At 68.7% G+C, this 56,852-nt stretch carries 51 protein-coding genes and 2 pseudogenes (2 of these 53 only partly in view); 27 read left to right on the plus strand and 26 right to left on the minus strand.

Annotation, left to right across the window (positions count from 1 at the left end; genetic code table 11):
- Positions 1-250, plus strand: the 3' end of a protein-coding gene (locus OG496_RS11745) for a transketolase-like TK C-terminal-containing protein (protein WP_405970791.1). 2,120 nt of this gene lie to the left of the window's left edge; the window shows 250 of its 2,370 coding nt (coding positions 2,121-2,370); the start codon falls outside the window, past its left edge; it ends in the stop codon at positions 248-250.
- 268 nt (positions 251-518) lie between these two features.
- On the opposite strand, the gene OG496_RS11750 is transcribed toward OG496_RS11745, so the two are convergent.
- The 3 genes from OG496_RS11750 to OG496_RS11760 form a co-directional block, all read right to left on the minus strand.
- On the minus strand, positions 519-641 hold the full coding sequence (locus OG496_RS11750; protein ID WP_405970792.1) for a hypothetical protein: 123 nt from the start codon (positions 639-641) through the stop codon (positions 519-521).
- Between the two features lie 39 nt (positions 642-680).
- Positions 681-1,691: a DUF2855 family protein gene (locus tag OG496_RS11755; RefSeq protein ID WP_405970793.1), complete on the minus strand. Its 1,011-nt coding sequence runs from the start codon at positions 1,689-1,691 to the stop codon at positions 681-683.
- A 196-nt stretch (positions 1,692-1,887) separates the two neighbouring features.
- Positions 1,888-2,925: an AraC family transcriptional regulator gene (locus tag OG496_RS11760; RefSeq protein WP_405970794.1), complete on the minus strand. Its 1,038-nt coding sequence runs from the start codon at positions 2,923-2,925 to the stop codon at positions 1,888-1,890.
- 69 nt (positions 2,926-2,994) lie between these two features.
- Between OG496_RS11760 and OG496_RS11765 the strand changes: the two genes are divergently transcribed.
- Genes OG496_RS11765 through OG496_RS11775 form a run of 3 tightly spaced genes read left to right on the plus strand, consistent with a single transcriptional unit; the run spans position 2,995 to position 6,269 of the window.
- Positions 2,995-4,500 carry a flavin-containing monooxygenase gene (locus tag OG496_RS11765; RefSeq protein ID WP_405970795.1) on the plus strand — a complete coding sequence of 502 codons (1,506 nt, stop codon included), beginning with the start codon at positions 2,995-2,997 and terminating at the stop codon, positions 4,498-4,500.
- Between the two features lie 9 nt (positions 4,501-4,509).
- Positions 4,510-5,406, plus strand: coding sequence for an SDR family NAD(P)-dependent oxidoreductase (locus tag OG496_RS11770; protein WP_405970796.1), 897 nt, complete (start codon positions 4,510-4,512; stop codon positions 5,404-5,406).
- Positions 5,407-5,435: 29 nt separating this feature from the next.
- Entirely contained in the window at positions 5,436-6,269 is an 834-nt protein-coding gene (locus tag OG496_RS11775; protein WP_405970797.1) for a class II aldolase/adducin family protein, read from the plus strand.
- A 909-nt stretch (positions 6,270-7,178) separates the two neighbouring features.
- Here the strand turns inward: OG496_RS11775 and OG496_RS11780 are convergent.
- Positions 7,179-8,210 carry a LacI family DNA-binding transcriptional regulator gene (locus OG496_RS11780; protein WP_405970798.1) on the minus strand — a complete coding sequence of 344 codons (1,032 nt, stop codon included), beginning with the start codon at positions 8,208-8,210 and terminating at the stop codon, positions 7,179-7,181.
- A 272-nt stretch (positions 8,211-8,482) separates the two neighbouring features.
- On the opposite strand from OG496_RS11780, the gene OG496_RS11785 reads away from it, so the two are divergent.
- From OG496_RS11785 to OG496_RS11845, 13 genes and pseudogenes are all read left to right on the plus strand, one after another.
- Positions 8,483-9,502, plus strand: coding sequence for a sugar ABC transporter substrate-binding protein (locus OG496_RS11785; protein WP_405970799.1), 1,020 nt, complete (start codon positions 8,483-8,485; stop codon positions 9,500-9,502).
- Positions 9,502-10,578 (plus strand): ABC transporter permease, encoded by a 1,077-nt coding sequence (locus OG496_RS11790; protein WP_405970800.1) that lies wholly within the window; start codon positions 9,502-9,504, stop codon positions 10,576-10,578. Before OG496_RS11785 ends, OG496_RS11790 begins: the two co-directional genes overlap by 1 nt.
- A 5-nt stretch (positions 10,579-10,583) precedes the next feature.
- Positions 10,584-11,486 carry an ATP-binding cassette domain-containing protein gene (locus tag OG496_RS11795; protein ID WP_405970801.1) on the plus strand — a complete coding sequence of 301 codons (903 nt, stop codon included), beginning with the start codon at positions 10,584-10,586 and terminating at the stop codon, positions 11,484-11,486.
- A 63-nt stretch (positions 11,487-11,549) separates the two neighbouring features.
- Complete coding sequence (locus OG496_RS11800) at positions 11,550-12,401, plus strand: sugar phosphate isomerase/epimerase family protein (RefSeq protein ID WP_405970802.1); 852 nt, start codon at positions 11,550-11,552, stop codon at positions 12,399-12,401.
- A gap of 174 nt (positions 12,402-12,575) precedes the next feature.
- Positions 12,576-13,550 carry a 5-dehydro-2-deoxygluconokinase gene (gene iolC, locus OG496_RS11805; protein WP_405970803.1) on the plus strand — a complete coding sequence of 325 codons (975 nt, stop codon included), beginning with the start codon at positions 12,576-12,578 and terminating at the stop codon, positions 13,548-13,550.
- Positions 13,551-13,554: 4 nt separating this feature from the next.
- Positions 13,555-14,427 (plus strand): aldolase, encoded by an 873-nt coding sequence (locus OG496_RS11810; protein WP_405970804.1) that lies wholly within the window; start codon positions 13,555-13,557, stop codon positions 14,425-14,427.
- Positions 14,424-15,305 (plus strand): 5-deoxy-glucuronate isomerase, encoded by an 882-nt coding sequence (iolB, locus tag OG496_RS11815; protein ID WP_405970805.1) that lies wholly within the window; start codon positions 14,424-14,426, stop codon positions 15,303-15,305. Before OG496_RS11810 ends, iolB begins: the two co-directional genes overlap by 4 nt.
- Positions 15,302-17,179 carry a 3D-(3,5/4)-trihydroxycyclohexane-1,2-dione acylhydrolase (decyclizing) gene (gene iolD, locus OG496_RS11820; protein WP_405970806.1) on the plus strand — a complete coding sequence of 626 codons (1,878 nt, stop codon included), beginning with the start codon at positions 15,302-15,304 and terminating at the stop codon, positions 17,177-17,179. The genes iolB and iolD overlap by 4 nt, the downstream gene beginning before the upstream one ends.
- 26 nt (positions 17,180-17,205) lie before the next feature.
- Positions 17,206-18,702, plus strand: a complete 1,497-nt coding sequence (locus OG496_RS11825) for a CoA-acylating methylmalonate-semialdehyde dehydrogenase (protein WP_405970807.1) — start codon at positions 17,206-17,208, stop codon at positions 18,700-18,702.
- Between the two features lie 39 nt (positions 18,703-18,741).
- A complete protein-coding gene (locus OG496_RS11830) occupies positions 18,742-19,257 on the plus strand; it encodes an MFS transporter (protein WP_405970808.1) in 516 nt (171 codons plus the stop codon).
- 28 nt (positions 19,258-19,285) lie between these two features.
- Positions 19,286-20,482 carry a Gfo/Idh/MocA family protein gene (locus OG496_RS11835; RefSeq protein ID WP_405970809.1) on the plus strand — a complete coding sequence of 399 codons (1,197 nt, stop codon included), beginning with the start codon at positions 19,286-19,288 and terminating at the stop codon, positions 20,480-20,482.
- A gap of 29 nt (positions 20,483-20,511) precedes the next feature.
- Complete coding sequence (locus tag OG496_RS11840; RefSeq protein WP_405970810.1) at positions 20,512-21,510, plus strand: sugar phosphate isomerase/epimerase family protein; 999 nt, start codon at positions 20,512-20,514, stop codon at positions 21,508-21,510.
- Positions 21,511-21,765: 255 nt separating this feature from the next.
- A pseudogene (locus tag OG496_RS11845) lies at positions 21,766-22,025 on the plus strand (DUF4158 domain-containing protein); the annotation flags it as partial.
- A gap of 620 nt (positions 22,026-22,645) precedes the next feature.
- Here the strand turns inward: OG496_RS11845 and OG496_RS11850 are convergent.
- The 5 genes and pseudogenes from OG496_RS11850 to OG496_RS11870 form a co-directional block, all read right to left on the minus strand.
- Entirely contained in the window at positions 22,646-23,077 is a 432-nt protein-coding gene (locus tag OG496_RS11850) for a GntR family transcriptional regulator (protein WP_405970811.1), read from the minus strand.
- A 175-nt stretch (positions 23,078-23,252) separates the two neighbouring features.
- Positions 23,253-23,465, minus strand: a pseudogene (locus OG496_RS11855) (winged helix-turn-helix domain-containing protein); the annotation flags it as partial.
- 99 nt (positions 23,466-23,564) lie between these two features.
- Complete coding sequence (locus OG496_RS11860; protein ID WP_405970812.1) at positions 23,565-24,392, minus strand: ATP-binding cassette domain-containing protein; 828 nt, start codon at positions 24,390-24,392, stop codon at positions 23,565-23,567.
- Positions 24,393-24,394: 2 nt separating this feature from the next.
- Complete coding sequence (locus OG496_RS11865; RefSeq protein WP_405970813.1) at positions 24,395-25,459, minus strand: ABC transporter permease; 1,065 nt, start codon at positions 25,457-25,459, stop codon at positions 24,395-24,397.
- A gap of 99 nt (positions 25,460-25,558) precedes the next feature.
- Entirely contained in the window at positions 25,559-26,647 is a 1,089-nt protein-coding gene (locus tag OG496_RS11870) for a sugar ABC transporter substrate-binding protein (RefSeq protein WP_405970814.1), read from the minus strand.
- Between the two features lie 698 nt (positions 26,648-27,345).
- Between OG496_RS11870 and OG496_RS11875 the strand changes: the two genes are divergently transcribed.
- Genes OG496_RS11875 through OG496_RS11885 form a run of 3 tightly spaced genes read left to right on the plus strand, consistent with a single transcriptional unit; the run spans position 27,346 to position 30,051 of the window.
- Positions 27,346-28,986 (plus strand): IS1634 family transposase, encoded by a 1,641-nt coding sequence (locus OG496_RS11875; protein ID WP_405969311.1) that lies wholly within the window; start codon positions 27,346-27,348, stop codon positions 28,984-28,986.
- A gap of 57 nt (positions 28,987-29,043) precedes the next feature.
- A complete protein-coding gene (locus OG496_RS11880; protein ID WP_405970815.1) occupies positions 29,044-29,844 on the plus strand; it encodes a hypothetical protein in 801 nt (266 codons plus the stop codon).
- 57 nt (positions 29,845-29,901) lie between these two features.
- Positions 29,902-30,051 carry a hypothetical protein gene (locus tag OG496_RS11885; protein WP_405970816.1) on the plus strand — a complete coding sequence of 50 codons (150 nt, stop codon included), beginning with the start codon at positions 29,902-29,904 and terminating at the stop codon, positions 30,049-30,051.
- 426 nt (positions 30,052-30,477) lie between these two features.
- Here OG496_RS11885 and OG496_RS11890 read toward each other — a convergent pair whose 3' ends face one another.
- Genes OG496_RS11890 through OG496_RS11905 form a run of 4 tightly spaced genes read right to left on the minus strand, consistent with a single transcriptional unit; the run spans position 30,478 to position 37,184 of the window.
- Entirely contained in the window at positions 30,478-31,662 is a 1,185-nt protein-coding gene (locus OG496_RS11890; protein ID WP_405970817.1) for a Wadjet anti-phage system protein JetD domain-containing protein, read from the minus strand.
- Position 31,663: 1 nt separating this feature from the next.
- A complete protein-coding gene (locus OG496_RS11895) occupies positions 31,664-35,080 on the minus strand; it encodes an ATP-binding protein (protein WP_405970818.1) in 3,417 nt (1,138 codons plus the stop codon).
- Entirely contained in the window at positions 35,077-35,703 is a 627-nt protein-coding gene (locus OG496_RS11900; RefSeq protein WP_405970819.1) for a DUF4194 domain-containing protein, read from the minus strand. Before OG496_RS11900 ends, OG496_RS11895 begins: the two co-directional genes overlap by 4 nt.
- Positions 35,700-37,184, minus strand: a complete 1,485-nt coding sequence (locus OG496_RS11905; protein WP_405970820.1) for a DUF3375 domain-containing protein — start codon at positions 37,182-37,184, stop codon at positions 35,700-35,702. Before OG496_RS11905 ends, OG496_RS11900 begins: the two co-directional genes overlap by 4 nt.
- A 1,577-nt stretch (positions 37,185-38,761) precedes the next feature.
- Between OG496_RS11905 and OG496_RS11910 the strand changes: the two genes are divergently transcribed.
- Entirely contained in the window at positions 38,762-39,289 is a 528-nt protein-coding gene (locus OG496_RS11910) for a hypothetical protein (protein ID WP_405970821.1), read from the plus strand.
- Between the two features lie 52 nt (positions 39,290-39,341).
- On the opposite strand, the gene OG496_RS11915 is transcribed toward OG496_RS11910, so the two are convergent.
- The gene (locus tag OG496_RS11915) at positions 39,342-40,028 is read right to left on the minus strand and encodes a DUF2848 domain-containing protein (RefSeq protein WP_405970822.1); all 687 of its coding nucleotides are present in this window, start codon (positions 40,026-40,028) and stop codon (positions 39,342-39,344) included.
- Positions 40,029-40,231: 203 nt separating this feature from the next.
- Between OG496_RS11915 and OG496_RS11920 the strand changes: the two genes are divergently transcribed.
- From OG496_RS11920 to OG496_RS11930, 3 genes are read left to right on the plus strand one after another with little or no spacing between them, the layout of a single operon-like run.
- On the plus strand, positions 40,232-41,629 hold the full coding sequence (locus OG496_RS11920) for an MFS transporter (protein ID WP_405970823.1): 1,398 nt from the start codon (positions 40,232-40,234) through the stop codon (positions 41,627-41,629).
- Between the two features lie 43 nt (positions 41,630-41,672).
- A complete protein-coding gene (locus OG496_RS11925) occupies positions 41,673-42,464 on the plus strand; it encodes a carbon-nitrogen hydrolase family protein (RefSeq protein ID WP_405970824.1) in 792 nt (263 codons plus the stop codon).
- Complete coding sequence (locus tag OG496_RS11930) at positions 42,461-42,799, plus strand: cupin domain-containing protein (RefSeq protein ID WP_405970825.1); 339 nt, start codon at positions 42,461-42,463, stop codon at positions 42,797-42,799. Before OG496_RS11925 ends, OG496_RS11930 begins: the two co-directional genes overlap by 4 nt.
- A gap of 16 nt (positions 42,800-42,815) precedes the next feature.
- Here OG496_RS11930 and OG496_RS11935 read toward each other — a convergent pair whose 3' ends face one another.
- Positions 42,816-43,442, minus strand: a complete 627-nt coding sequence (locus OG496_RS11935) for a GntR family transcriptional regulator (RefSeq protein ID WP_405970826.1) — start codon at positions 43,440-43,442, stop codon at positions 42,816-42,818.
- Positions 43,443-43,689: 247 nt separating this feature from the next.
- Here OG496_RS11935 and OG496_RS11940 point away from each other — a divergent pair, with 247 nt between their 5' ends.
- Positions 43,690-44,184 carry a peptidylprolyl isomerase gene (locus tag OG496_RS11940; protein WP_366498203.1) on the plus strand — a complete coding sequence of 165 codons (495 nt, stop codon included), beginning with the start codon at positions 43,690-43,692 and terminating at the stop codon, positions 44,182-44,184.
- A gap of 119 nt (positions 44,185-44,303) precedes the next feature.
- Here the strand turns inward: OG496_RS11940 and OG496_RS11945 are convergent, their stop codons facing one another.
- The 7 genes from OG496_RS11945 to OG496_RS11975 form a co-directional block, all read right to left on the minus strand.
- Positions 44,304-45,338 carry an alpha/beta fold hydrolase gene (locus OG496_RS11945; protein ID WP_405970827.1) on the minus strand — a complete coding sequence of 345 codons (1,035 nt, stop codon included), beginning with the start codon at positions 45,336-45,338 and terminating at the stop codon, positions 44,304-44,306.
- Positions 45,339-45,394: 56 nt separating this feature from the next.
- Positions 45,395-46,267, minus strand: coding sequence for an alpha/beta fold hydrolase (locus OG496_RS11950; protein WP_405970828.1), 873 nt, complete (start codon positions 46,265-46,267; stop codon positions 45,395-45,397).
- A gap of 52 nt (positions 46,268-46,319) precedes the next feature.
- Positions 46,320-47,495: a DUF5624 domain-containing protein gene (locus OG496_RS11955; protein WP_405970829.1), complete on the minus strand. Its 1,176-nt coding sequence runs from the start codon at positions 47,493-47,495 to the stop codon at positions 46,320-46,322.
- 49 nt (positions 47,496-47,544) lie between these two features.
- The gene (locus OG496_RS11960) at positions 47,545-48,654 is read right to left on the minus strand and encodes a hypothetical protein (protein WP_405970830.1); all 1,110 of its coding nucleotides are present in this window, start codon (positions 48,652-48,654) and stop codon (positions 47,545-47,547) included.
- Between the two features lie 103 nt (positions 48,655-48,757).
- Complete coding sequence (locus OG496_RS11965) at positions 48,758-49,369, minus strand: TetR/AcrR family transcriptional regulator (RefSeq protein ID WP_405970831.1); 612 nt, start codon at positions 49,367-49,369, stop codon at positions 48,758-48,760.
- A gap of 113 nt (positions 49,370-49,482) precedes the next feature.
- Positions 49,483-50,190: a response regulator gene (locus OG496_RS11970; RefSeq protein WP_405970832.1), complete on the minus strand. Its 708-nt coding sequence runs from the start codon at positions 50,188-50,190 to the stop codon at positions 49,483-49,485.
- A complete protein-coding gene (locus OG496_RS11975) occupies positions 50,187-51,491 on the minus strand; it encodes a sensor histidine kinase (protein WP_405970833.1) in 1,305 nt (434 codons plus the stop codon). Before OG496_RS11975 ends, OG496_RS11970 begins: the two co-directional genes overlap by 4 nt.
- A 315-nt stretch (positions 51,492-51,806) precedes the next feature.
- Here OG496_RS11975 and OG496_RS11980 point away from each other — a divergent pair, with 315 nt between their 5' ends.
- Positions 51,807-52,166 carry a DUF779 domain-containing protein gene (locus OG496_RS11980; protein WP_366498194.1) on the plus strand — a complete coding sequence of 120 codons (360 nt, stop codon included), beginning with the start codon at positions 51,807-51,809 and terminating at the stop codon, positions 52,164-52,166.
- A gap of 162 nt (positions 52,167-52,328) precedes the next feature.
- Positions 52,329-53,480 (plus strand): phosphodiester glycosidase family protein, encoded by a 1,152-nt coding sequence (locus OG496_RS11985; protein ID WP_405970834.1) that lies wholly within the window; start codon positions 52,329-52,331, stop codon positions 53,478-53,480.
- 50 nt (positions 53,481-53,530) lie between these two features.
- On the opposite strand, the gene OG496_RS11990 is transcribed toward OG496_RS11985, so the two are convergent.
- The 4 genes from OG496_RS11990 to OG496_RS12005 all read right to left on the minus strand — a co-directional run.
- Positions 53,531-53,725, minus strand: a complete 195-nt coding sequence (locus OG496_RS11990) for a hypothetical protein (RefSeq protein ID WP_405970835.1) — start codon at positions 53,723-53,725, stop codon at positions 53,531-53,533.
- Positions 53,726-53,832: 107 nt separating this feature from the next.
- Complete coding sequence (locus OG496_RS11995; RefSeq protein ID WP_405970836.1) at positions 53,833-54,696, minus strand: phosphatidylinositol-specific phospholipase C/glycerophosphodiester phosphodiesterase family protein; 864 nt, start codon at positions 54,694-54,696, stop codon at positions 53,833-53,835.
- A gap of 179 nt (positions 54,697-54,875) precedes the next feature.
- Positions 54,876-55,949 carry an acyl-CoA dehydrogenase family protein gene (locus OG496_RS12000; RefSeq protein ID WP_405970837.1) on the minus strand — a complete coding sequence of 358 codons (1,074 nt, stop codon included), beginning with the start codon at positions 55,947-55,949 and terminating at the stop codon, positions 54,876-54,878.
- Positions 55,946-56,852, minus strand: the 3' portion of a protein-coding gene (locus tag OG496_RS12005; protein ID WP_405970838.1) for an acyl-CoA dehydrogenase family protein. It continues 299 nt past the right edge of the window; 907 of the gene's 1,206 nt are visible here — the last part of the coding sequence; the start codon falls outside the window, past its right edge; its stop codon occupies positions 55,946-55,948. Before OG496_RS12005 ends, OG496_RS12000 begins: the two co-directional genes overlap by 4 nt.

Genomic DNA, 56,852 nt, shown 5'->3' on the forward strand with positions numbered 1-56,852 from the left:
CCGTGGCCACGGCCAGGCACCCACCTGGATCCTGGACTCGCTCCTGCCCTCCGAGCGAGCCGCTCCCATGATCACCGTCCTCGACGGGCACCCGCACACCCTGGCATTCCTGGCCGGTGTCAACGGGGTGCGCGCCACCCATCTCGGTGTCACCGAGTTCGGGCAGTCCGGTGACATTCACGCCGTCTACCGCCACCACGGCTTGGACACCGACAGCATCCTCGCCGCCGCTCTCTTCCTCCTGAGTTGACCGCCGACGCCGGATTTTCCGGGTAGAGCATCGTACGGCCTGCCTCGGCGTTACCGGACGAGGAAATGGGCAAGTGGCACCTCCGAGTCCGTACCTGGCTGCCGGCGCGGCCTGGCGCAGCTGCACCGGTGGGGCGTAGAGCCCAGTCCCGAACTGGTGCGGCAGCTCATGCGCGAACTGGGTTTGAGTTTTGCCAGCCCCACCCCAAGCGCTTCAGTCTGCCCCAGGCAGCCGTGGGTACGGATACGGACCTCGTCGGCGCCATCACCTACGTAGAAACCGGCGCGTTCCGGCGACCGTGCTCCTCGGTGGCGAGGTTGAGAACGTCGGTGCTCGCGGTGCCGCTGGACGGTGTCCAGGCGCCGCCGATGGAGATCTGGTCGGTGTTCATCGGATCGGTTTTACCCTCGCGACTGCGGCGGGCGGGCCATCATGGGCGCGGATCCGTCGGCCTGCCAGGGAAAGTGAGCACGAGGCCCTGCCGAGGGTCGACGCGGCCCAGCTGCAGGTCTGTCCAGGCCCGCCGCAGTGCTTCGGCGTCCTGGTGGGTGGTGACGTCGAGATGATCATGCAGAAGCGGCTGGAGGCTCTCCCAGGCCGCGTTGTAGCGGTTGGCGAGCTCCCCTGGACCCCATAGGGCGGCTCGGGCCCGCAGGTGATCGAACGCCAGGAAGACGGTTGGCTCTACGCCGACGACGTGAGCGCCGTCCATCTCGGCGGCGGGGGCGGTGACGTGCGAGGCTCCGAGTACGGCGTCGTAGGTGAGGTCGGCCGCGAGATGGCGGTGCAGCCGTGTCCGCAGGCCGGTGTCGCCGGCCACGTCCGCGTACAGGGTGGGAGCCGCGGGCAGAGCCTCGACGTCGTCGTAGGTGATCACGGCGTCGTAGCAGCCGAGTTTCCGGGTGAAAGCGAGGTTGGCAGGGCTGGTGATGCCGACGACCTCGATTCCGGCGCGGGCGTGGGCGAGATGGGCGACCCCGTATCCGGTCTTGCTGGAGGCGGAGGAGATCAGAAGCCGGCGGGCTCCGAACCAGTCGTTGTCGGCGGCGAAGTCCTCGAACACGAAGCTGGTCATGAACAACGGCCGGTACAGCGCCGTCAGGTTCTCCCGCTCGGCCGAGTCCCGCGCCCCGGTCATGATCGAGTACTCGTTGTAGATCGGCATGAGGTCGGCCCGGTGCGGGGCGGCGTCGCGGAACCGGCCGACGGTCAGCGGTTCGGGGGTGATCAGGAGGTGACTGGCGCTGGGAAGGTAGCCGAAGACCCGGTCACCGACACGGAGCACCGCCGATTCGCTCGCGACGACGTCGGCGAAGCCCCACAACGGGACGTGGGCGGTGCCGGCGACGCCGGTGGGAAAGAAGTCCCAGTACCGCAGCGCCTCGCCCAGGACGGCGTAAGTGAGGTTGTTCGTCGACAGCCCAACGCGACTGAGCCGCACCAGAGTCTGGCCCGGGGCAGGACTCGGCAACGGGACCCCGACCAGCTCAGTGGAGGACAGATCCGAACGATCAATGAGCAGGCCCCATGCCGCCATGGTGATCTCCCGTGGTGAGGCCACTTGCCTGAGCGCAGCGGCGGATGCGGCCATCCTGAACCCGAACGACGACGACCACTTGCCTTCACATGCCAGAAATTTATCCTCCCACGACAGTCCGCCGGAGCCGACGAGCCTCGTGCCGCACCTGGCTGGGGGGTTTGCCGAACCAGCGCCGTGAAGCACGGGTGAGACCCGACTGCTCCGACAGGTCGATCATCGAGGCGATCTGTGACAGCGGGAGATCGGTCTGGGTCAGCAACCGCAGGGCGGTCTGCGAGCGGACGTCGTCCAGGACGTCGTTGAAGGTGGTGCCCTCCTCGGCGAGGCGGCGTTGCAGGGTCCGGGGATGCAGTTGGAGCCACCGGGCGACGCTCTCGATTCGTGACGGCGCCGTCCCGAGGCCTCGGACCAGGGCGGCGCGGACACTCGCCGACACCGTTCGCTCGGGATCGGTGAAGTGGCCGGCCAGGTAGTCGACGACGATCTCGCGCAGTTCGGAGTTGGCCCGGCTGGACACCGCCGTCTCGAACAGCCGTGTCGGGACGCGGAGCAACGCGTCCTGCTTGTCGAAGTGGACGTCGGCGCCGAAGAAGTCGGTATAGGTGGCGACCGAGGCCAGCGGTGGGTGGGGCAGATAGACGGACCGCAGCCCGTAGTCGCCAAGCGAGGCGAGCAGGATCCGGTGTACGAGCCCCAGCCCCGCGTCGACCGCCTGAGCAGGCTGGGGTTCTCCGGGACGCGAGGGCCGGTAGACGACGACCGACGTGCCGGCGAACCGTTCGGGATCGCTCTGCTGGGAGACGTGCGCTCCCGCACTGTGCACGAAGAGGAACCGTGAGGCGCAGTCGAGCGCGGCCCCGACGGTCGGCGAGTTCTCGATCGCGATCGCCAGCGGTCCGAGGATGGACAGGTCCTGGCGGGCGGCCAGGCGCAGGCCGAAATCCGGGCATCCCAATGCCTTCGCGGCGCCCTGCAGCAATCGCGCGGCCGTGGCCGCGGGCAGCAGCGCGTCATCGGATTCCACATCGGCCGCCCGCACCCCGAAGCGCTCCATCAGGCCAGGGGTGTCGCCACCGAGGTCGGCCACGAGCTCGGGCAGACCCCTCAGTCCCGCCGCCCGCACATAGACCTGCATGGCACCCAAGGGTAAATAACTGTCGCGACAAGTCAAGCAGTGCGTGCCGGCGGTGGGCACGCTGGACCCATGACAGCGACTTCAACCGCGATACCCGATCACGTCGAGGTGGTGATCGTCGGAGCGGGCCTGTCCGGGATCGGCGCTGCCTACCGGCTGCAGGACAAGTGCCCCGACCGCTCTTGTCTGGTCCTCGAAGCGCGTGAGGCGATCGGCGGTACCTGGGATCTCTTCCGCTACCCGGGGATCCGCTCGGACTCCGACATCTTCACCCTCAGCTATCCGTTCCAGCCGTGGACAGGAGAGCTGTCGATCGCCGACGGCGATGCCATCCTCGACTACATCCGGCAGACGGCGGCGCAGTTCGGGATCGACCGCCGAATCCGCTACGCGACGAAGGTCATGGCAGCGGACTGGTCGTCGCGGACGGGGCGGTGGACGCTCGCCCTCGAGCGGACCGATCCGGACGGAACGGTGTCGCACCGTACCCTCACCTGCTCGTTCCTGTACTGCTGCACCGGCTACTACGACTACGACCAGGGGCATGCTCCGGACTTCCCTGGTGCTGGATCGTTCGCCGGAACCCTGGTCCATCCCCAGTTCTGGCCCGAGGACCTCGACTACGCCGGCAAGCGCGTCGTCGTCATCGGCAGCGGCGCCACCGCGATCACCTTGGTGCCCTCGCTCGCCGCGCGGGCCGCTCACGTGACCATGCTGCAGCGGACCCCGACCTGGATCAGCGCCCTGCCGCGCCGTGACGCCTTGGCCGACAAGCTGCGCCGCCGCCTGCCCGCCCGGTCGGCACACCGACTGATCAGGGCCAAGAACATCGCGTCCAGCATCGCCTTCTACCAGTACTGCAGGCGGTTCCCGCAAGCGGCCCGCCGCCTGCTGACCACCGCCGGCATCCGTCGGCTGAAGGACGAGAAGATGGTGCGCGAGCACTTCACCCCGTCCTACGACCCGTGGGACCAGCGGTTGTGCGTAGCGGCGGACGCGGACCTGTTCAAGGCCGTCCGGAGCGGGTCGGCAGAGGTCGTCACCGATCACATCGAGGAGTTCGTGCCCGAGGGGATCAGGTTGCGGTCGGGGCGGATCCTTCCCGCCGACCTCGTCATCACAGCCACCGGCCTGCGGTTGCTGGCCTTCGGCCGGGTGAAGCTGAGCGTCAACGGCGCACCGGTCGAGCCCGCCAAGCACCTGGTGTGGCGTGGCGCGATGCTGAGCGACGTACCGAACTTCGCGATCTGCGTCGGCTACACCAACGCCTCCTGGACGCTGCGCGCGGATCTGACCTCCCGGCTGGTGTGCAAGATCCTCAACCACATGACGCGCCGAGGGCTGGCCGCGGTCGCGCCCAAGCCAGGCCCCGAGGTCCGTGAGCGGCCCTTCCTCGATCTGGCCTCCGGCTACGTCCAGCGATCCATCGACGACTTCCCCCGCCAGGGTGATCGCGGCCCGTGGCGCGTCCGGCAGAACATCGTGCTCGACACCCTGACCACAATGCGCACCGACCTGGACAAGACCCTCACCGCCACCCCGCAAACGTCGCCCAACCGTCCCTTCTTCGACTAGGAGCCTCCCATGCCCGGACTCACGCGTTTTCACTTCAGAGGCGGTACGGCCGTGCTGACCGGTGCGGCCAGCGGAATGGGCGAGGAGATGGCCTACGGCCTGGCCGCACGCGGCTGCGGCCTGGTCCTCCTCGACCGCGACGCGGAACGACTGGCCGCCGTCGCCGACACCATCCGGCAGCGGCACGCCTACCTGCCGCTGGAGACCCATGTCATCGACCTCAGCGACCTCGACCACCTCGACCGGCTGACCGAACAGATCCTCGCCGACCACCCGAGGATCACTCTGCTGATCAACAACGCCGGCGTCGCGATGGGCGGCACCTTCGAGCAGGTGTCGGCCGAGGAATTCGACTGGGTGATGCGCATCAACTTCCAGGCCCCGCTCCACCTGACGCGGCGGCTGCTGCCGCGGCTGCGACGATCGCCGGGCAGCCACATCGTCAACATCTCCAGCCTGTTCGGGCTGATCGCCCCGCCCGGGCACGTGCCCTACACCGTCAGCAAGTTCGCACTGCGCGGGCTGAGCGACGGCCTGCGGCACGAACTGGCAGGTCACATAGGCGTCACCACCGTGCACCCCGGCGGAGTCCGGACCCGGATCGCCGAAGACGCGCGAACTGCCGTCGGCGTCGGAGAATCCCAGGCCAGGAACGGGCGCGCCGACTTCAACCGCCTGCTGACCTACCCGGCCGACCGAGCCGCCGAACGCATCCTCACCGGCGTTGAGAAGCGCCAGCCGCGCGTCGTGATCGCGTTGAACGCCATCATCCCCGATCTCGTCGCCCGGATCTTCCCGGTCACCTACTGGTCGAAGATCTCCCGACTGAGCGGCAGCTCCCGCCACGTCACCCACCGCTCCGAAGCCGACCTCGTCCCTACGACGTCCGGCTCCGACAAGTCCTGAGCGCCACCACCCGCTCTCATGGAGGCGACATGCCGACAGCAACCGTAGGCGTCCGGCCCACGGCCGAGCCGCTGGCCACCGACGAACTGACCCCGATCCCCGAAGATCGGCTCCGCTACCCGAGCCGTCCGGTCTTCGACGACGTCGACGTCGAACGGCGGCATCGCAAGGAACGGCTCGCAGCGGCGCTGCGGCTGTTCGGCCGGTTCGGGTTCGAGGAGGGCGTGGCCGGGCACGTCACCGCCCGCGATCCCCAGTATCCCGACTACTTCTGGGTCAACCCCTTCGGGATGTCCTTTCGACACATCAAGGTCAGCGACCTGCTGCTGGTCAACCACACCGGTGACGTCGTCCAGGGCCGGCACCGGGTCAACCGTGCCGCGTTCGCGATCCATTCGGCCATCCACCGGACACGCCCCGACGTGGTCGCCGCCGCGCACAGCCACTCGGTGTACGGCAAGGCGCTGTCGGCCACTGGCCAGTCGCTGGAACCGCTCACCCAGGATGCGTGCGCCTTCTACGACGACCACGCCCTGTTCGACGACTACACCGGCGTGGTCACCGACCCGGGCGAAGGCCGGCGCATTGCCGACGCGCTGGGCGGTTACAAAGCGGCCATCCTGCGCAACCACGGCTTGCTCACCGTCGGGACCACCGTGGACGCCGCCGCCTGGTGGTTCATCACCATGGAGCGTTCCGCACAGGCACAGCTCGCGGCCAAGGCCACCGGGCACACCGTGCCGATCAGCGCCGAGAAAGCCCGCCTCACCCACACCCAGATCGGCGGAGAGCAGACCGGCTGGTTCCAGTTCCAGCCGCTCTTCGACCAGATCGCGCGCACCGACCAGGACCTGTTCGGCTGAACATCATCTGCGGGGGCGGGTTCACGCTGGAGTGGTGGTCACGGAAGTTCGGCTTGCGGAAGATCGTGTCGATCTTCTTGCAGTGCCGGAGCCGCGACCGCAGAACGTTCAGGGTGGGGTGCCGTTCGGCTGCCGTGCCGGACGTTCACTGCGGAGGGGACGCCGTCGCGGGTGATCTCGCGGAGAGGTTCGGCGCTCTTTGACCAGGTGGACGGACGGCGCTCACGCATGTCCAGATGATCTGCTGTCCTCGGGCGTGAGTGCGTCGCCTGCCGCTGCACATGGCGTTCGTCTGGGCTTCGACATCGCGGCTGGGCACCGGGACAATGCCTTTTGAGCTTGCCTTCGAGAACCAGGCCCTCGAAGGTTGGCGTCTGGTGATCATCGAGTAGACCGAGGCGGTCGAGGATCTCCGCAGCCCGGTCCACGCGCAGACCACGTTCGCGCAGCGTCGGAGCCGGTGCGGACGTATCGGAACGCGGCAATGTGGACTTCGGTCCATGCGTGCTGGCGCAGGGTCGGCATCGGCCGGATGAGCCTGTCCGCGAACACGGCAGCACCATGGCCTCCCGGCCCGGCTCGACGTCGTCGCGCAGGGCTGGTGAATCGTGGAGACGGTCATCGTCCCCGGCGGGCTTTTGATGCAGTCGGTCTTGCCCACCCACCAGCCGAGCGCCACCATCAACCGCTGGTCAGCGCACGCGCCCTGAGGTGGGCGCACTGGCGCAGACGACGCCGAACCGCGGCCCGCGGCAGCCGCTGGCAGCGGCTGCTGCACACGATCGCGGAGCGGCCCAGGAATGGAATCACCTGCCGGAAACCGGCCCAGTGCCGCCCCTGAACAGGGAAAACGTCAAAGTGCCGCTGGAGCACAAAGCGCTCCGGCTGCGAGGCAGGAGCCGTCGGTTCTCAGGCAGGTTCCGCCGTGGTACCTCTCAGTACGAGGCGGGGGGTGAGGACGACCTCGCGGGGGGCGAGGCGGTCCTGGTCGAGGCGTTCGACAGCTGCGGTCACAGCGTGCTGGGCCTGCTCCCGGGCGCTCTGGCTGACGGTGGTCAGATTGAAGCAGCTCAACCGAGAGAGGGCGTCGTCGTCATAGCCGGCCACGGAGACCTGTCCCGGGACGGAGACGCCGGCCCTGGCCAGAGCGGCCAGGACGCCGATGGCGGACTGGTCGTTGAAGGTGACGACGGCGGTGGGCAGGCGCTCGCCGTCGAGCAGCTTGCGGGCGGCGCGTTCGCCCGCCGCCTCGGTGTGGTCGCCGTGCAGGACGCGGACGCGGTCGTCCAGGCCGTGGCGGCGCATGGCTGTGCGGTAGCCACGGCGCCGGTCGGTGGCGATGACGCCCTTGCCGCCGTCGACGTACGTGATCGCGCGGTGGCCGAGTCCCACAAGATGGTCGACGACCTGCCCCACGCCGTCGTCGTCCGCGGTGCGTACGACGTCCAGGGCGGCGTCCGCGATGCGGCGGCCGACCGCGATGATGGGGGCCTTGTTGTCGAGGGCGACGAGCGCGTCCGCGGGCATGGTCGGGCCGAGCAGGATCAACGCCTCGCTTCGGAAGGCCAGCAGGGTCTCCACCGCAGTCCGTTCGCCGCGGGTGCGGGTGAGGCTGCTCAGGACGAGGTCGTAGCCGACTCCCTCGGCGGCTGTGTGCAGGTGCTCGACCAGCTCGGCATGGAAGGGGCGGTGTACGTCGACCATGACACCGAGCAGCCGGCTGCGCCTGCTGGCCAGCGTGCTCGCGGTGCGGTCCACCTGGTAGCCGAGGTCGGCGGCCGCTTTCAGGACACGCTGCCGGGTCTTCTCACTCGGGCCGGGTACACCTCGCAGCACCAGAGAGACCGACGCCGTGGACAGGCCGACTCGCGCGGCCACCTCCTCCAGCCTGGGGCGTTTGTGCACGCCGTTCCGACGACGCTCGGCCCCGACCTCGCCCACGTGTGCCTCCCTGCGGCAAATCCCCTCGCGCAACACCCTTGACACTGTCATGAAACAAGGTCGATAGTACCAGAACTTAAAGCGCTTTAAATTGTCCTGTTGTTCCAACGAACCCAGACTCGAGAAAGCGACGCCCTACAACGGCCGCACGCACTCGAACATCGGCCTCCTCGCTCCATCTCCTGCGTCCGAGGTCTGGTCACCACTCCTCCCCAGCGGCCCACCCGATATCCGCGGCTCCCCTCCCCCTCCATGCACAGTGAGGTGCACACATGAACGGCACAGCGCTTCTCCGTTCCCGCAGAATCGTCCCCGTCGTGGCTGTGGCCGCCGCGGCCGCGCTGACCCTCGCGGGCTGTTCGAGCAACTCCGGCGGCAAGAAGGCCGCGGAGGACACGGCAGGTGTCTCAGCGGGCAAGGCCACCACGCCCCGTATGACGATCGCGATGGTCACCCACGCGCCGTCCGGCGACACCTTCTGGGACACCATCCGCAAGGGCGCCCAGGCCGCGGCCGCCAAGGACAACATCAAGCTCATCTACTCCAACGACGAGAACGCCGGTGACCAGGCCAACCTGGTGCAGAACGCGATCGACCAGAAGGTCGACGGCATCGCGGTGACCCTCGCCAAGCCGGACGCCCTGAAGGCCGTGGTGGCCAAGGCCGAGAAGGCCGGCATCCCCGTGGTCGGCCTCAACGCGGGCCTGAGCGTCTGGAAGCAGCAGGGACTGTTGTCGTTCTTCGGCCAGGACGAGGCCGTCTCCGGACAGGCACTCGGCACCAAACTCAACTCCACCGGCGCCAAGCACGCCCTGTGCGTGATCCAGGCCCAGGGCGACGTCAACCTCGAACAGCGCTGCGCCGGCGTGAAGAAGACCTTCAGCGGCAAGACGGACATCCTCTACGTCAACGGCACGGACATGCCGTCCGTGAAGTCGACCATCACGGCCAAGCTGACGCAGGACACCTCCATCGACGAGGTCGTCACGCTCGGCGCCCCCGTCGCGCTGACCGCCGTGCAGGCCGTGTCGGAGGGAGGCAGCAAGGCGAAGATCGCCACCTTCGACCTCAACAACGAGCTCGTCTCCGCAATCCAGAAGGGCACCATCCAGTTCGCTGTCGACCAACAGCCCTACCTCCAGGGCTACTTGGCGATCGACTCACTGTGGCTCTACAAGACGAACGGCAACTACAGCGGAGGCGGTGAGGCTCCCGTGCTGACCGGCCCGGCCTTCGTCGACAAGGCCAACGTCGACGCCGTGGCCAAGTTCGCCGCGAAGGGCACCCGGTGATGAGTGTGACCCAGCATGCCGAGCCGGCGGTGACCTCACCGCCGACCCCCGGCCCGAAGGAATCCGACGGCCGGACTTCTGAACGGCCCCTGGCGCTACGGCTGTTGGCGCGGCCCGAGGTGGGTGTCTTCCTCGGCGCGGCGGCGGTGTACGTGTTCTTCCTGATCTCCGCCCCGCCGGTACGCGACGGCAGCTCGATGGCCAACATCCTCTACCAGTCCTCCACCATCGGGATCATGGCCCTGCCGGTGGCACTGTTGATGATCGGCGGCGAGTTCGACCTGTCGGCCGGCGTCGCCGTGATCGCCTCGGCGCTCACCGCGAGCATGGTGACCTACCAACTGACGGTGAACGTATGGGCCGGCGTGATCGTCGCCCTCGTCGTCTCGCTGGGGATCGGGTTCCTCAACGGCTGGCTGGTGGTCAAGACCGGCCTGCCGAGCTTCCTGATCACGCTGGGCAGCTTCCTGATCCTGCAAGGTGTCAACCTCGCCGTGACCAAGCTGGTGACGGGGAATGTGGCGACCGACGACATCAGCAACATGGACGGCTTCGGCCAGGCCAAGAAGGTCTTCGCGTCCTCGTTCGATGTGGGCGGCGTGCAGGTGAAGATCACCATCGTGTGGTGGCTGGTCTTCGCCGCCATCGCCACCTGGGTCCTGCTGCGCACCAAGTACGGCAACTGGATCTTCGCGGTCGGCGGCAACAAGGACTCCGCCCGCGCCGTCGGCGTCCCGGTGGCGTTCACGAAGATCTCGCTGTTCATGCTGGTCGGGTTCGGTGCCTGGTTCATCGGCATGCACCAGCTGTTCTCCTTCAACACCGTCCAGTCCGGCGAGGGCGTCGGCCAGGAACTCATCTACATCTCCGCGGCCGTCATCGGCGGCTGTCTGCTGACCGGCGGCGCCGGCTCCGCGATCGGCCCTGTCTTCGGCGCCTTCATGTTCGGCATGGTGCAGCAGGGCATCGTCTACGCCGGCTGGAACCCCGACTGGTTCAAGGCCTTCCTCGGCGTGATGCTCCTCGGCGCCACCCTCATCAATCTGTGGGTCAGCCGCGCGGCGACCCGGAGGTGAACCAAGTGACCACCACCCACGGAGCCATCCTTCCCGAGACGCCACCTGCGGCCGACGGCCCCCTCGTCCAGCTCCGCAACGCGGGCAAGTCCTACGGCAACATCCGCGCCCTGCACGGCGTGGACCTCGCGGTCCGCCCCGGCCAGGTCACCTGCGTCCTCGGCGACAACGGCGCGGGCAAGTCGACCCTGATCAAAATCATCTCCGGGCTGCACCAGCACACCGAGGGCGAGTTCCTCGTCGACGGCGGGCCCGTGCACTTCACCACCCCCCGGCAGGCACTCGACAAGGGGATCGCCACCGTCTACCAGGACCTGGCCGTCGTACCGCTGATGCCGGTGTGGCGCAACTTCTTCCTCGGCTCCGAGATGACCAAGGGCCCCTGGCCCTTCCGCCGTCTCGACATCGAGAAGATGAAGAAGACCGCGGACGAGGAACTGCGCAACATGGGCATCGTCCTGGACAACCTGGACCAGCCCATCGGCACCCTCTCCGGCGGCCAGCGCCAGTGCGTCGCCATCGCCCGCGCCGTCTACTTCGGCGCCCGCGTCCTCATCCTCGACGAGCCGACCGCCGCCCTCGGCGTCAAGCAGTCCGGCGTGGTCCTCAAGTACGTGGCCGCAGCGCGCGAACGCGGTCTCGGGGTCATCTTCATCACCCACAACCCGCACCACGCCTACATGGTCGGCGACCACTTCAGCGTCCTACGCCTGGGCACCATGGAGTTGTCGGCGGAGCGCAGCGAGATCACGCTGGAAGAGCTCACCAACCACATGGCGGGCGGCACCGAACTCGCCGCACTCAAGCACGAGTTGTCCCAGGTCCGCGGCGTCGACGTCGACGAGCTCCCCGATCAGAAAGACCTCACCGCAACCGTGGCGGCTTCGTCCGAGGTCCCACCTCCCTGACGGCGGCGTCGGCGCGCGCACAGCAACACTCCACCCACTTACCCTGATCCGAAGGCATTCCCCATGAAGATCGCCCTCGACCCCTACATGATCCGTCACGTACCCCTCCTCGAACTGCCCTCAGTGGTGGCCGAGTTGGGGTATGAGTGGATCGAGCTGTCCCCCCGCGAGGACTTCGTCCCCTTCTTCCGCCACCCCCGCGTGGACGACGCGACGGTCCGCAAGTTCCGCAAGGCGCTGGACGCGGCGGGCGTCGGGATCTCCTCCCTGCTGCCGCTGTTCCGCTGGTCCGGCCCGGACGAGGACGCCCGGCAGGCCGCCGTACGCTACTGGAAGCGCGCCATCCAGATCTGCGCGGACCTCGGAGTGGACAGCATGATCTCCGAGTTCAACGGGCGCCCCGAGGAACCGGACCGCAGCGAGGCCCAGTTCTGGAACTCGATGGACGAACTGCTCCCGCTGTTCGAGCGCGAGGGCATCAAACTCGCCCTGGAACCCCACCCGGACGACTTCATCGAGAACGGCTACGACGCGGTCAACCTGATCCGGGGCATCAACCACCCCAACGTCAGCTTCCTCTACTGTGCCCCGCACACCTTCCACATCGGCAACGACGCCCCCGGCATCATCGAGTACGCGGGCGACCTGCTCACCCACGTCCATCTGGCCGACGTCTTCGACCACACCGCGTCGTCCGGCAACCGGTACATCCTCAACCCACCCGGCACCGCGGCCCGCGTCCACCAGCACCTGGACATCGGCCAGGGCGAGGTCGACTTCGACGAACTCTTTGGCGCACTGCGTGCGAACGATTTCGACGGCACGCTCACCGCCTGCGTCTTCGCCTGGGAGGAACGGGCCAAGGAGTCCTCGGTGTTCATGCGCAAGAAGATCGACGAGTACCTGACCACCTGATCGTGACAGGGCGCGACCTCCGTCGGCAGAGATGTCGTCGACGGGAGCCGGCATATTGCTCTAACAATCTATTGACATGACATATAGCCGCAAGGCACTGTGCTGCCAAGAGCGCCTTTAAAGCGCTTTAAGCCTACACTCCCGGTGTCTCCGGAGCGAAGGGAAACCAGCGTTATGCCGTTCGAAGTGCTGACCATCGGCCGGGTGGGGGTGGATGTGTATCCGCTCCAGACGGGCGTCGGTCTGGCCGAGGTCACCTCGTTCGGCAAGTACCTGGGCGGCAGCCCGACCAATGTCGCTGTGGCCGCCGCTCGCTACGGGCGCTCCGCCGCTGTGATCACCAAGACGGGAGGGGACCCGTTCGGCGACTTCGTCCGTACGGCTCTGGCCGGGTACGGCGTCGACAGCCGCTTCGTCGGTATGTCGGACATCGCGCCGACGCCGGTGACGTTCTGCGAGATCTTCCCGCCGGACGACTTCCCGCTGTACTTCTACCGGCTGCCGAAGGCACCCGACCTGGACATCGCGGCCGGTGAACTGGACCTGGCGGCAGTACGGGACGCGGGGATCTTCTGGATCACCGGCACCGGGCTGAGCGAGGAGCCGAGCCGCTCGGCCACCCTCGCCGCCCTCTCCCACCGAGCGAAGTCCGGCCCGACGGTCTTCGACCTGGACTGGCGGCCGATGTTCTGGACGGACCCGGCCCAGGCACGTGGGTTCTATGCCGAGGCGCTGCGTCATACGACGGTGGCGGTCGGGAACCTCGACGAGTGCGAGGTCGCCACCGGTGAGCGCGAGCCGTACGCCGCCGCGAAGGCGCTGCTCGCCGCCGGGGTGGAACTGGCGGTGGTCAAGCAGGGCCCCAGGGGCGTCCTGGCCATGGACCGGGAGGGTACGGCCGCCGAGATCCCGCCGGTACCGGTGGACGTGGTCAACGGCCTCGGAGCCGGTGACGCGTTCGGCGGCGCGCTCTGCCACGGGCTGCTGTCCGGCTGGGACACGCGGCGCTCGGTGTCCTTCGCCAACGCGGCCGGCGCGATCGTCGCGGGCCGGCTGTCCTGCTCCGACGCCATGCCGACCGAGACCGAGGTCGACGCCAAGCTCCACGAGGCGAGCCTCTCCTCCACCTCCACCGAACGAAAGGCGTGACGCCGTGCTGTCCGACAACGTGAGCCGGATCGTCTCCGCCCGGGTGGGCGACCCCGGCGCCATCGCGGCCGCGGCAGCGCGCCGCGTGAAGGCCACCTCGCTGCTGGGCGAGCACGGCAGGGCGATGATCATCGCCGCCGACCATCCGGCACGTGGCGCCAACGGCGTCGGCGCCGACCCCACCGCGATGGCCGACCGCTTCGAGCTGCTGGACCGGCTGTGCATCGCGCTGGAGCGGCCCGGTGTGACGGGGGTGCTGGCCACCGCCGACATCCTGGAGGACCTGCTGCTGCTCGGCGTCCTCGACGGCAAGAGCGTGTTCGGCTCCATGAACCGGGCCGGGCTCGCGGGTTCGGTGTTCGAGATCGATGACCGGTTCACCGGCTATGACGCCGAGACGATCGCCGCGATGGGCTTCGACGGCGGCAAGATGCTCACCCGCATCGCCTTGGGTGACCCGGCGACCCCGTCCGTGCTGGAAAACACAGCCCGTGCCGTCGATGAGCTGAACGACCGTCAACTGATCGCCATGGTCGAGCCGTTCCTCTCGGTGTGGCAGGACGGGAAGATCCGCAACGACTTGTCCACGGACGCCGTAGTCAAGTCGATCACGATCGCCTCGGGACTGGGCCGGCGGACCGCCTATACCTGGCTCAAGCTCCCGGTCGTGGCGGGCATGGAGCGGGTGCTGGCCTCCTCGACGCTGCCGGCACTGCTCCTGGGCGGCGAGGTCACCGACCCCGCGGCCGCGTTCGCGTCCTGGGGCAAGGCGCTCAGGCAGCCCACCGCGCAGGGCCTGGTCGTGGGCCGCTCCCTGCTCTACCCGGCGGGCGGCGACGTCGCCGGCGCGGTGGACAAGGCGGTGAGCCTGCTGTGAGTGACACCACCGAGTACCACCTGCCGAAGGGGACTTCGGCCGACGGCCCATACGACCTCCTGGTCACGCCCGAGTCGGCGGGCTGGGGATACTCCGGCCTCAGGATCCTGACCCTGAGGCCGGGCGAGGCACACGCCCTGTCCACCGGGGATTCCGAGTTCCTGGTCCTGCCGCTGACGGGTTCCTGCACCGTCACTACGGACGGCAGCGCCTTCGAACTCGCCGGTCGGACAGGCGTGTTCGCCTCGGCCACCGACTTCGCGTACCTGCCGCGCGAGTCGGAGGCTCTGATCAGCAGCGCGGACGGTGGAACGTTCGCGCTGCCCTCCGCCCGTACCGAGCGGAGCTCACTCTCCGCTCGGTACGGGCCCAAGGAGGACATACCCGTCGAACTGCGCGGTGCGGGGGCCTGCTCCCGGCAGGTGAACAACTACTGCCTGCCGGGCACGTTCGCCGCCGAGCGGCTGCTGGTGTGCGAGGTCCTCACCCCTGGCGGCAACTGGTCCTCCTACCCGCCCCACAAGCACGACGAGGCCCGCCCGGGCGTCGAGTCGGAGCTGGAGGAGATCTACTACTTCCAGGTCGCGGGCGGTGAGAACGGCTTCGGCTACCAGCGGGTCTACGGCACCGAGGACCGGCCGATCGACGTGCTCGCCGAGGTCCGCTCCGGCGACACGGTGCTGATCCCGCACGGCTGGCACGGCCCGTCGATCGCGGCGCCCGGATACGACCTCTACTACCTCAACGTCATGGCGGGTCCCGGCCAGGACCGTGCCTGGCTCATCTGCGACGACCCCGCGCACGGCTGGGTGCGCGCCACCTGGGAGACCCAGGACGTCGACGACCGGCTGCCCTTCGAAGGACTCAACGACCGATGAACACCGTCCGACTCACCACCGCCCAGGCCCTGGTCCGCTTCCTCGCGAACCAGTACAGCGAGCGCGACGGCCAGGAACAGCGGCTGATCCCCGGGGTGTGGGGGATCTTCGGGCACGGCAACGTGGCCGGGATCGGCCAGGCGCTGTTGCAGGCCGCCGTCACCCAAGAGGCGGACCTGCCCTACTACTTGGCCCGCAACGAGCAGGGCATGGTGCACGCCTCCGTGGCCTACGCGAAGATGCGCGACCGGCTGGCCACCTTCGCCTGTACGGCGTCGACCGGCCCCGGCTCCACGAACATGATCACCGGTGCGGCTCTGGCCACCACCAACCGCATCCCTGTTCTGCTGCTCCCCTCCGACATGTTCGCCACCCGCGTCGCGGAACCGGTGCTCCAGCAGCTGGAGGACACCCGGGGTGGAGACGTCACGGTCAACGACGCCTTCCGGGCCGTATCGAAGTACTTCGACCGCGTCTCGCGTCCCGAGCAGCTGATCCCGGCCGCGCTGGCCGCGATGCGGGTGCTGACGGACCCGGTGGAGACCGGCGCGGTCACCCTCGCCCTGCCGCAGGACGTGCAGGCGGAGGCGTACGACTGGCCGGTCGCCTTCTTCCGGCGGCGGGTCTGGCACGTGGGCCGCCCGGTGCCGGAGCCGGCCGCCGTCGAGCGGGCGGCACGGCTGCTGCGCGGCGCGCGGAAACCGCTCGTCGTGGCCGGCGGGGGTGCCGTGTACTCCGGTGCCGAGACCGCCCTGCGCGCCTTCGCCGAAGCCACCGGCATCCCGGTCGCGGACACGCATGCGGGCAAGGGCGCGGTGCCGTGGGACCACCCGCAAGCGGTGGGCGGCATCGGCTCGACGGGCTCGTACGCGGCGAACGAGCTGGCGAAGGAAGCCGATGTCGTCCTCGGCATCGGCACCCGCTACTCCGACTTCACCACCGCCAGCCACACTGTCTTCGGCAACCCGGACGTCGCCTTCGTCAACCTCAACGTGGCCCGCCTGGACGCGGTCAAGCACTCCGCCGAACCGCTGGTGGCCGACGCTCGCCTCGGCACCGAGGCCCTCGCCGGGGCACTCACCGACTGGGAAGTCGAGCCGGAGTACCGCGACCGCACACGTCAACTCATCGCCCGCAACCGGGAGATCGAGAGCGCCTGCTTCACCGTCGGCCATGGCCCGCTGCCCGCCCAGACCGAGATCCTCGGCGCCCTCAACGACGTCCTGGACGACCGCGCCGTCGTCATCAACGCGGCCGGGTCCATGCCGGGCGACCTGCAACAGCTGTGGCGGGCGCGGGATCCGAAGGCCTACCACGTCGAGTACGCCTACTCCTGCATGGGCTACGAGATCGCCGCCGGCGTCGGCGCCAAGATGGCCGACCCGTCACGTGAGGTCGTGGTCCTGGTCGGTGACGGCTCGTACCTGATGATGGCCCAGGAGATCGTGACCATGATCTCCGAGGGCCTGAAGGTCATCATCGTCCTGGTCCAGAACCACGGCTTCGCCTCCATCGGCGCCCTGTCCGATTCGCTCGGCTCACAGCGCTTCGGCACCAAGTACCGCTACCGCAACGGCGATTCCGGTCAGCTCGACGGCGACGTACTCCCGGTTGATCTCGCCGCCAACGCCTCTTCCCTGGGCGCGGACGTTCTGCACGCCACATCGGTGGACGAATTCCGGGCCTCGATGGAGAAGGCCAAGGCCGCCACCCGCACCACCGTGGTCCACGTCGAGACCGACCTGTACGGCCCCAACCCGCCCGGCCACGGCTGGTGGGACGTCCCGGTCAGCCAGACCTCCGCCCTCGACACCACCAGCGCGGCGTACGAGACGTATGCCGCCCACAAGCAGGCCCAACGCCACTACCTGTAACACCCCTCGCCCCAAAGGAAACCCACGTGACCACCATCCAGCACTGGATCAACGGCTCCCCCACCCTGGGTGCCGCCACCGCCACCCAGCCGGTCTTCAACCCGGCCACCGGCACGGAGCGGGCCCGTGTCGTCCTCGGCGGCGCGGCTGACGTGGACACCGCCGTCCAGGCCGCGTCCGCCGCGTTCGAGACCTGGTCCGAGTCCTCCCTCGCCCAGCGCACCCAGGTCATGTTCAACTTCCGCCAGCTCCTCGTAGAACATGAGGAGGAACTCGGCCGGATCATCTCCGCCGAGCACGGCAAGACCATCGACGACGCCCGCGGTGAGATCACCCGCGGTCGCGAGGTCGTGGAGTTCGCCTGCGGTCTCGGTGACGTGCTGAAGGGCAGCTTCTCCGACCAGGTCTCGCGCGGCGTGGACGTCCACAACTTCCGGCAGCCGCTGGGTGTGGTCGCGGGCATCACGCCGTTCAACTTCCCGGCGATGGTGCCGCTGTGGATGCACCCGATCGCGATCGCGACCGGCAACACGTTCATCCTCAAGCCCAGCGAACGCGACCCCTCCGCCGCCAACTTCGTCGCCGACCTGTACCGGAAGGCCGGCCTCCCGGACGGCGTGTTCAACGTCGTCCACGGTGGCAAGGACGCGGTCGACGCGATCCTCACCCACCCCGGCATCGAGGCCGTCTCCTTCGTCGGGTCGACGCCGATCGCCAAGTACGTGCACGAGCAGGCCACTTCGCACGGCAAGCGCGTCCAGGCCCTCGGCGGCGCCAAGAACCACGCCGTCGTCCTGCCCGACGCCGACCTCGAGTTCGCCGCCAACCACATCACCGCCGGCGCTTACGGCTCGGCCGGTGAGCGCTGCATGGCCGTCTCCGTCGCCGTGGCCGTCGGTGACGCCGCCGACGCCCTCGTCGAGGTGCTGGAGCGCAAGGCCCGCGCGGTGAAGGTCGGCCCGGGCGACCGGCCCGACACCGAGATGGGGCCGCTGGTCACCAAGGTCGCGCAGGAGCGCGTCGAGAACGCGGTCGGCACGGCCGCCGCGCAAGGAGCCACCGTCGTCGTCGACGGCCGCGGCCTGAAGATCGACGGCCACGAGGACGGCTTCTTCACCGGCCCCTCCCTCCTCGACCACGTCACCACCGAGATGGACGCCTACCGGGAGGAACTGTTCGGCCCCGTCCTGGCGATCGTCCGCGCCGAGAGCCTCGACGAAGCGATCGCACTGATCAACGCCAACCCCTACGGCAACGGCACCGCCCTGTTCACCGCCTCCGGCGAAGCCGCCCGCCGATTCCAGCGGAACATCAAGGTCGGCATGATCGGCATCAACGTCCCGGTCCCGGTCCCGATGTCGTACTACTCCTTCGGCGGGTGGAAGGACTCCCTCATCGGCGACTCCCCCGTCCACGGCCCCGAGGGCATCCGCTTCTACACCCGCCCCAAGGTCGTCACCACCCGCTGGCCCGAGCCGAGGCAGCAGGTCACCGCCGGCTTCAACTTCCCCACGTCCAGCTGAGTTGCGACCAGCTCCCGCATCAACCGGTAGGAGGTGGCCATGGACGTCAGGCACAACACGCCGACGATCCCGCTGGGCATCCCAGGCTGTCTCGAACGGGATGTGGCTGCTCGGCCGCCACGGTCGGCACCCGATGGTGCTGACCGGACAGGTCTGCGTCACGATCTCTCTGGTGCTGATCGCCGTCTGCTTCCTGCTCCTGCCGGAATCGGGCGTGCGCAGCCATCTGGTGCTCGCATCGATGCTGACCTTCCTGCTGTTCATGTGTTCATGCAGGGCTGCATCGCGGCCTTGCTCTGGCGGATGCGCTCGGAGATCTTCCCGCTCCGCCTGCGCGGCTTCGCAACGGGCACGACCGTGTTCGGCACCTGGCCGGCCAACTTCGTGGTCACGCTGACCTTCCCGCCACTGATCGACGCGGTCGGCGGGACCACCGTCCTGATCTCCGCCGCGGCCAACGTCGCGACCTTCGTCTTCCACCTCCGCACCATTCCCGAGACCCGGCGCCGCTCGATGGAAGCCGTCGCGGCCCACTTACGGCAGTTCGCCAACTGATCACCCCTTCTTTTTGAAAGGCACCGCCATGACAACCTCCGCCAAACCACTCTCCGTCGCGGTGATCGGGGCCGGCATGGCCGGCCGCAGCCACGCCGCCGGATACCGCAACGTCAACACGGTCTTCGGGGCCGGTCTGCCGCCGGTCCGGCTGGCCGCGATAGCCGACGCCAACACCGCGCTCGCCGAGGACGGCGCGCGCCGCTACGGCTTCGAGAAGGCGCTGCCGAGCTGGGAGGCGGTCGTCGAGGACCCGACGATCGACGCCGTCTCCATCGTCGTGGGAAACGCTCTGCACCGTCCGATTGCGGAGGCGCTGGTTGCCGCTGGCAAGCACGTGCTGTGCGAGAAGCCGCTGGCAGAGTCACTCGAAGACGCCCGTGCGATGGCCGAGTTGGAGCGGACCGCCGAGGTCGTGACGGCAGTCGGGTACACCTTCCGGCGTGCTCCTGGCATCGCCGCGATCCGTAACCACGTCCAGCACGGCGAGCTGGGTGACCTCACTCTGTTCAGCGGCCGGTACTGGTGCGACTACGCGACCGACCCGAACGGGCCGCTGAGCTGGCGCTTCAAGGGCGGACCCGGCTCGGGCGCACTCGGGGACATCGGCTCGCACATCATCGACGCTGCCGAGTACGTCGCCGGGCCCATCGCCTCGGTCTCCGGTGCCTCGCTGTCCACGCAGATCCCCAAGCGTGCGCTGCCGCTGGGCGCGGTCGTCGGGCACAACGCCGCCCCCGTCTCCGACGAGGTGGGCGAGGTCGAGAACGAGGACACCGCGACCTTCACCGCCCGTTTCGAGTCCGACCTGGTCGGCACCTTCTCCGTCACCCGCACCGGCTTCGGCCTGCCCAACGGACTCGCTTTCGACGTCCTGGGCGTCGGCGGCCGGGCCGCGTTCGACCAGCACCGCCCCGCCGAGTACCTCTTCGACGACGCCCAGCCCGACATCCGGACCCGGGGCGCCCGCCAGATCATCGCCGGCCCGCAGATGCCGTACTTCGCGGGTGGCGTGCCGATGGAAGCGGCGGGTGTGGGTGCCAGCAACGCCGACAACTTCACCTACCAGGCACGGGCGTTCCTCGACCAGGTCGCGGGCGTGGCCGAACCGTTGCCGGCCTGCGCCACCTTCGCCGACGCACTGCGGACCATGGAGATCATCCGGGCTGTCGTCGCCTCCTCCCAGAACGACGGTGCCGCCGTCACGGTCCCGCCCGCCGTCTGACCCCCCGCACCCATTCAAGGAGCACGCACATGGCACTCAAGCTCGGCGCCTACACCGCCTGTCTGCACGACCGCCCGCTGGCCGAGGCCCTCGACATCCTCAAGGAGAACGGCCTGACCTCCGTCGAGGTCAACACCGGCGGGTTCATCCCCTCCCCGCACTGCCCGGTCGACCTCCTGCTCTCCTCGGCGACCGCCCGCGAGGAGTACCTGGCGACCTTCGCCGAGCGCGGGATGGAGCTGACCGGCCTCAACTGCAACGGGAATCCGCTCAACCCGCTGCCCGGGGTCGGCCCCAAACACGCCGACGACCTGCGTCGCACGATCCGCCTCGCGGGCCTGCTCGGGGTGCGGCACGTGGTCACCATGTCCGGCACGCCGGGCTCCGACCCGGACGCCAAGTACCCCTCCTGGGTGGTGAATCCGTGGGACGGCGTCTACATGGACGTCCTGGACTACCAGTGGGGTGTGGCGGTCGAGTTCTGGAAGGAGATCGACGCGCTGGCCCGGGAGAACGACGTCCGGGTCGCCATCGAGATGCACCCCCACAACCTCGTCTTCTCCCCCGTCACCCTGAAGCGGCTCGTCGACGAGGGCGCTCTGACCAACGTCGGTGCGGAGATGGACCCTTCGCACCTGATGTGGCAGGGCATGGACATCGTCGCCTCCATCAAGTGGCTGGGCCCGCTGGTGTTCCACGCCGCCGCGAAGGACGCGACGCTCTGCCCCGGCGCCGACATCCGCGGTGTCCTGGACACCTCCTTCACCCGCGTGCCCGCCGACGCACCCGACAAGGTGCCCACCGGCTACGGCTTCTGGTGCAACTCCTGGCCCGAGAACCCCGCGTGGAAGTTCGTCGCCGTCGGCATCGGCCACGACGTCGCCTACTGGACCGAGTTCCTGCGCGCCCTCGCCGAGGTCGACCCGGACATGGCCGTCAACATCGAGCACGAGGACGCCGCCTACTCCCAGACCGAGGGCCTCGCCCTGGCCGCCAAGAACCTCCACAGCGCAGCGGCCGCCCTCTGACCAATCCATCATCGTGGGCCTTGTACCCGTCAATCGGCGGCGAGTTCAGGGCCCACATGCCTACCGGTGCGAACGGACATCGGAGCACGGGCGGGGCTGGCGTAGCAGTGAACCGTTCTGCTCCTGGTATGTCCCGAACCGCGTCTTACACCGGGATTAATCCCGGTCGTCCAGCACAGCGCCGGGATATCGCGTCGGGTTTCTCAGACGATAGTTGGCCGCCGGCCAGGGACAACTATCCTCCGCCGGGTATCGGTGGAATTTCTGACCATGAGCAGGTGACGTCGTACGGACGATTCGTTGAGGAACCGACGTAGCCGGAGCTGGAGCGGTCCTGCTTCCTGGACGACATGGACCGGGACCTGATCGCGTTGCGGAGGGCGATGGCTCTCCAACTGGCGTTCGCGGTGCAGATGTGCACCGTCAGGTAGGTCAACTGCTTCCTGGTGGCCGATCCGCTGGATGTGCCGTGCTCGGTCATCGAGCACCTGGCCACGCAGCTGCGGATCCAGGACCGTCCGTGCTCTAGCGCTCCCTGCACTGCACCGCCGTGACAATGGATCGGCGAGATTCATCAGTGAAGGCGGGACGTACGCCATGACCTCGTGATCACGAACGGCCGACGCAACCACAGAGACTGCCCCATGACGCTCGCCTTCATTCTCGTAAGCGTCCCGGTCGAGAACTGACGGGACCACCAGCGAGCTGCGTGCGTGAATACCTCGGTGCTGTGGCGGCGATGGGCTTCTTCGGGGTCCGCGACGATCTCCCGCAGGTGTCGGCCGAGAGCCCCCTCATGTTGGTGGCACATAGCAACGCGGGCTTGTTCATCCCGGTGATCCGCGCGGGCCTCGACCATCCGGTGACCGGCTCGGTCTTCGTCGATGCCGCTCTGTCGGCGCGGACCGGCCCCGGGTGCGTGGCCCCAGTTCCTGGCCCGGTCCCCGGTCCTCGACGGCCGAGACGGCCATCCCTGCTTCTATGTGCTATTCGACTCTCCATACGACGACTTGTCCGCCGAAATGCGCGAACGCGGCTGGCGCGTGGCCCACCTGCGCGGTGCGCACCTCCACCAGATCGTCGATTCTGCCAGGACACGCCGGCACCTCGTCGAAACCCGCCACCACGACTTGATCTACTTCCGATACACGTCCTGGAGGCGCAAAACTGCCGCGCCCCCGAAGATCAGCTGGAACTCGAAGCCGCGCCGCGAGGACGGGTAGGAGTGGTTGCTGTACTCGACGGGTCGGCCACTCTGGTTGAACGTCGTACGCGTCAGGGTCAGCAGTGCGCTGCCCTCGGCTACATCGAGCAAGTCACACTCCTCAGCCGTGGCGGCACGTGCCCCGATCGCGTGCTGAGCGGTACACGCGAAGACTCCGGCCGCCCGCATCAGGCCGTACAGGCCAACGGATCCCAGACTGCCGTACGGATTCAGCGGTTCTGGACACAACAGGTCGTAGGGCAGATGGTTGCGCAGGTGACCGATGTACAGACCGTCCGCGTACTGCAGCCGCTCCAGGACTGTGACCTCGCTGCCCTCTGCAAGACCAAGAGCGGCGAACACCTTGGGCGAGGCGGTTTCGGTCCCCTAGCGCAGGATCTCGTTCGCCGGGGCACGTCCCGCGCAGGTCTTCGTGCACGGCGGCGAGATCGAGGTCGTGCAGGGTCCGGCCGTACGCCACATGGGTACCGATGCCCCGGCGGCGTACCAGTAGCCCCTGGTCCGTCGGCGACCGGATCGCGTGGCGGACCGTGATGCGCGACACTCCCGTCTCCTGGGCTATCCGGGGCTCACTGACGAGCACGGTGCCGGGCGCCAACTGGCCGTGCTCGATGGCACGTTTGAGCTGCCCGGCAAGTTGTTGGTGGAGCGGTGTCCGGCTCGTGCGGTCCATGACAAGGTCGTGGGGAGTGGAGCAGCTCGCGAGGACATCCGGTTGTGCATCCCGCATGGCGTCGTCCTGACATGTCTCACGTGTTGGGCGCCGTACGTTCGACCGTACGGGGGCACCACCCACGCACCCGCACGATCGCCGTCGCGCAGTGGGCGATCAGCTCTCGGAGTCCGCCTCCATCTCCATTTCCATCTGCATCTGCATCTGCATCTGGGCCAGTTCGGCCTCGAGATCGGCCATCGCCTCGCCGCCGGCCATGAGGTCGGTGATCTGCTCCCTGGTGCGCTCACCCTTGCGGAAGTCGTCGGCCTTCTGGCCATGGATCAGTACGGCGAAGTGGTCACCGACCATCATGGCGTGGCGAACGTTGTGGGTGACGAGGATGACCGCGACACCCTTGGCGCGGGCCTGCATGATGATCCGCAGGACGTGGGCGGCCTCCTTGACACCGAGGGCCGCGGTGGGCTCGTCGAGGATGAGGACGTTGGCGCCGAAGTAGACGGCCCGCGCGATCGCCAGGGCCTGGCGCTCACCACCGGACAGGCTGCCCACGAGACGATTGCCGTCGGTGACGCGGGTGATGCCCAGGGACTGCATCTCGTGTACGGCGATCTCACCGGCCAGCTTCTTGTCGAACAGCCTGAACGGGCCCCATCCCTTGGTGGGTTCGGCGCCGACGAAGAAGCAGCGCCCGACACCCATCAGCGGGAAGGTGCCGCCGAACTGGTGCACCGTGGCGATGCCCCGGTCGCTCGCGTCGCGGGGGCTGTCGAAGGCGACCGGTTCGCCGCTCACCTCGATGGTGCCGGTGGTCGGCTTGTGGAACCCGGAGAGGATCTTGATGAGGGTCGACTTGCCGGCGCCGTTGTCGCCCAGCAGGCACAGCACCTTTCCGGCGTCCACCTCCAGGGAGATGTCCTGCAGCGCGTTGGTGCCGAGGAACGACTTGCTGATGCCGGTCAGGCGCAGCAGGGGTGCGGTCATGATCAGGCCTTCTTCGCGGGTCGGGAGGCGGACAGGGCGAGCCGACGGAAGGTGTTGTTCATCAGCACGGCCGTGAGGATGAGGACGCCGAGGATCAGGCTGGCCCAGTCGGAGTTCCAACCGGTGTAGTAGATGCCCTGGTTGACGATGGCGAAAGTCAATGTGCCCAGCACGACGCCGACGACCGAGCCGTAGCCGCCGGTGAGCAGCACACCGCCGACGACCACGGCGATGATGGAGTTGAAGACGAAGGACTGACCGTTGGCGACCTGGGCGCCGTTGTAGAGAATGGTCTGGATCACGCCGACCAGGGCGGCACCGAACCCGCTGGCCATGTACAGGGCGATCTTCACCCTGGCGACCGGGATGCCGGTGGCGCGGGCGCTCTCCTTGTCACCGCCGATGGCGAAGATCCAGTTGCCGTACTTCATCATCTGCAGGACCACCGTGACGACGGCCGCGATGCCGAGCCACCAGAAGATCGCCACCTCGAACTGACCGGCGATCAGCTGGCCGAACAGCGCCTTGGACAGCGGGTCGGGCTGGATGGCGACGCTGGTGGTCCCGGTGGTGGCACGGGACAGGCCGAGCGTGAGGCCGGCCAGGCCGGACAGGGTGGCGAGGGTGACCACCAGAGACGGGACGTTGGTCCGGGTGACGATGATCCCGTTGAGCAGGCCGATCAGCAGGCCGAGGCCGAGCGCGCACACGATGCCGACGATCATCGGGGCACCCCAGTAGCCGGACACAATCGCCAGCGTCATGGAGCTGGCGGCCAGCACCGAGCCCACGGACACGTCGAGTTCGCCGGCGATCATCAGCAGGCCGACGGGGATGGCGATGATGCCGAGTTCCGCGGCGATGTTCAGCCAGCTCGCCGCGCCCGCGGGAGCGAGGAACTTCTCCCCGCCGAAGATCGCGAAGAAGACGAACACGCTGAGCGTGCCGATGAGCGCGCCGACCTCGGGACGGTGGCGCAGCTGCCGCAGTGCGCCGCCCCCGGATGCCTTCGGCTGCGCGCCGACGGTCCTCGTTTCGTCCGGCGCCGCTGGAAGGGAAGTTGTCATGGGTCTGGTACCACCTTCGTGGGTCATGGATGTCCCGCGTTCGCGGTTGCGCGTGGTCGAGGCGCCGGGCCCCGGTGCGGGCCCGGCGCCTCTCGTGGATCAGCGGACGCCGGACTTGGTGCCCTCGATGGCCTGGGCGACGTTGTCCTTGGTGATCAGGAGCGGGCCGGTCAGGATCGGGTCCTGCGGCGGGAACAGGCCGTAGGCCAGGTACTGGTAGGCCATCGACACGGCGTAGAAGCCCTGCAGGTACGGCTGCTGGTCGATCGCGAACAGCTGGGAACCGGTCTTGATGCGGTCGAGTTGGGTCTGCGAGACGTCGAAGGTGCCCAGCTTGACCTTGTCACCGGCGTTCGCCTGCTTGATCGAGGAGGCGGCGCTGTCCGCGTCGCTGACGCCGATCGTCACAAGGGCGTCGATGCTGGTGTCCTTCAGCAGCGCCCCCTTGATGGCCTGGGTGACGGCAGACGGGTTGCCGAAGTTGGAGGAGGGCAGAGCCAGTTGCTTGGAGGCGGCACCCTTGCTCTTGGCACCGTCCTCGATGCCCTTGCAGCGGGCCTCGGAATTGGCCCCTCCGGGCAGGGTGTTGACGCACAGGATGTTCTTGGCACCCGATTCGGCGAACTTGACACCGCCGGCCTTGCCCGCTTCGTAGTCGTCGGAGCCGATGTACTTCAGACCGCCGACCTTCTTGGCCGCGGCGGTGCCGCCCGAGTTGTAGATGATGACGGGGACTCCCTTGCCGGTGGCCTGCTTGAACGCGGAGTCCTGGTTGTCGGGCACCCAGTCCGGGCCGATGATCGCCGACGGGTTCTGCGACAGCGCGGTGAGTGTCAGCTTGGCGGCGTCCGGGCCGAGGTTGTCGTAGTTCTGCGGCCCGAGGAAGGTCACCTTGCCGCCGGCTGCCTTCACCAGCTTCGCCGCGTCCTCGCCGCCGCGCTTGACCGCCGACCAGAACGGGTCGTCGGACTTGCCGCCGATGACATAGATGGAGATCTTGCCGCCGCTGTTGGCAGCGGCCGTCGACGTACCACCACTCGCCGCCGTGCCGTCCGAAGCGTCGCTCTTCGCGGCGCCGCTGCTGCACCCGGCCAGGGTGGTCGCCGTCGCGGCCAGCAGGCCCACCGCGGTCAGGACTCGTCGGGGAAGGCGGCCGGGCAGTCGGCGCCGGGTCTGCGTGCGTTCCATGTGCGGGGTACTCCTTCGTGAGAAACCGGGCGCGAGCGTGGGGCGAGGCCTGGAGAACAGCGGATGACATTTAGTGATTCGTCTTGTGCGCGCCAAGAATGGTCCCCGGGCGCGCGGGACGACGGGGCCGGCCTGCCGCCGACCCGGATGGGGTCGCGTGGCGACGAGGCGGGCACGGCATCCGACCCCGGGCCGGACACAGGTGTCGGGTGGGTCCGGGCGGAATGCCAGCGGGTGGGTTGTCACCGTGCTCGAAGGGCGGCTGCAGGCGGTCCGGCAACCGCCTGCCGGAACGTCTGCCAGCCCACAAGCCGGATGAACCTTTAAAGCGCTTTAGGTGGTGCGCAGAGCATGCTGGCGTTTCGAGGGCGTGTCAAGACTTTGTGATGACATGCGAACGTGCCATCCGGTTTACGGGACGAGCCGCCCGCCCGCCGGGAAGACTCATGCGAGACAGGACAGCGCCGTCGGCAGACGGCCCTTCAGTCGGGCGAACACGGCCGTGGTGCCGCGGACGATCAGCCTGGGGACCAGGGCGATCTCACGGAATGCTACGCGGCCCTGGTCTAGACCCGGATTTCGCACGTGCCTCGTTCGGTTGGAACGGGGCGTGTGCGGTGTCGGGTGGGTGGTGTGGTCGTTGATGTGATGTGTCGATGATTTCGCGTGCCAAGCGGCCACGGGTGCAGCGTCCACGGATGAACGTGGAGATCGCGCCTGTGGTGGAGAGGCGTCTGGGTGCTCTGCCCGCCTCTGCCGAGTTTCTGCGCCGGCTGGACGTGGCCGGGATCATCGACGGGCTGTGTCCGGTCCGGGAGGTCGCGCATCTCACTCATGGGCAGGTCATCGAGGTACTGGTCGCCAACCGGCTTTCCGCGCCCGCGCCGCTGGTGCGGGTCGGTGACTGGGCCCGCGAGTGGGCTGTTGAGGAAGTCTTCGGGATCGAGGCGGACCTGCTCAACGACGACCGTATCGGCCGTGCCCTGGACGCCATCGCGCCCGAGCTGGAGGCCATCGTCGGCAGTGTCGGGGCGAGCGCGATCGCCGGGTTCGGGATCGATGTCTCGCGCCTGCACTGGGACATGACCAGCATGTCCCTGCATGGCGCCCACGAGAGGCCGGAAGAGGGGTTCCCGCAGGTCAAGTACGGTCATCCCAAGGACCGCCGGGCGGATTTGAAGCAGATCCAGGCCGGGATCGCGATCTCCGCGGACGGCGGCATCCCCGTTTTCCATCGTGCTTACGACGGCGGGGCCGGCGAGGTCTCCCAGGTCGTCGGGGCGATGACGGCCCTGCGTGAACTGGCCGCGCCCCGCGACTTCCTGATGGTCGGCGACTCGAAGCTGATCTCCTACGGCAACCTGCTGGCCCTTCAGGAAGCCCAGGTGAAGTTCATCGCCCCGGCGCCCGCGGCCAAGATTCCCGATGGCCTGTTCGCCGGCCTCGACGCGGGCCGGGCCCGCCTGGTCGACTACACCGCCGGGCGGGACGCGGGCAAGCCACCCGCGCAGCGTGGCCGCTACCGCGTGCTGGAAGACACCCAGACGCTGGCCGGTCCACGCAAGCGGGACCCGCAGGTCACCGTGCGCCGGATCCTGGTCCACTCCAGCGCCAACGCCGCTGCCCAGCAGGCAGCCCGCACCCGGCGCCTGGACAAGGCCCGTGAGGAACTGGACAAACTCCAGTCCGCCTGCGGCGGCCGGCACTACGCCACCGCCCAGAAGGTCACCGCACGGATCGGTGTGATCACCAGCAAACGCCGTATCGGCTCCTGCCTGGTCACTTCCATCAGCACCGACGAGACCGGCCGACCCGCCCTGACCTGGCACTACGACCAGGAAGTCCTGGCCGCCCAAGCCGCCACGGACGGCTGGTACGCGCTGCTGACCACCCTCGATCCCGCAGTGGCCGACGCCGCCGAGGTCCTCATCCGCTACAAGGGCCAGCCGATGGTCGAGCGCCGCTACAGCGACTTCAAGGGCCCGCTCGCCGTGGCCCCGGTCTTCTTGCACCACAACCGGCGCATCGCCGCCCTGATCACCGTGATCTGCCTGGCCCTGCTCGTGTTCTGCCTCATCGAACGCCAGGTCCGCCAGGCCCTGGGCGACGACCAGAGCATGCGCGGCCTCTACCCCGACAACCGTGCCCTCCGGCCGACCGGACGCATGATCCTCTACCACCTCGCCGACCTCCGGATCCGTGTCGGAACAGCCACCGACCCACCAACCATTCTGATCACCCGCGCCGTTCAAGCCCACCTCCTCGAACTCCTCGGCATCGACGAAACCCGCCCCCGCTGGCTGGAGACCTCAAACCCCACGTGCGAAATCCGGGTCTAGACGAGTTGATCCGAAGTTTTGGCCCGCCAAAGGGGCGAGGGTGTCCAAGATCCGTGCGTGACGACAGAGCTGAACACCCTCTTGACCGCACTGTGCGTGAAGATCGACGACGAGATCGGAGGAATCCGGGGCAGGCCGCCGCTGCTCAGCGATTCCGAACTCGTCTGCCTGGCCGTGGCCCAGGCCCTGCTCGGCTACCACTCTGAGTCGCGCTGGTTGCGCTACGCGAACAAGCACCTGACGGGTATGTTCCCGTACTTGCCGCAGCGCGCGGGCTACTACAAGCGGCTCCGCTCCACGCTCGGGCTGGTCAAGCGCATGATCCGGGAACTGGCGATGGATAGCGACTTCTGGTTCGACAACCTCTGGATCACCGACTCGACCCCCGTGCCGTGCGGGATGTCGCGCCCGACCGTACAACGCTCCAACCTGGCCGGCTGGGCGGGCTACGGCTACTGCGCCTCCCACTCCCGGTTCTTTTGGGGCCTAGGGTTGTACCTGGTGTGCACTCCGACCGGAATGCCGATCATGTGGTCGCTGGCCAACCCGAAGATAGGCGAGCGCGAGGTCCTTGCGACGATGGTGGAGGTCGACGCCGACCTGGTCGCCGACCGCGAGGGCATCGTGCTGATCTCGGCGCCTCACCCTTCCTTCACGCCGGAGTCCAAGGCCGAGATCGTCGAGCAGTGCTGGCAGGGTGACCGGTCGGTCGGCGAGGTCGACGAGGACTTCGACCTGACCGAGACCGCGGTGCGGCTGTGGGTCAGCCAGCGTTCCTCACGTCTCAGGAACTGGCCCCGTTCATCCGTACGCGGGTGCGGACGTTCAAGGTCGGGTGGCCCAGGGGAGTCGTACTAAATATCCCTACCCGAGTGGGAAGACGGCGAGCAGGACGCGCAGGAGTTCCCCACCCGGGTGCACTTCGCGTGGGAGCTGCCCGAGGACACCCGTCGTGGCCTCAAGCCCCGCGTACGGCGCATTACCTACGTGCTGGCGCCCATCCCTGCCACGACCCCAGACGGCGACGCCTACCGCGAACCCCTCATCGGCGGTGATGGAACGTAGTTGCCGACCAGCGGCGACAGCAGCAGCCCGACACCGGGGCCATCACCCGCAGCTACCCGTGGGCGCCCTGGCGAACCCTCCTCGGCCGCCTGCTACCTCACCGACGCCGATTGGATCCCCGACGACCTCAAGGGTAACCACGACGTCTAGAACCTGCCCGCCGACAGGGCCCGCTACCGGTGCTGGTCATTGTGTGCACCCCGTTGCGGCGAGGAGGTGGGCGCGGCAGAGGTCGAGCCAGCGCGGCTGGTCCGTAGTGACCATACGGACGGCGACGGCCATGACCCCCACAGGCGGAGCAGGCCACCGAGCCGGGCGGGCCAAAGCGGGCTCTGACACGCCGCCCCGACGGGAAGCCCCGAAAACGCCGCCCGACCCGTCTGCTCCCCTTTTCACACCGACAGCCCTGCTGATGCTGCTCAACACCTAGCGAAGCTTGTTGAGGGCGTCCTCAAGCAGGTGGAACCGCACGCGTTCTTGTTCGAGTCGCACGTTCGAGCCGAACTCGCCGTCAACGAGGCTGTCGTAGACATCTGCTTCGTCCGGTGTGAGCGTGCCGAGCAGCCGGTGGGTGGGCGCATCTTCCTTCACCCACTGCCCGCGGTGCCCCAGGAGAGTGGGCCGGTTCATCAGGATCGACTGCGTATGCGCGAAGGTTTGTCGCAGCCGGTCAAGGATGGTGAAGCCGTGGGTGTCCACATCGCCCCAGTAGACCAGGCGTACGTCGTGCAGCCAGGTCAGGGCGGACAGTTGGGTGACGGCGTAGCCGCCGCCGTGGATCACGATGCTGTGAGGTTGGTCGGGGAAAGCGAGGTAGGTGGTTTCGTTCTCGACGACGTAGACAGTCGTGGTGGAAAGCGGTGGCGCGGTGAACTCATCTGCGCGCACCGTGAGTTCGCTGAAGCCCGCCAGTGACTCGCCTCCGAGCAGTCGGAACCTCAGGTAGGCGGGTTTGGACAGGAAGCGGAAGCGGGCGGCGAAGTCGGTGCGCGCGGCCTCGGCCTCGATGCGATCTTCGGGAAGGCAGTGCTCGAGCAGGGCGGTCAGGATGGCTCTGTTCTGTTCGATGAACTTGGTGTCCACGCCGGGTACGTCGAGCTGGCGCAGGTAGACGGCCGGACCGCGGTAGTCGGTGATCCAGCGGATGGCGGCTTGGAGGCGTGGCCAGTCGGCTTCCCGTTGGACAACTGTCATCGGGTGAACGGCCATCCACGTGGCCAGTGGGGGCAGGGTCTCGTTTGCGGCGGCGAGGAGGGACGCGTAGCGGTTGACCGTGTTGGTGACGCCGAGGAGTTTGAACAGGTCGTCGCGGCGTTCGATCCAGACCCGGGCGGGGGCGTTGTTCACGCCGGCGAGGCGTCCGCCGAGCCGCCGGTATTCGATGCGCAGGTGTCGGTGTGCTGCGGGAGCCCAGGACGTGCCCCAGGCGAGGACGTCGTCGTAGTGCTGGGTGATGTCGCCGGCCTTCGGACCGCGCAGGGGAACGGCGAGGGGTTCCCAGTCGCTGCCGTCGGCGACCTGGCTGAGGAACTCGCCGCGATCCCAGCGCTTGCGCAGGCGAGCGACGACGTCGCGGGGCGTGGTCCAGTTCGGGGTGCTGGTGGTTGCCATGTCAGCTCACCTGTCCGGATGCGGGCTGCAGGGCGGCCAGGGTGTGGGCGAGGCGTTCTTGGCGGTACTGGGCGATGGTCAGGGTGCGCAGGCGGGAGTGGCGTCCGGTGGGGTTGTCGACGAAGCCGACGGCGGATACGTAGGGCTCGATGACGTGAATCTTCTGCAGGGGCGTGACGATGAGGAGTTGCAGGCCGAGGCGCTTGAACAGGTCTAGGGCGAAGCGAGCGGATTCCTCCGAGCCGCGGCCGAAGGCTTCGTCGATGACAACGAACCGGAACGTGCGGCTCCTGTTGCTGGTGGTGTCGAGCCTGAACTGGTAGGCGAGGGAAGCGGCCAGGATGGTGTAAGCGAGCTTCTCCTTCTGCCCGCCAGACTTGCCGCCGGAGTCGGAGTACACCTCGTACTCGGAGTTGTCCTCGCGGCGCCGTTCGCTGGCGCTGAAGACGAACCAGTAGCGCACGTCGGTGACGCGCTTGGTCCAGGCACGGTCCGCATCCGTGTACCCCTCGCGACCCTTGAAGCGTTCGATCAGGCGCTGGACCTGGTGGAACTTTTCTTCGGAGTACAGGTCGGAGTCGTCGCCCGACAGGACGTCGTCGGTGCAGGCTCGCAGTTCCGCGGTGAACTCGCGGATCTCGGTGTTCGGGGTCTGCTCGGGCTTGAGCATGATGTAGCGGCCCGGGTTGTAGTCAATGCCGGCCAGCGACTCGTTGATGGTGGCGATGCGCTCGCCGATCTCATCGGCCCAGATGTTCAACTGTGCATGGAATCCTGCGACTTCGCGGATCACGTTGGTCTTCAGATACGTGCGGAACTGATCCTCAAAGCGCGGCAGGTCGTCGGCGACGAGCCGCTGGTGCAGGGCACGGTAGCCACCGGCGGAGGCGACGGAGTCATCGAGCTCGTTGGTCTCGGCCGGGTAGTTGGCGCGGAAGGTGCCCATCTGGGAAGCGATCGCCTGGGCGAGGCGGGTCTGTTCTTTGCCCCAGCGGTTCTTCTGAGCTGTCAGCTCCTCGCGCAGCCGGGTCTCGGTCTGCCCGCACTCCTGCGCGGTACGGCACGTCAACCGGGCAGTGGTCAGGCGCTGTTCGAGGGCCGGAAAGTGGGCCTGTGTATCGGCGGCGGCCGGTTCATCGAGTACGGCGCGGGCCGCATCGCGGGCGCGGATGGCCGTGTCCCGCTCGCCCGACACCTTCCCCCAGTTCTGGTTCGCCTTCTCGTAGGCGGCTTCCTGCTCGCCGATCTCGCCGGCGATCTCCTCCAGGCGGCCGGTGAGTTCGTCCAGGTCACGGGAATCTGCCTGAAGGCGCTGCTTCTCCTTGGTCAGCTCGGTGATGCGCCGCACCGCGGACGGCCAGTCGATCTCGCTGAACTCCGTCATCGCCCCCAGCCGGTCCAGGACCTTGTCGCGGCTGATGGAGTCCTCGTGGGCGGCTTCCAGGCCACGCTTCTTGCCGACCATCTCGCGCTGGGCGGCATGCACCCGGCCCGCCTGGTCCAAGAGGGCGTCGATCTTCGCCTGGTTCGTCCAGCCGAGCGCGTAGGTGCTGCGGTCGTCGATGCGGGTGCTGTCGTTCTTCTCGTGGCGGCCCCGCGCTCCCTTGATCAGTCCCTGTGCGGTGACAGCCAGTTCGGCATGCCGAAAGTCCTCCATCGTGGGCACACAGGTGTGCGGCGCGCGGCGTTCGAGCTCGCCGGCCAGCCACGGGGCGAAGGATGAGTCGTCGCGTACTTCGAGCTTGGTGAACAGTGCGGCCGAAGGGGCCATCTGGGAGCGCCGGGGCGGGAGCTTGTCGGGGACGCGGAAGTAGACCAGCTTCGTCCCCAGGTGGTGGTCGTTGATCCATTCGGAGACGCGGGCGTACTGATCGCCAGGGACGAGGAGGGACAGAGCGAAGCCGCGCAGCAGCCGCTCGGCCGCGCCAGCCCATGCTTGTTCCCCGTCGCACACCTGGACGAGTTCGCCGGAAAACGGCAAGGCACTCTCCTCGATGCCGAGTTCGCGGCACAGGCGGGTGCGTACCTCCAGCTGCCTGCGAGGGATGTTGCTGCGGCGTGAGCGCAGGCTGACCAGATCCTTGTTGAGATCCTCGGCCTGCTGGTGCAGGCGATCGGCCTCGACCGCGAGCGTCTCCAGAGCAATGAGCGACTCCTGCTTGTCCGCGGCGACGTCGTGCTGGGCTCGAGAGATCTCCACCAGACGGTCGGTGAACTGAGCTTGATCAGTGACCGGGGCCAACTCGGCCTGTTCCAGCAGATTGGCGTGCTCGCAGGCGCGCCTGTCCCGTGTCGTGCGCAGACGCTCCGTCTCCTCGATCTGGCGCTCCAGTTCACCCAGACGCCCACCGCCCAGGCCCTCACGCTGCAGTTCCCACCGGCGCTCCTGACCCCGCAGCCGTTCCAGCTCCTCTTTCGCGACCTTCATCTCACGGTCCAGTCTGGCCAGCGACCGTTCCAGGTCGGTGCGCTCGGCCTCGTGCAGGACCAAGGTGCGCTCGGCGATGAAGTACCGCAGGGCGGCCTGCTGGGCCTCGGCCTCCTCGATCCGCGCGGCCAGGCCCTCGTAGGTGTGGCAGTCCCTGAGCAGCGGGGTGAGGGCCTCGATCTGGGCGCGGGCCCGCTGAACGGATTTGTAAGTGGTGGTCAGGGCGTCGAAGTGGCTGACGATGTTGTCGGTCATGGCGGCCGCGTCGAATGGTTCGAGCATGTGGCTGCGCACGAAGTCGTCCAGGCTGCCCACCGACTTCATCGACACCGTCTGGTGGAAGAGATCCAGGGCCTGCTCAGACTCGATACCCATGCGGCGCCGGAAGTCCTTGCTGTAGGGCGGGAACGTCTTGTGCACGCGGACATCGTCAGCGTCGAGGCGCTTCTTCAAGGCCCGCACTTCGGTGCCGAAGTCGGCGAAGTCGCCAGCGACGGACAGAGCCCGGTCTGCGACGAGGAACAGCCGCTCCGGTCTGGTGGCGTTGGCGTCGGCCAGCCAGAACACCTGTCCCAGCGTGACGGTCGACTCCAGCGCCGGGTTGCGGAACACCCCCAGGATGACCGAGTAGTTCCCGGGCTTACGCAAGCCCACCGGCTTGGTGAAACCGGTCTCTTCGTTGCGTTCGGACTTGTAGTGGCCCAGGACATAGGAGCGCAGGCTGCGCTCGCGGCTCTCCGCGCCGGCCGCCCGGTTGTAAGCGATCTTATGGGCAGGCATGAACAGGGTGGTGATCGCATCCACCAGGGTGGACTTGCCAGAGCCGATGTCCCCGGTCAGCAGTGCGTTGGCACCGCCGAGGCCGAACGACCACACGTGTTTGTCGAACGTGCCCCAGTTGTAGACCTCCAAGCGCTCCAGCCGGAACCCGGCCGCAGCAAGATCGGTGGAGGTGGCCGTGCCGACGGGGCCGGACTGAGCGGGAATCACTGCTGCTTCTCCTGCGGGGTGTGGGAGGCCGCGTACTGGGCCAGGTTCGTTTCGAAGTCGGCGAGCCACTGCCCGTCAACGAAGGCTTTGATGATCCGCTGCACCTCGAACAGCTGCTCCTGACCGCGGGCGCGCCGCAGGAACTGCAGGTCGACCACCTTGTTGATGTGGGCGTCAATCTGGTCGACCAGACGCGCCTCGTTGGTGCCGGCCGGGAGGAACGTGCGGATCATCTCGACAATCTCTTCCCGGGTGATCATGAGCCGGGTGCCGTCGGCGCCCGCGTCGAACTCGGCGAGCCGCTTGCGCAGCAGCACGACCAGCAGGCTGACCGGGTAGGACAGCGATCGGCGGGGCATCAGCCGCGGCGGCGCCGCACGCGGATCGCGAACTTCGTCTGCGACGTCGGGCTTCGACTGAAGGAAGGCGTAGCCCTCCACCTCGTCGATCACCACGCGCAGACCCATGACCTCGACGTAGTCCTTGACGCGGGCACTCATGTGCAGCAGCGCGTCCCAGGCCCGCTCGTGCTGGTCGCGGAAGATCGGCCCCTTGAGCAGCTGGTTGACCGGCAAGGAGAGGGTGTGGGGTGGCTGCGCGGTGGGGGTGGAAGGCGTGGTCATCGCCCCTCCTTCTTCTGGCTGGCGGCCCAGGCAACACCGGGGCTGGTGCGGGCAAAGGTGACCACGGGCACGGTGGCGACCTGCTGAACGTCGTCCTCGCCGATCCACGTGATCTCTTCTTGGCGTTGGTCGTCGAAGACCGTGGTGAACCCGTCGTCCGGGAGGGCGAAGTAGGCGACGAGTTCGGCCAGTCCCTGCTCGAGCGGGTGCTCGCGCAGCGTCTCGGCAAGGGAGACCTGGGTGCGGGTGCCAAGAGCGCGGTGGACCGCGGCCGTGAGCCGGGCGGGATCCACGTACACCGCCTCGAACAGGACGTCAGCGGCGAACTCCTCGTCGCCCGCCTGGATACCGGTACTGTCGATCGGCGCCTTGACCACCGGCGTGTACAGGGGCCGTTCCATCGGCAGCACGATGGCCGGTGCCGTCGCATCGAGCTCAGCTATCAGATCCACACCGGGAACGTCGCGCAGGGAAAGGGCCCGGGACTCGATCCCGCGCACCAACTGCAGGACGCGACGGTCCTCCGAACGCACCTGGTCATCCAGGAAGCGGCGCAGCTGGTCCGAGAGTTGCCGCACCGTGCCCTGGGTGCGTTCGGCGGCCTCCAGCCAATCCCGGGGCATGCGCCGCATCCTCGGGTCGGGCTCGCCGATGGCCTCCATGGTCTCGACCTCGGCCAGCAGCGTCTTGAGTTCGTCCTGTCGGCTCGGGGCGAGCAGGAAGTCGTAGAACGCCTGGAAGGTCCGGCCCTGGTCAGACTCGGCGATGCTCTCGCGACTGCCCAGTACCTCATCGAGGAGTCCGGCCTTGGCCCCGTCCCACGCGGCGATCTTGCTCCGCAGGTCGCGGTCCAAGTCCCGGAAGTTCGCCTCGACCTCGCGGAAGTCGGCCAGCAGCCCGTACGCCGTCGTGGTCACCTGCTGATAGCGGTCCCGCAGCCCCGCGCTGTCCAGCACATCTACCTCGCCGGCCTCAACGCGCTCGATCTCCTGGTCGATCTCGTGCCGACGCCGGGTGAGCTCGGCCAGTCGCGCATCGGGGTCGGTCTCGGCCCCGAACGTCATCTGCCGCAGCAGATCGAAGATCGTGTTCAAGCGCGACTCGGTACCGACGAACGAGCGCTCCTCCAGCGACCGGATCCACGAGATGGCCTTCTCCACCGCAGCCGTGGCGTCAAAGTGCGGCTCGTCCGAATCCGGCGGGTAATACTTGCGCAGCCAGCCATTCTCCGGCGCCGACCAGACATCCAGATACGCCTTCGCAGACTGGGGAAACGTGGTCCGCCCCAGCCGCTCATTGAGCGCGAACAACTCGTCGTCCAGCCGTTCAACAAGCTCCGCACCGGCAATCGAGCGCGCCCCCTGCTCGACGAACACCTTGTTGAAGAAGCTCAACATCAGCGCCGTGTTACCGGCCGTCAGCAGCCGCCAAGCGGAGCTCTGCTTCCGCAACGCGACCAGACGGTCGTAGTCCAACTCCATGCATCCTGCCCCTCACTACCCCACCGCGCACGACGGTATTTCTCGCCAGCGTCGAAAACGCACGCCCCACACGGCCGACGCCCACGCCCGCACAAGCCGTGCACGGACATTCCGTGGCGGCCACAAAAGACCGTAGAGGCCACCACTGACAACGGGGGCTTCGCAAGAGAGGCGACCGGATGGGTCGCACGCGGACTCAGGGAAGGAAGACAGCGGGCAAGAGGGCGTGCACATCCGGATTCCAGACCGTTTCCGATCCTCATGCCCGCAGTATTTTCCGAACGAAATTTCGAATCCCGGCCCCAGGATCCTGGCCACTGATCTGCCAGCATGCTGCGCCGTCGGGTCTGGGGCACATGCCATCTGCCGGACGCAAGGCCGCGTCATCGAATCTCGATCACGCCCGGTCGGAGCTGGGCAGAGGGTGCCGTCTATACACCGAGACACCGGAAAGCACGGCAGGGGACAGCGAGATCGGAAAGCTCCCTGAGCCGGTTGGGTTTTCTGTCTAGATTCCAGTCGCTGTTTCCCTGTGACAGGCATGCCGGCATAGATGCAGGGAGGGCCTCGCGAATGAACAGGCAGTTAGATCAACGGACCGTACTGCTCATGCTCATTGGTTGTGGCACCGTGTACGTCGCCTTCGAGCACCCGTCGTTTGGCACCGCCCTCGTCGTCGGTGTTGTCGTGGTGACACTCCTCCACCTCCTGATGCGGGGACGCTAACCCGCGCGCCGCTCAACTTCGAAGGCACGCGTTCAGGGTCCGCGCCCTGTCTACTGGGCTCTTGCATCCCCGCTGAACGTTGGCCCTGTGCCCTGCTCCGTGCTGCGTCGCTACAGCTACCCGCTCGAAGCCCGGAACAGCGAACTGGAGCAGAGCAAACCTCATCGCCCACCGCTCAACCGGGCCCATCCCCGAACGCAGAGACCCCCACCAGATCGAGCCAGCAGGGGTCAACATCAGTCATATGCGTATCACCAACAGTGTCGACGCGCCTAGACCACAAGGCCCTGAACAGGCCAAATGCTCCCGACCTGGACCACCTGGACGTCAAAGACGGTTCCGACCACCTGTGCCATGGGGCACCACACGCGCGGGCGACTCCCGTAAACCGTCACCCTTCCGACTGTCCGCAGTCACCCGCGCCAACAAAGCCACGGGACAATCAAGATCCGGACCATACGCGGGCCAACCGAGCAGCAAAAGCCACCGAATACACCATCACCGCAGCTCAGAGGCCCGCAAACGCTGTACCACCAGCAGACCAAAAACCTACTGGTGTCGTACTCCCCGAAGAAGCTGGGCTTCTTCTAGACCTGGGCCCAGCGAAGGGTGCCTGGCCTGGGAGAACTCCCGTCAGGCACCCTTCGCGGCGACCGTTCCAGCCGCGAGGCGCCGTATCCCCGCAAGTCATTCCGTACAAGTCATTCCGTCGACGCACACGGCCGCAGACACCTCACCGCGACACGTCACCGCGAGATCGCATCCCGACACAACGCAGCCGACGCCGACCAGGCCGCCGAATTTCGAGGAACTCCCTCTCCCTCGACCTGAATGTGACGGAAGATCCCCGCATGACTCAACATCAGAGCGACCCGGCGTCGGCTACCGGCGCGGCCGACTCCTATCTGGCGGGGCTTCGTCAACGGCTGGCTGCCGACGGGTCGGTGGTGACCGGGACCACCTGGCGCGACCACCCGGTGATGATAGGCAGCCGGTCGGACCGCAAGGCGCGGTGGTTCGGCACCAAGGCGGAACTGTTCGTCCTCGCCGCCTCGGTCCCCGAGGTCGACCAGGCCTTGCTGGCCGAGTACACCCGGTGGGCCCTGGACTACGCGAAGAACCTGCGGGGCGGGCTGGCCGGCGCCCGCAACGCCACGCTGATCCTGCCCGCACTGGTCACCGGCAACGCCCGGCCCGATGCGCGGACATGGGCCGCCAAGGACGCCCGGGTCCTCGGAACGTCCCTCATAGGGCGGCCCATCACCGTGGAGACGTCGGGGTCGGGAGTCATCCGGGTCACCATGTACCGGGGCGGGAGCATGTACGGCGGGATGTTCACGGGACACGTCCTGGAGAAAGCGGCACTGTACTTCCCCTAGTGACTCCCTCAGTAGCTCCCTGACTCCCCAACTCCCTTGGTGACTCTTCCTGTCAGCCGATGGGCTCCGGCATCGGACGGACGTCGTAGGAGAGGCCGATGACGTCCCCGCCCGCCGGGTCGGCCAGTTCGACGCGCCAGCTGTCGGCGAACTGGTCGACACCCGCGGCCATGGGGATGGTCCCGGAGATCAGGACGGTCCCAGGGATGAGGTCGCCGCGGGATCGCAGCACGTCGACCCAGTAGCCCGGGGTGAGGAGTTCGGCCAGCGTTCCGGTCTGGATCTCCGTCTCCGTGCCGGCGTGACCGACCCACGCGCGCAGCGTGATCTCGTCGATACGGGACTCCACATCGGCCAGCCGCCAGGCGCGGCGCGCGAGGACGTCGGGGCCGGCGTTCTTGCTCCACGCCACCCCGTGCACCTCCAGGTCACGATCGGTGTGATCGCACGCGGCGGTCAGCAGCAGCTCCCCGCCCTCCGCGACGACCAGCGCCCACTCGGCCTCGCCGGACGTGCGCCCGTGCTGGACCGCGACCCGCTCCGTCTGCTGGGCGAGGTACGGGGAGACGGGATAGAGCGCCGGCGTCACGGCCGGACCCGGCACCCCCAGCTCAGCGAGTTCCGCGACGTGCGCGGCGACATCGTCCTGGCTGCGCCCGGCGTACCCGGCGTTGAGGACCTGGACGACATCGACCTCGCGCGTCGATCCGTCGGGCAGTTCGAAGGTCAGCACGGGCATGAGAGCACTCCCAGGGATCGGGGAACAGGGAACGGGCCACGGGAAACAGGAAACGGAGATCGAGGATCGGGGATCGGGGAGCCGAGAGTGCGCCCCCGGAACCTGGTTTCTCCGCGGTTAACTTCCGGCGCAGGGCTTGCGCATACGACCTGTATACAAGAAGTATGCCGGAAGGTCGATGTCTCCGAGCAAGGATGGGCACCATGCACGACACCCCGAAGAGCGGCACCGACGCTCCGAAGAGCGACGCCGGCGCCCCGCGGAGCGACACCGCCGCCTCGGCGAAACGCTCCGGCGTCCGCCGCGCCTTCGTCGCCAGCCTCACCGGCACCGCCCTGGAGTGGTACGACTTCGCCGTCTACTCCGCCGCGGCGGCCCTCGTCTTCGGCGACCTCTTCTTCCCCTCCGAGGACCCGCTCACAGGCACACTCCTGGCGTTCTCCACCTACGCGGTCGGCTACCTCTCCCGCCCCCTCGGCGGCTTCGTCTTCGGCCGGCTCGGCGATGTGATCGGCCGCAAGAAGGTGCTGATCGCCACCCTCGTCCTGATCGGCGTGGCCACCTTCGCCATCGGCCTGCTGCCCGCCTACGGCACGATCGGCGTGGCCGCGCCCATCGCCCTGGTCGTGCTGCGCTTCGCCCAGGGGGTCGGCGTGGGCGGCGAGTGGGGCGGCGCCGTCCTGCTGTCCAGCGAGTTCGGCGACTCCCGCCGCCGGGGCTTCTACGCCTCCGCCGCCCAGGTGGGCCCGCCCGCCGGCAACCTGCTCGCCAACGGTGTGCTGGCCGCCCTCGGCGCCCTGCTGACCGAGGCGCAGTTCGAGTCGTGGGGCTGGCGGGTCGCGTTCCTGCTGTCCGGCGTCCTGGTCGGCTTCGGGCTCTGGATCCGGGCCAAACTGGAGGAGACCCCGGTCTTCAAGGCGATGGAAGCCGAACAGTCCCGTCCCCAGACCCCGGTCCGCGAGGTCTTCACCACCCAGCCCCGCGCCCTCACCGCCGCGATCCTCTGCCGGGTCGGCCCGGACGTCCTCTACGCGATGTTCACTGTCTTCGTGCTGACGTACGCCACCCAGGAACTCGACATGTCGCGCGGCTCCGCCCTCGCGGCCGTCCTCATCGGCTCCTCGGTCCAGGTCTTCCTGATGCCCCTGGCCGGCGCCCTCTCCGACCGCGTCAACCGCCGCCTGCTGTACGGCATTTCAGCGATCGCCGCCGCGGTGTGGCCGTTCGTGTTCTTCCCGATGGCCGCCGGCGGTTCCTGGCTGCCGCTCGCCGCCGGAGTCCTCGTCGCCCTGGTGATCCACTGCTGTCTCTACGGCCCGCAGGCCGCCTTCATCGCCGAACAGTTCTCGCCCCGCCTGCGCTACACCGGCTCCTCGCTGGCCTACACTCTGGCCGGCCTCATCGGCGGCGCCATCGCCCCGCTCCTGTTCACCACCCTGCTGAGCGCCTACGACAGCTGGGTACCGCTGGCCCTCTACATCGCCCTCGCCTCCGCGATCTCCCTGGTGGGCGTCATGCTGGGCCGCAATCCCGAGGCCGCCGTGGACGAGGACGAACAGCTCGCCGCGCCGAAGATTCCGGCCACGGCAGACCTCCACTGACCACACCCACACCACCCCGCCCCGGACAAGGAGGCACCGCGTCATGCGGATCGCCCTCAGCCAGCTCACCACCGGCCCCGACCCCGAGAAGAACCTGCGCCTCGTCGAGGACTGGACGCGCCGCGCCGCCGACGCCGGAGCCCGTGTCGTCGTCTTCCCGGAGGCGTCGATGGCCTGCTTCGGCACGCCACTCGGCCCGCTCGCCCAGCCCCTCGACGGACCGTGGGCCGACGGCGTCCGCGAGATCGCCCGGGCGACCGGCACGGTCGTCGTGACCGGCATGTTCACCCCGGCCGACGAGGGCCGGGTGACCAACACCCTGCTGGCCACCGGCCCCGGCGTCGAGGAGTCGTACGACAAGATCCATCTCTACGACGCCTTCGGCTTCCGGGAGTCCGAGACCGTCGCCCCGGGTTCACGCCCCGCCGTGATCGACGTGGACGGCGTCCGGCTGGGTCTGGCGACCTGCTACGACGTCCGCTTCCCCGAGCTGTTCCGGGCGCACGCCGACGCCGGGGCGGTGGGCACCCTGCTGGCGGCCTCCTGGGGCGCGGGCCCCGGCAAGCTCGACCAGTGGGAACTGCTGGTGCGGGCCCGCGCGTTGGACGCCACCGTGTGGATCGCCGCCGTCGGCCAGGCCGATCCCGGCACCGGTCCGGGCCCGGTGCCGACCGGCATCGGGCACAGCCTGGTGGTCGGCCCCGACGGGTCCGTACGGGCCTCCCTCGGCGCCGAGCCGGAGCTGCTCGTCACCGACCTGGACGTCGACGAGGTCGGCGCGGTCCGCGAGAAGACGTCCGTACTGGCGAACCGGCGACCGGAGGTGTGGCGATGAGCGGGCCCGAGTTGGAGTTCCACCGTCCGGACGGACCCTGGCGCCCACCGGCCGGCGCCGGACCCGGCGTGGAGGAGTGCGTGCTGGCCGAGGATCCCGAGAGCGGGCGGCGCACCGCGCTCGTGCGGTGGGCGCCGGGCACGGACTCCTCGGCCGCGGGCGTGGCCCTGCACGCCGTATGGGAGGAGGTCTATCTCGTCGAGGGAGCGATGCACGACCTGACGCTGGACCGCACCTTCACGGCGGGCATGTACGCCTGCCGTCCTCCGGGCATGCCGCACGGGCCGTGGACCTCGGCGGACGGTGTGACGATGCTCGTGATCACCTACCCCTGACCGCCGCGGAGTGACCTCAGCCGTCGAGGAGCACCTTGAGGGTCGACCGCAGGTGGTGGTCGATGGCCGCGCACGCCGCCTGCGCGTCACCGGCGGCGAGGGCGTCGACGATGGCCTCGTGCTCGTCGAGCACCGCCTTCTGCCGGCCCTGCTGGTTGAAGACGGCGACCACTCCGGCGCGGACCTGACGGCTGCGCAGACCGTCGTAGTGCCGGTCCAGCAGGGTGTTTCCCACGGCCGACACCAGGGACGCGTGGAAGCGGTGGTCCACGGCGATGAACTCGTGCGCCTCCTCGGCGCCGGTGAGCGCGCGCTGCTGTTCCAGCAGGGAGCGGAGTTCCCCCAGGGGCACCCGCCCGGCCGCGACGAGCCGCTCGGCCGCGTACCGCTCGACCATGCCGCGCAGCTCCATCAGCTCCCGGACCTCGCGCCCCGTCAGAGGTGCCACCCGGGCACCGCGTTTGGGCACGAGTTCGACCAGGTCCTCCGCGGCGAGCATCAGCAGCGCCTCGCGGATGGGGGTGCGGGAGACACCGATACGATCGGCGAGCTCCTGCTCCGACAGGAAGGCCCCCTGCATCTCGGGGTCCGTCAGCACCGTGTCCTTGAGATACGCGTAGGCCTTCTCCCGACCGGACGCCACGGCAACCCCCAGACATCGCATACAGTTTGTATACCGACGCTACCACGCACGCTCCCGCCCACCGGAGCCGTAGGGCGCCGGCCGGCACCGCGCCTCGGGAAGCCGGCGCCGACGCACGAGCTCCGCTCTGTGGATAGAGTTCGACGGACTGGACTCCCATCAGAGCCCTTTGACGTAACGGCCTGGCGTTCGGCACACGGTCACGCCAGGCAGAGGGTGCAACACACCGAAAGTGACAGAATTGACCATGAGCAACGTCTACTTCGACATCACCATCGACGGCGCCCCCGCCGGCCGCATCGTCTTCAACCTCTTCGACGATGTCGTCCCGAAGACCGCCCGCAACTTCCGCGAGCTGGCCACCGGGCAGAACGGTTACGGCTACGCGGGCTCCGGCTTCCACCGCGTCATCCCGCAGTTCATGCTGCAGGGCGGTGACTTCACCAACCACAACGGCACCGGTGGCAAGAGCATCTACGGCGAGAAGTTCGCGGACGAGAACTTCGACCTGAAGCACGACCGCCCGTACCTGCTGTCGATGGCGAACGCCGGCCGCAACACCAACGGCTCGCAGTTCTTCGTCACCACCGTCGTCACCTCGTGGCTCGACGGCAAGCACGTCGTCTTCGGCGAGGCCGTCGAGGGCACGGAGATCATCGACAAGATCGAGTCCCTGGGCTCGCAGTCGGGCTCCACCAAGGCCAAGATCGAGATCGCCGCTTCCGGCGTCGTCGAGGGCTGAGCCAGCCCCGTACACGGTCGTGACCGCGGGCCCCGGTGATGATGTTCCGTCGCCGGGGCCCGCGGCATGTCCGGGGCGGAACCGCGGGGCAGCCGCCACGCAGGCGCCGGTACACGCCCTCAGTCGTGCAAGGTCCGCCGCAGGAAGTCCGTGACCAGGTCCATCGTGCGGCGGGTCGACCAGGGCCGCCCGACCTCCTCGTCATCGAGGACGGCCAGGTCGCCGTGGCCGGCGCCGAGGAGGACGACGCGGGTCGAGTCGGCGCCGTGGGCGCGCAGGGCCTCGTGCAGCAGCAGCGTCTGGCTGGGCGAGACGATCGGGTCGGCGGTGCCGTGCAGGAGCAGGAAGGCGGGCAGCGCCGACGCGGAGCCGAGGTGGCCGATCGGGTTCGCCTCGGCGGCGGCCTGCGGGGCGTCGGCCAGAGACGCGCCGCTGGTCCGGCCGTTGACGAACATCGCCGCGATGTTGTCCGCCCCCTCGAACCTCGCCCGCGTCGCCGCGTCGAAGTCGGCCGCGATCCGGGTCAGGTCCGAGGCACCGAAGTCGTCCACGACGGCCTGGACCGCGGCATCGGGGTCCGTGGCTGCCGGATCGAGCAAGGACCGGCCGCCGAGTACCCCGGTCATCGCGGCCAGGTAGCCCCCGGCCGACTCGCCCCACAGCGCGACGCGCCCCGTGTCGATGCCGTACTCCTCGGCATGGGCCCGCAGGTGGCGCAGCGCGCTCTGCACGTCGGCGACGGCATCGCGGAAGGTGGCGTCCTGGGGAATGGTGCGGTACTCGATGCTGGCGACCGCGAACCCCGCCTCCGCCACGTAGGCCTTGGTGTCCGGCGCCAACTCCTTCCTGGAGATCATGAAACCGCCGCCGGGGACGTAGACCACGAGCGGCGCGGGTTCGTCCGTGTCGGGGACCAGCAGGTCCAGCCGTAGCGGGATCGGGTTGCCGTCGGCGCCCCTGCGCGTCGCGTACACGATGTCGTGCTGCTCGGAGAGCTTGCCCTTGCCCAGCGTGATCTGGGGCTCGCCCGTGGGGTCCACGACGATGCTGGTGCCGGTGTCGCTCTCGGCCACCGACGTGGCGTAGGCGAGGACATTGCGGGGCGCGGCATCGGCCGGGGTGAACTCGGGGCTCGGGGTGGTGGGTTCGGGCATGGTGTCGCTTCCTCTGCGGTCGGGAAGGCGGTGGCGCCTTCACTGAGGTGTGGCCGTCAGCTGGTCAGGAAGGAGTCCAGGAGGTTGTTGACCAGGTCGGGGCGGGTGGCGAAGGCGAAGTGGTCCGCGCCGGGCAGTTCGGCCAGGCGGGCGCGGGCAATGGTGGTGCGCAGGTACAGGGAGACCCCAGTGGGAACCTCCTGCCCGATGGTGCTGGCCATCAGGAGGGTGGGCGCCTCGATGGCCGGGAGCAGGGCCCGGTCGTCGTCCAGGGAGATGTCCTCGAAGAATCCGAGCAGGGTCCGTACACCGGCGTTGTGGCTCATCTCCCGGAACCAGGCGCCGAGTTCGGCCGCGCGGGCGTCGTCCACGTCGGCGAAGACGACCTCGGGATCGAGCACGGCGTCGGTGATGCCCTCGATGCCGCCCTCGGCCGCCGCGTCGGTGAAGCGGGCGATCCCCTTCTCGTCGAAGCCGTAGGGCCAGTCGGCGGAGCGGCGGAACTTGGGTGAACCGTTGATGACCGCCAACTTGCCCACGAGGTCCGGGTGTTCGGCGGCGAAGCGCAGCGCGACGTGTCCCGCGGAGGCGAAGCCGACCAGCAACGGGGCCGTGAGTCCCAGGTGTTGGATCAGCGCTGCGAGGTCGGCGACGTACAGGGCGGTGACGCCGGTCACGTCGGGCGGCAGTTCGCTGGAGGCGCCGTAGCCGCGCAGGTCGAGGAAGACGTTGCGGGCGCGGCTGTCGAAGAACTCCCGCTGGGCCACCCAGGATCGGGAGTCGAGCGGCAGGCCGTGCACCCAGACGATCACCGGTGCGGTGGGACCGGTCGCGCCGGTCTCGTAGTAGGCGATACGGCCGCCGTCCGGTACGTCGAGGTGGCGGGCCTGGTCGAGGGTGAGGGGGGTGATCGGTGTGGTCGTGGGCATGGTGGGGGCTCTCCCGGAAGGTGTACGTGGGCCAGGACCGGGGCGGAGGGACTTACAGGTCGGTGGGGTACGTGACGCCGTCCAGGCCGGGAACGACGACCTTGGCGGGGTCGTTGCCGGCCTCGACGAGCTGTCGTACGGCGAAGTCGGTGACGCAGCCGGAGAGCAGCTGGCGCGGGTCCTCCAGGACCATGCGAAGCCGGGTGGTCATGGCGCGCCAGTCGTCGGGGCCGTGGATCACCGGCATCTCGCTGATCTCGGTGACGGCGGGGTCCGCGACGTCGGGGACCGTCAACTGCCCTGGGGCGTAACGGGGATGGCCGTCGAACATCAGCTCACCCAGTTCGACGGTGGCGCGGGTGTTGAACCAGATCTGGCGCAACGGCTCCTCCAGCGCGGCGACTTCCGTCAGGTCGCCGTCGACGGGGGTGGCGAAGGTGGGAGCGTGCGGGGCCATGTAGAGCCGCTCCAGGGGCAGTTGGTACTCGGAGGCACCCAGGATCATGGTGGCGACGCTGCAGGTGTTCCAGGTGACGCCCGCGGTGGGGCGGCCCTGTTGGCCGGCGATCACGACCATCGCGCGGGCCCAGTCGATCTTCTGCGTGGTGAACCAGCGCAGGATGCGGTGGGAGATGTCCAGGCCGGTGAGGAAGAACGTCGCGATCATCATCTGGTTGACCGGGACGGGCAGTTTGCCGCAGGGGCCGCCTTCCAGGTAATCCTCGCGCAGGGTACGGGAGTTGAGGTACGCCTCGTCGGCCAGCGCGGCGCGCAGATAGCGGGCGGTGACCGCGCACGCGTAGTCGACCATGTCGGCGATCGCCTGCTCACGGCCCCGGTACGCCTCGACGGCGATGGTCTCGCGCCACAACTCGGCGCTGTTGGCGGCGCGGGAGCGCTCGACCTCGTGCAGCAGCCGCTCGGCCTCGGCGCGCCAGCCGAAGTCGGCGTACTTCTCGCGGAGTTGGACGAGGGTGGCCACGGCGGGGCCGAGATGCGAGACACCGGCCAGTTCCTTGAAGCCGCGGGTGGAGAAGCGGAAGCCCTCGACGGTGGGCGGCCGGCCGTCGCCGGGGTAGAGGGCGAAGTCGGCGCTGGTGGCCACGATCAGCGGATCGGCGCTGCCGTGCTCGACGGCGGCCCGGGTCAGATGCGAGCCGATGCTGCCGGGCCCGGCGGTGTAGGTCGTGAACAGGTCGACGAGTTCGGGGCTTTGGTGGGACGGCATCGGCGGATCCTCTCTCCAGATCTTCGAAGGGCGTGGACTTGGCCGGCTCCTACTGGTCGAAGCGGTACAGAACAGTCCGGGCGGCGAAACGGACGTCGGCGGTGAGGCTGTTGCTGACGGCGACCAGCAGGCCGCCGTCGTGGCCGCGGAGCACGGCGGCGTCGGTGGCACCCGTGGTCGGGAAGGACTGCACGGCCGTGAGGCGTCCGTCCGCGAACCGGTAGAGCTGGGAGTCCAGCGAGGTGACGGGCTCGGCCTGGGTGCCGAGGATGAAGTTGACGCGTACGACGTACAGCCCGTGCTCGGTGTCGAGGACGGCGAACTCGCGCGCCCCGAGCCCGTCGAGCACCTGGTGTTCGACGAAACGCTCCCCGTCCCAGCGGAGCAGCCGCGACGGGCTCGCCAGGCAGGCGACCAGGAGATAGGTCTCGCCCTGCGGGTCGGTGAAGTGGGCGAAGGCGCGGCCGTGTTGGGGAGCGAGGTCCTGGACGTGCTCGAACTTCTCGCCGTTCCAGCGCAGCAGCACCGAGGGGCGCACATGGTCGGCGTAGGCGAGGAAGTGCTCGCCGCCGAGGTCGAAGGCGTGCCAGTTGTAGCCCCAGAGCGAGTCGACGTCCTGCAGCGCGGCGAAGCGGGTTCCGTCCCAGGTGTAGATGCGGGAGGGCTGGTTCTCCTGCTCGTGGCCCGGGACGGTCACACCCTGGGCCAGGGCGAGGAAGTGCCGCTCGCCGATGGCGAAGTGGCGCCACTGCTTGGCCGCGAAGCCCAAGACGCTCTGGAAGGGCGTGAATTGGGTCCCGTCCCACTCGAAGACCGTGGAGTCGGTGGTGTATTCGTACGGTCCCTTGCCCGAGCGGATGTCGGCGACGGCCAGGAAGGCGCGCTCGCCGATCCGGAAGAACTCCGCGTCCTCACCGCCGGGCGCCCGCAGGGCCTGGAAGGGCTCGTACGTGTCGGTGCCCTCGGCCCGGCGCAGCAGGAGCAACTCGGTGTCACTGTCCCCGCCGTTCATACCGGCCGGGGTCCCGGGGATGTCGTAGGCGAGTTGGGGGATCGCCAGCAGCTGCATGCCGTCGAGCTCGAAGGGCTCAACGGCACGCGCCCCGGATGCAGGCAGCGCGGCCACCTCCGTCAGGCGGGCAGTGTGGGTGACGGACATGTGGTTCCTCGATTCGGGGTACGGCAGCAGTTCGGTGTACGGCGGCGGGGGCGGCGGCGACTCGGTCAGCGCGGCGGGGCGGGCTGGAGCCAGCCGTCTGCTGTCACCGGCGAGGCGGGTCGGACTGGAGCAGGCCGTGTGCCGCGAGCCGGGTCAGTGCCTCGACCGCCGCGTCGCCCTCCGCCTCGCTCTCCGGAGGGGCCACGAGCTGGCAGAAACGCTCGATCATGGCGACGACCGCGAGCGCGGTCAGGCGCGCGTCCACATCCGGAGCGGCGAGCCGACGTGCTTCCGCCACATGTGCGGTCCAGATAGTGACGTGCCGTGCCCGCATCCCCTCCCAGTGCGCGGCGAACTCCGCGCTGACCAGAGAGGCCTCGTATATGGCGGTCATCTCCGCGCGGTGGTCGCGGTAGATGTCCCAGTAGGCGCGCACGTGCCCGCGGATGTCGTCGATCCCGTCGAGGGCATGCCCTTCCCCGGACTGCTCGACCACGCGCTCGCGCAGGGCGGCGGCGAAGTCGTCCGCTATCGAGCGGAGCAGGTCGTCCTTGTCGGTGAAGTACCGGTAGAAGATCCCGGCCGACTTGCCCGCCTCGGCGGTGATGTCGCCGATCTTCGTCGACAGGTAGCCCTGGCGCGCTATCACCCGGAGGGCGGCGGCCTTGAGCTCGGCCGCGGAGCGTTCGCCCTTGGACGTGGCGGTTGCGGGCATGGGTCCTCCGACGATCACGTGAGCAGAAAAGTAAATCTGAATTCAGTTTCAGTTATGTCCACGCACTTGTCAACCGAAGCGGAATCCGAGCAGGGACTGGCGCTCCGCGGGTACTACGCCGATACCTCGCCACCGGTTGCGTCCTCGTGCCGCGCCCCCGGGCTGACGAGTCCCGTCTCGTACGCGACGACGACCGCCTGGGCCCGGTCGCGCAGGGAGAGCTTGGCGAGGATGTGGGAGACGTGGGTCTTGACCGTGGCCTCGGAGAGGTGGAGCCCGGTGGCCAGTTCGGCGTTGCTCAGGCCCTGGGCGAGCAGGCGCAGGACGTCCAGTTCGCGGGGTGTGAGCGCGGCCAGGTCGCGATGGAGGGAGGCCGTTTCCGGGGCCCGGCGGGCGAACCGCTCGACCAGGCGGCGCGTGATGGCGGGGGCGAGCAGCGCGTCACCGGCGCGCACCGTGCGGACGGCGGCGACGAGGTGTTCCGGGGTGACGTCCTTGAGGAGGAAGCCGCTGGCTCCGGCGGCCAGCGCCGCGTAGACGTAGTGGTCGAGGTCGAACGTGGTCAGCATGACCACGCGCGGCGCGTCCGTGTCACCGACATCCTTGAGAATGCGCCGTGTTGCCTCCAGTCCGTCCATGTCCGGCATGCGGATGTCCATCAGCACCACGTCGGGCCGGGTGCGCCGGACCGCGTCGACGGCTTCGGCGCCGTCGGTCGCCTCGGCGACCACCTCGATGCCATGGGCGTCGAGGATCAGCCGGAAGCCGGTACGTACGAGGGCCTGGTCGTCGGCGACCACCACGCGCGGGGCGCGGTTCACAGGTCCTCCAGGGGGATCAGGGCCCGCACGCGGTAGCCGCCGAACGGGCGGGGGCCGGTGCGCAGGGTGCCGCCGTAGACGGCGAGGCGTTCGCGCAGGCCGATCAGACCGCGGCCGTTGCCGGTGGCCGCGGCGGGGCCGGGCCTGCCGCCGGTGTCGGTGACCTCGACGTGCAACTCGCCCTCGCCGTACGCCACTTGGACGCTCGCGTCGGCGCCGGACGCGTGTTTGACGGTGTTGGTCAGAGCTTCCTGGACGACTCGGTAGGCGGCGAGTTCGATGCCGGCGGGGAGGGGGCGGGGCGCTCCGGAGACGGTCAGTTCGACCGGTACGCCGGCGCCGCGCATGCGGCCGATCAGCGCCTCCAGCCGGTCGAGACCCGGTTGCGGATCCAGCTCCGGGCTCTCCAACTCGTCGGCGTCCTGGCCCAGTTCCATGGTGAGGAGGCCCATCACGTGGCGCAGCTCCCCCATCGCCGCCCGGCCGCCCGCCTCGACGGCGAGGAGTGCCTCGCGCGCCCGCTCCGGGGACTTGTCCATGATCGTGCGGGCGGCGCCGGCCTGGATGACCATCACGCTGACGTTGTGCGTGACGACGTCGTGCAACTCCCGGGCGATCCGGGCGCGTTCGTGTTCTACGGCCCTGTGCAGCTCCTCGGTCCGGGCGCTCTCCACCGCGGTGAGCCGGGTGCGGGTCTCAGCGGCCCGGATCTTCCAGGTGCGCAGTCCGATGGCGGCCACGACTATCGGCACCGAGATGAGCAGGGCCACGTACTGCGTGGGCACGGTCGGGGCGACGTAGAAGTACGGGTTGGCCGGGTCGACTTGGCCCGATCTGCTGATGACGGCGACCGCCGCGGCGAGGCTCACCAGGGTCGGCAGGCGGTGGGGGCTGTAGGCCGCGGCGCTGTAGGCGGCGATGACGCAGGCGTAGAAGGTGAGCCGGGCGACGTCGTCCGGTGTCAGGGCCGTCGCGACCGTCACGAGCCACAGCACAGCGAGGGGGTAACGGCGTCGCCACGCGAGCGCCGCCGAGGCCAGGAACACCAGAATGACCAGGTCGGTCATGCGGTGCCGGTGGGCCTCGTCGTAACCGTCACCCCACGCGTACTGCACCGAAGCGAAGGTGAGGACGATCGCGAGCGCGGCGTCGACGAGCCGCTGTTGCCCTGTGGGGCGCGGCAGTTGACCACCGGGGCGCAGAAGCGCGTTAGCCGCTCGGCGCAGCCCGACCGGAACCAGCCGAGCCGGAAACTGCCGAGCCTGGACTGGTCGAGCCGGGACTTCCTCTCCCACCGTCACCGGCCCATTCTCGCGGGTGCCGACGGCGCCCGGAATCCCTCCGACGGACGGGCCGCGTACATCCGTCGGCTACATCTCAAGGATGACGTCGTGAGCCATCACCCCAGTGCGGTGCGGTACGGCAATTGGCCTGGACGACCGGCGCGCCCGGGGCGGCCGGATGGGCGGCACGCATCCGTACGGCGACCGCACTCCGAGCCGAGTAGAGGCGAACAGAGCCGAACAAGTACGCCCCCACAGGCACGCAACCCTCTCGCAACCTTGCGTGTGATGCCCTGGGTCGACGATCCGCATCCGGCTCCTGGGACGGCTGACATGGACGACAACACCCCGCGCGTCGAACTCACCCCCGCCGCAGCCGACCTGCTGCGCCAACTCCACGCACAGCACGGCCCGTTGATGTTCCACCAGTCAGGCGGCTGCTGCGACGGCAGTGCGCCCATGTGCTACCCGGAGGGCGAGTTCCGCACCGGCGGCTCGGACGTGCTGCTCGCCGAGCTGGAGGTCGAGGGTGTGCCGGAGCCCGTGACCTTCTGGATCTCGCGCAGTCAGAACGAGGTGTGGAGTCATACCCGGCTGATCGTGGACGTCGTAGCAGGGCGCGGCAGCGGTTTCTCGTTGGAAGCACCCGAGGGGGTGCGTTTTCTCACTCGTTCCCGTGTAGTCGGCGCCTAGCAGCCCCGCCGGTCATCGTCATCTGCTGCACTTCCCCTGAGACTTGAGAAAGTTGACGAGACATCAGGGGATCCTGTGACGCACCGTCAAAAATGTTTAAGAGCAGGCAGATCCGTACTCACACATCTCACGGCATTCGGCGCGCTGGCCGGTGCGGCCCTGGTGGGGGCGGCACCGGCCGACGCCGTACCGGGCACCACGCGGCTCGCGCCGGGTGTCACCTACGAGCAGTTCGACATCACGGCGGCCAAGGGTGTGACCCACGCCCATGTGGTCGTCGTGGACCTGCGCACCGCCCATGTGCGGGTCAACCTGCTGTACCCGGGCGCGGTGGCGGCCCGGGAGCCCGTCTCCCGGCTGGCCGACTCGGCGGGCGCCGTCGCGGGCGTCAACGGCGACTTCTTCAACATCACCGAGACCCAGCACCCGGGCGTCGAGGCCACCGGCTCCACCGACGGACCGGCCATCGCGAGCGGCATCGCGCTGAAGGCCGCGGTGCCGGACGGCCAGCGCTTCGGGCCCGCGCTGCCGCCCGGCACGAACACCCGGAACGTGCTCGGTGTGGGGGTCGACCGGGTGGCCCGGCTGGACAGCCTCGCCCTCAGCGGGTCGGTGCACACCCCACACGGGCGGCTGACGCTCGGCGGGTTCAACCAGTACGCGCTGCCGGAGAACGCCATCGGTGCGTTCACCACACAGTGGGGCAGCGTCTCCCGGGTGCGTGCCACATGTGGCACGGACACGAACCGGGCGGGCGCCTGTAGTGCCGACACCTATGAGGTGACCGTGCGTGGGGGCCGGGTGGTGTCGGCATCCAACACCCCCGGCAGCGGTGCCATCGCCGCCGGCACCACCGTTCTCGTCGGCCGTGAGGCGGGTGCGCAGCGGCTGCGGAAGCTGTTCACGGGCGAACGGGTCCAGGTGCAGCACCGTCTCGTGGCGTCGAGGTCCGGGGTTCCGTACCGCTTCGCCCTGGGTGGCTACCCCGTCCTGCGCGACGGTCAGCCTTTGGCCGGTCTCGACAACACGACCTCGGCCGTCCGCACCGCCGTGGGAATCGCGAACGGCGGCCACCGTCTGCTGCTGTTCGCGACGGACGGCGCGGTCGCCTACCGCAGCGGTCTGACGATCGCCGAAGTCGCCACACAGATGCGGGAGTTGGGCTCGGTCGACGCCTTCAGCCTGGACGGCGGCGGCTCGACGACCCTGGTCGCCCGCGCACCCGGCGCGAGCGCCGTCACGGTACGGAACCATCCCAGCGGCGGCGCCGAGCGCCCCGTACCGAACGGCGTCGGAGTCTTCTCGACCAACTGATCAACCAATTGATCAACCGGCTGATCAGTCAACTGGTCGACCGGCTGAACTCACGGATGCAGGCCGCTCACCAGATCCGCGGTGGCCGTCAGGCCACTGTGGATCGTGGACGCCATGCTGGTGCTCGCCATGAAGAACCCGAGCAGTGCGCAGACCAGCGCATGGGAGAGCTTCAGCCCGCCGCTGCGCATGAAGATCACCGCAAGGATCAGGAGCAGCAGCACCACAGAGATGGAAATCGCCATCGTCACCCTCCTCCGCCACGCCGCCATGTCTGGTTCACGGCGTTCGGCCGCAAGTGTGGCGTAGCGGAGGGTTCGTCCGGGCTACTGACGTGTCCCCCGAACGGGTGTCACACAGACCGGCGCGCGTCCAGGAACGCTTCCAGCCCGGCCAGGTCGTCGGTGTTGAGGAAGTCCACACCGGCGGCGAACAGTTCGTCCCACAGCGCGTCACGGGCGGGGCTCGCCACGTCCGGGGTGTTCCAGAACCGCACGGTCTGCTCGTGCGCGTGCGCCTGCTGGACGATCGACCGCAGCTTCTGCCGTTCGGCGTCGGGGAAGGCGCCGGTGCCGAGCCAGGTGAAGTTGGTCTGCCAGTTGTCGCTGATGAGCGAGATGAAGGAGGCGGGCGCCGAGCTGCCGAGGTCGGTGAGCCGGCCGTCGTAGAAGGCGCGGCGCACGGTCTGCGCCTCCATGGGGATACGGGCCGCGCGGTCGCCGGAGATGACGTTGGTGACGGCGCCCGGGTGGACGCGTCCGTGGGCGTAGGTCGTGAACAGGTGCTTGTAGCGCTGGAGATGGCGGTCGAGTTCGAGGTACGTCGAGGAGCCCTCGGTCTTGATGTCGATCAGGAGTTGCAGCGGATGGCGCCAACCCCGGTACACCGAGCCGTGGTTGGCCTTCACGAGGGCGGAGAGCGGGTCGAGGTAGAGGGATTCCAGCGTGCGGCTCGGATCGAGTTCGGACGCGGAGTGACCGATGAGGAGTTGGTCGCCGACGAGGAAGATGTCGGCCTCGACGCTGCCGAAACGGTGGTCGAGGGCGTCGAAGAGCGGCCGGGGGTGCTCGTAGTCGTTGTGGGCGTGGGCGCGCCACAACGGCCGCTTGCGGTGCCCTTGTTCGCCGGCGAACGCACTGCCGGCGGGCGGCGCGAGGACTGCCGCGACGGTGGCGCCGAGCGCGGTGAGGGCTCTGCGACGGGTGATGAGGGCCATGGTGTTCCTCCCTGTGGGGCGGGTTCGAACCACAGGGAGTATGAGGCTGTGAGCACGCCAACGAACCTGTACATGCCAGGAGTTGGCCGGACTGCCCTCGCTTGTTCACTCCTTCGGCGGGGGCGCACGGAAAAGCCCACCCCAGGTGGGACGGGCTTCACCGAAGGGACGACCGGCGGTCAGGGAGCGCGCAGATCGACCAGTTCCGCCAGCGCCTCGCGATGGGCGCCCGCCGTGCCGTAGGCGATCGAGTCGGCCTTGGCCCGCTTCAGGTAGAGGTGGGCCGGGTGCTCCCACGTCATGCCGATGCCGCCGTGCAACTGGACGGCCTCCTCGGCCGCGTGGACGGCGACGGACGCCGCGTAGGCCTGCGCGACGGCGACCGCCACATCGGTGTCGTCACCGGTCGCGAGGGCGTCGGCCGCGTTGCGCGCGGCGGCCCGCAGGCTGACGACCTCCAGCCACAACTGCGCCAGCCGGTGCTTGAGCGCCTGGAACCCGCCGACGGGCCGGTTGAACTGCTTGCGCTCCTTCAGATACCGGACCGTCTCCGTCAACGTCCAGTCGGCAACGCCCAGTTGCTCGGACGCGAGCAGCCCGGCCCCGGCCCGCAGAGCACGTCGTACGGCGGGTTCGGCGTCTCCGATCCGACGCCCCGCGGCCCCGTCGAACACCACGCGCGCCAACGGCCGCGTCAGATCCAGCGACACCTGCGGTACGACGGTCACGGCGCCCGCGTCGACGGCGTACAGCCCGCCGTCCGCACCCGGCACGAGCAGCACATCGGCGGCGGCCGCGTCGGCGATGCCGGTCAACTCCCCGTACAGGGAGCCGTTTTCCTGCCGTACGGTCTTGTGGGCACCGCCCGGTGCGACGCTCAGGGAGACGGCGAGGACGCCGATCCTCCGGCCCGAGGCCAGGTCCGCGAGCAGGTCGTCCGCGTCGCACGCGAGGAGTGCCTCGGTGGCGACGACCGCGCTCGTGAGGTACGGGACGGGGGCGACCGCGCGGCCCAACTCCTCCAGGACGACGGCGACTTCGCGGTGCGTGGCGCCCTGGCCGCCCCGCTCCTCGGGCACCAGGAGGCCGGCGAGGCCCATGCCGTCGGCGAGGGACTTCCACAAGGACAGGTCGTGCGGGGCGTCCGACTCGGTGCGCACGATGACACTCGCCGCGTCGCAGTGGTCGGTGAGCAGGTCCCGGACGGCGGCGCGCAGCGCCTCTTCCTCCTCCGAGTAGAGAAGATCTGTCATCGGGAGAGGTCCTTCCACGCGACGTTCTTGTCGGTGCGCGGCTCGGCCGGGAGGCCCAGGACGCGCTCGGCGACGATGTTCAGCAGGACCTCGCTGGTCCCGCCCTCGATGCTGTTGCCCTTGGAGCGGAGGTAGCGGTAGCCGGCGTCGCGGCCGGTGAAGTCCACCATTTCCGGACGCCGCATGGTCCAGTCGTCGTACAACAGGCCTTCCTCGCCCCGGAGTTCGACCTCCAGGCCGCTGATCTCCTGGTTGAGGCGGGCGAAGGAGAGTTTCATGCCGGAGCCCTCGTGGCCGGGCTGGCCCGCGACGAGCTGTTGGCGCAGCCGTTCGCCGGAGAGCCGGGCGACCTCGGCCTCGACCCAGAGCTTGAGGAGGCGTTGGTGGAGGTCGTGCGTGCGCAACTCCGGGCGCCGGCGCCAGGTTTGGCTGATCGGGCCGATCATGCCGCCCTCGCGCGGAATGCGCATGCCGCCGATGGAGACGCGCTCGTTCATCAGCGTGGTCTGCGCGACCCGCCAGCCGTCGCCGATCTCGCCGAGGCGATGGGCGTCCGGGATACGGACGTCGGTGAGGAAGACCTCGTTGAACTCGGCCTCGCCGGTGATCTGGCGCAGCGGCCTGACCTCGACGCCGGGGTCGGTCATGTCGCAGATGAAGTAGGTGATGCCCGCGTGCTTGGGCACGTCCGGGTCGGTGCGCGCGATGAGGATGGCCCAGCGGGCGAGGTGGGCGCTGGACGTCCACACCTTCTGCCCGTTGACGACCCAGTCGTCGCCCTCACGGACGGCCCGCGTGCCGAGCGCGGCCAGGTCGGACCCGGCACCCGGCTCGCTGAAGAGCTGGCACCAGACCTCCTCGCCGACCCAGAGCGGCCTGAGGAAGCGCTGCTTCTGCTCCTCG

The organism is Streptomyces sp. NBC_00988 (genome assembly GCF_045162645.1).
In the GTDB taxonomy this organism is placed as follows: domain Bacteria; phylum Actinomycetota; class Actinomycetes; order Streptomycetales; family Streptomycetaceae; genus Streptomyces.

What these genes read in the sequence shown, in the direction of transcription:
- OG496_RS11955 (WP_405970829.1), bottom strand. Translation starts at nt 47,495, where the DNA reads ATGCCGTCCCACCAAAGCCCCGAACTCGTCGACCTGTTCACGACCTAC.
- OG496_RS11915 (WP_405970822.1), bottom strand. Translation starts at nt 40,028, where the DNA reads ATGCCCGTGCTGACCTTCGAACTGCCCGACGGATCGACGCGCGAGGTC.
- iolC (WP_405970803.1), top strand. Translation starts at nt 12,576, where the DNA reads ATGCCGTTCGAAGTGCTGACCATCGGCCGGGTGGGGGTGGATGTGTAT.
- OG496_RS11890 (WP_405970817.1), bottom strand. Translation starts at nt 31,662, where the DNA reads ATGGCAACCACCAGCACCCCGAACTGGACCACGCCCCGCGACGTCGTC.
- OG496_RS11920 (WP_405970823.1), top strand. Translation starts at nt 40,232, where the DNA reads ATGCACGACACCCCGAAGAGCGGCACCGACGCTCCGAAGAGCGACGCC.
- iolD (WP_405970806.1), top strand. Translation starts at nt 15,302, where the DNA reads ATGAACACCGTCCGACTCACCACCGCCCAGGCCCTGGTCCGCTTCCTC.
- OG496_RS11860 (WP_405970812.1), bottom strand. Translation starts at nt 24,392, where the DNA reads ATGACCGCACCCCTGCTGCGCCTGACCGGCATCAGCAAGTCGTTCCTC.
- OG496_RS11765 (WP_405970795.1), top strand. Translation starts at nt 2,995, where the DNA reads ATGACAGCGACTTCAACCGCGATACCCGATCACGTCGAGGTGGTGATC.
- OG496_RS11925 (WP_405970824.1), top strand. Translation starts at nt 41,673, where the DNA reads ATGCGGATCGCCCTCAGCCAGCTCACCACCGGCCCCGACCCCGAGAAG.
- OG496_RS12000 (WP_405970837.1), bottom strand. Translation starts at nt 55,949, where the DNA reads ATGACAGATCTTCTCTACTCGGAGGAGGAAGAGGCGCTGCGCGCCGCC.
- OG496_RS11945 (WP_405970827.1), bottom strand. Translation starts at nt 45,338, where the DNA reads ATGCCCGAACCCACCACCCCGAGCCCCGAGTTCACCCCGGCCGATGCC.
- OG496_RS11790 (WP_405970800.1), top strand. Translation starts at nt 9,502, where the DNA reads ATGAGTGTGACCCAGCATGCCGAGCCGGCGGTGACCTCACCGCCGACC.
- OG496_RS11750 (WP_405970792.1), bottom strand. Translation starts at nt 641, where the DNA reads ATGAACACCGACCAGATCTCCATCGGCGGCGCCTGGACACCGTCCAGC.
- OG496_RS11940 (WP_366498203.1), top strand. Translation starts at nt 43,690, where the DNA reads ATGAGCAACGTCTACTTCGACATCACCATCGACGGCGCCCCCGCCGGC.
- OG496_RS11785 (WP_405970799.1), top strand. Translation starts at nt 8,483, where the DNA reads ATGAACGGCACAGCGCTTCTCCGTTCCCGCAGAATCGTCCCCGTCGTG.
- OG496_RS11960 (WP_405970830.1), bottom strand. Translation starts at nt 48,654, where the DNA reads ATGTCCGTCACCCACACTGCCCGCCTGACGGAGGTGGCCGCGCTGCCT.
- OG496_RS11840 (WP_405970810.1), top strand. Translation starts at nt 20,512, where the DNA reads ATGGCACTCAAGCTCGGCGCCTACACCGCCTGTCTGCACGACCGCCCG.
- OG496_RS11910 (WP_405970821.1), top strand. Translation starts at nt 38,762, where the DNA reads ATGACTCAACATCAGAGCGACCCGGCGTCGGCTACCGGCGCGGCCGAC.
- OG496_RS11775 (WP_405970797.1), top strand. Translation starts at nt 5,436, where the DNA reads ATGCCGACAGCAACCGTAGGCGTCCGGCCCACGGCCGAGCCGCTGGCC.
- OG496_RS11835 (WP_405970809.1), top strand. Translation starts at nt 19,286, where the DNA reads ATGACAACCTCCGCCAAACCACTCTCCGTCGCGGTGATCGGGGCCGGC.
- OG496_RS11870 (WP_405970814.1), bottom strand. Translation starts at nt 26,647, where the DNA reads ATGGAACGCACGCAGACCCGGCGCCGACTGCCCGGCCGCCTTCCCCGA.
- OG496_RS11760 (WP_405970794.1), bottom strand. Translation starts at nt 2,925, where the DNA reads ATGCAGGTCTATGTGCGGGCGGCGGGACTGAGGGGTCTGCCCGAGCTC.
- OG496_RS11980 (WP_366498194.1), top strand. Translation starts at nt 51,807, where the DNA reads ATGGACGACAACACCCCGCGCGTCGAACTCACCCCCGCCGCAGCCGAC.
- OG496_RS11865 (WP_405970813.1), bottom strand. Translation starts at nt 25,459, where the DNA reads ATGACAACTTCCCTTCCAGCGGCGCCGGACGAAACGAGGACCGTCGGC.
- OG496_RS11965 (WP_405970831.1), bottom strand. Translation starts at nt 49,369, where the DNA reads ATGCCCGCAACCGCCACGTCCAAGGGCGAACGCTCCGCGGCCGAGCTC.
- OG496_RS11905 (WP_405970820.1), bottom strand. Translation starts at nt 37,184, where the DNA reads ATGGAGTTGGACTACGACCGTCTGGTCGCGTTGCGGAAGCAGAGCTCC.
- OG496_RS11900 (WP_405970819.1), bottom strand. Translation starts at nt 35,703, where the DNA reads ATGACCACGCCTTCCACCCCCACCGCGCAGCCACCCCACACCCTCTCC.
- OG496_RS11830 (WP_405970808.1), top strand. Translation starts at nt 18,742, where the DNA reads ATGGACGTCAGGCACAACACGCCGACGATCCCGCTGGGCATCCCAGGC.
- OG496_RS11950 (WP_405970828.1), bottom strand. Translation starts at nt 46,267, where the DNA reads ATGCCCACGACCACACCGATCACCCCCCTCACCCTCGACCAGGCCCGC.
- OG496_RS11990 (WP_405970835.1), bottom strand. Translation starts at nt 53,725, where the DNA reads ATGGCGATTTCCATCTCTGTGGTGCTGCTGCTCCTGATCCTTGCGGTG.
- OG496_RS11995 (WP_405970836.1), bottom strand. Translation starts at nt 54,696, where the DNA reads ATGGCCCTCATCACCCGTCGCAGAGCCCTCACCGCGCTCGGCGCCACC.
- OG496_RS11875 (WP_405969311.1), top strand. Translation starts at nt 27,346, where the DNA reads ATGAACGTGGAGATCGCGCCTGTGGTGGAGAGGCGTCTGGGTGCTCTG.
- OG496_RS11930 (WP_405970825.1), top strand. Translation starts at nt 42,461, where the DNA reads ATGAGCGGGCCCGAGTTGGAGTTCCACCGTCCGGACGGACCCTGGCGC.
- OG496_RS11800 (WP_405970802.1), top strand. Translation starts at nt 11,550, where the DNA reads ATGAAGATCGCCCTCGACCCCTACATGATCCGTCACGTACCCCTCCTC.
- OG496_RS11770 (WP_405970796.1), top strand. Translation starts at nt 4,510, where the DNA reads ATGCCCGGACTCACGCGTTTTCACTTCAGAGGCGGTACGGCCGTGCTG.